The 56,017-nt window shown below is 65.0% G+C and carries 49 protein-coding genes, 1 pseudogene and 1 riboswitch (2 of these 51 only partly in view); of the genes and pseudogenes, 30 read left to right on the forward strand and 20 right to left on the reverse strand.

The annotated features are described in order from the left end of the window. On the forward strand, positions 1-3,192 hold the 3' portion of the coding sequence (locus ACSQ8Y_RS26345) for a GH36-type glycosyl hydrolase domain-containing protein (RefSeq protein ID WP_436269356.1). It extends 5,550 nt beyond the left edge of the window; 3,192 of the gene's 8,742 nt are visible here — the last part of the coding sequence; its start codon lies off the left edge, out of view; it ends in the stop codon at positions 3,190-3,192. Between the two features lie 158 nt (positions 3,193-3,350). On the opposite strand, the gene ACSQ8Y_RS26350 is transcribed toward ACSQ8Y_RS26345, so the two are convergent. Continuing rightward, positions 3,351-3,926 (reverse strand): TMEM165/GDT1 family protein, encoded by a 576-nt coding sequence (locus tag ACSQ8Y_RS26350; protein WP_436269357.1) that lies wholly within the window; start codon positions 3,924-3,926, stop codon positions 3,351-3,353. Positions 3,927-4,015: 89 nt separating this feature from the next. Then, a riboswitch (yybP-ykoY riboswitch) is annotated at positions 4,016-4,119 on the reverse strand. A gap of 90 nt (positions 4,120-4,209) precedes the next feature. Between ACSQ8Y_RS26350 and ACSQ8Y_RS26355 the strand changes: the two genes are divergently transcribed. Both ACSQ8Y_RS26355 and ACSQ8Y_RS26360 read left to right on the forward strand, forming a co-directional pair. Beyond that, the gene (locus ACSQ8Y_RS26355; RefSeq protein ID WP_436269358.1) at positions 4,210-6,063 is read left to right on the forward strand and encodes a M1 family metallopeptidase; all 1,854 of its coding nucleotides are present in this window, start codon (positions 4,210-4,212) and stop codon (positions 6,061-6,063) included. Further along, a complete protein-coding gene (locus tag ACSQ8Y_RS26360; RefSeq protein WP_436269359.1) occupies positions 6,060-7,700 on the forward strand; it encodes a serine hydrolase in 1,641 nt (546 codons plus the stop codon). The genes ACSQ8Y_RS26355 and ACSQ8Y_RS26360 overlap by 4 nt, the downstream gene beginning before the upstream one ends. Here ACSQ8Y_RS26360 and ACSQ8Y_RS26365 read toward each other — a convergent pair. The 4 genes from ACSQ8Y_RS26365 to ACSQ8Y_RS26380 all read right to left on the reverse strand — a co-directional run bounded on the left by ACSQ8Y_RS26365 (position 7,697) and on the right by ACSQ8Y_RS26380 (position 10,958). Next, complete coding sequence (locus ACSQ8Y_RS26365; protein WP_436269360.1) at positions 7,697-8,548, reverse strand: hypothetical protein; 852 nt, start codon at positions 8,546-8,548, stop codon at positions 7,697-7,699. The two genes, ACSQ8Y_RS26360 and ACSQ8Y_RS26365, sit on opposite strands and share 4 nt — an antisense overlap. Positions 8,549-8,569: 21 nt before the next feature. After that, positions 8,570-9,295 carry an aquaporin Z gene (gene aqpZ, locus ACSQ8Y_RS26370; RefSeq protein WP_436269361.1) on the reverse strand — a complete coding sequence of 242 codons (726 nt, stop codon included), beginning with the start codon at positions 9,293-9,295 and terminating at the stop codon, positions 8,570-8,572. A gap of 111 nt (positions 9,296-9,406) precedes the next feature. Continuing rightward, positions 9,407-10,213, reverse strand: coding sequence for a class I SAM-dependent methyltransferase (locus ACSQ8Y_RS26375; RefSeq protein ID WP_436269362.1), 807 nt, complete (start codon positions 10,211-10,213; stop codon positions 9,407-9,409). A 106-nt stretch (positions 10,214-10,319) separates the two neighbouring features. Next, a complete protein-coding gene (locus tag ACSQ8Y_RS26380) occupies positions 10,320-10,958 on the reverse strand; it encodes a pyridoxamine 5'-phosphate oxidase family protein (RefSeq protein WP_436269363.1) in 639 nt (212 codons plus the stop codon). Positions 10,959-11,027: 69 nt separating this feature from the next. On the opposite strand from ACSQ8Y_RS26380, the gene ACSQ8Y_RS26385 reads away from it, so the two are divergent. Further along, a complete protein-coding gene (locus ACSQ8Y_RS26385; RefSeq protein ID WP_436269364.1) occupies positions 11,028-12,554 on the forward strand; it encodes a PLP-dependent aminotransferase family protein in 1,527 nt (508 codons plus the stop codon). A gap of 4 nt (positions 12,555-12,558) precedes the next feature. Here the strand turns inward: ACSQ8Y_RS26385 and ACSQ8Y_RS26390 are convergent, their stop codons facing one another. The 7 genes from ACSQ8Y_RS26390 to ACSQ8Y_RS26420 all read right to left on the reverse strand — a co-directional run bounded on the left by ACSQ8Y_RS26390 (position 12,559) and on the right by ACSQ8Y_RS26420 (position 21,800). After that, the gene (locus ACSQ8Y_RS26390; protein ID WP_436269365.1) at positions 12,559-13,188 is read right to left on the reverse strand and encodes a hypothetical protein; all 630 of its coding nucleotides are present in this window, start codon (positions 13,186-13,188) and stop codon (positions 12,559-12,561) included. Positions 13,189-13,285: 97 nt separating this feature from the next. Further along, positions 13,286-15,739: a TonB-dependent receptor plug domain-containing protein gene (locus tag ACSQ8Y_RS26395; RefSeq protein WP_436269366.1), complete on the reverse strand. Its 2,454-nt coding sequence runs from the start codon at positions 15,737-15,739 to the stop codon at positions 13,286-13,288. Positions 15,740-15,969: 230 nt separating this feature from the next. Next, on the reverse strand, positions 15,970-16,740 hold the full coding sequence (locus ACSQ8Y_RS26400) for a spermidine synthase (protein WP_436269367.1): 771 nt from the start codon (positions 16,738-16,740) through the stop codon (positions 15,970-15,972). 172 nt (positions 16,741-16,912) lie between these two features. Further along, positions 16,913-18,250, reverse strand: a complete 1,338-nt coding sequence (locus ACSQ8Y_RS26405; protein ID WP_436269368.1) for a sensor histidine kinase — start codon at positions 18,248-18,250, stop codon at positions 16,913-16,915. A gap of 118 nt (positions 18,251-18,368) precedes the next feature. Further along, complete coding sequence (locus tag ACSQ8Y_RS26410; RefSeq protein ID WP_436269369.1) at positions 18,369-19,727, reverse strand: sigma-54-dependent transcriptional regulator; 1,359 nt, start codon at positions 19,725-19,727, stop codon at positions 18,369-18,371. A 37-nt stretch (positions 19,728-19,764) separates the two neighbouring features. Further along, entirely contained in the window at positions 19,765-21,147 is a 1,383-nt protein-coding gene (locus tag ACSQ8Y_RS26415; RefSeq protein WP_436269370.1) for a sensor histidine kinase, read from the reverse strand. Next, entirely contained in the window at positions 21,144-21,800 is a 657-nt protein-coding gene (locus ACSQ8Y_RS26420) for a response regulator (RefSeq protein ID WP_436269371.1), read from the reverse strand. Before ACSQ8Y_RS26420 ends, ACSQ8Y_RS26415 begins: the two co-directional genes overlap by 4 nt. Before the next feature lie 138 nt (positions 21,801-21,938). Between ACSQ8Y_RS26420 and ACSQ8Y_RS26425 the strand changes: the two genes are divergently transcribed. After that, a complete protein-coding gene (locus ACSQ8Y_RS26425) occupies positions 21,939-23,453 on the forward strand; it encodes an alpha/beta hydrolase family protein (protein WP_436269372.1) in 1,515 nt (504 codons plus the stop codon). Positions 23,454-23,514: 61 nt separating this feature from the next. On the opposite strand, the gene ACSQ8Y_RS26430 is transcribed toward ACSQ8Y_RS26425, so the two are convergent. The 4 genes from ACSQ8Y_RS26430 to ACSQ8Y_RS26445 are packed head-to-tail and all read right to left on the reverse strand — an operon-like array spanning position 23,515 to position 28,092. After that, positions 23,515-24,750, reverse strand: a complete 1,236-nt coding sequence (locus ACSQ8Y_RS26430) for an ABC transporter permease (protein ID WP_436269373.1) — start codon at positions 24,748-24,750, stop codon at positions 23,515-23,517. A 33-nt stretch (positions 24,751-24,783) separates the two neighbouring features. Then, positions 24,784-26,097 carry an ABC transporter permease gene (locus ACSQ8Y_RS26435; protein WP_436269374.1) on the reverse strand — a complete coding sequence of 438 codons (1,314 nt, stop codon included), beginning with the start codon at positions 26,095-26,097 and terminating at the stop codon, positions 24,784-24,786. Positions 26,098-26,106: 9 nt separating this feature from the next. After that, a complete protein-coding gene (locus ACSQ8Y_RS26440) occupies positions 26,107-26,802 on the reverse strand; it encodes an ABC transporter ATP-binding protein (RefSeq protein ID WP_436269375.1) in 696 nt (231 codons plus the stop codon). Positions 26,803-26,823: 21 nt separating this feature from the next. Next, positions 26,824-28,092 carry an efflux RND transporter periplasmic adaptor subunit gene (locus ACSQ8Y_RS26445; RefSeq protein ID WP_436269376.1) on the reverse strand — a complete coding sequence of 423 codons (1,269 nt, stop codon included), beginning with the start codon at positions 28,090-28,092 and terminating at the stop codon, positions 26,824-26,826. A gap of 252 nt (positions 28,093-28,344) precedes the next feature. On the opposite strand from ACSQ8Y_RS26445, the gene ACSQ8Y_RS26450 reads away from it, so the two are divergent. From ACSQ8Y_RS26450 to ACSQ8Y_RS26460, 3 genes are all read left to right on the forward strand, one after another. Continuing rightward, entirely contained in the window at positions 28,345-31,413 is a 3,069-nt protein-coding gene (locus ACSQ8Y_RS26450) for a TonB-dependent receptor (RefSeq protein ID WP_436269377.1), read from the forward strand. Between the two features lie 13 nt (positions 31,414-31,426). Further along, the gene (locus tag ACSQ8Y_RS26455) at positions 31,427-33,094 is read left to right on the forward strand and encodes a DUF5597 domain-containing protein (RefSeq protein ID WP_436269378.1); all 1,668 of its coding nucleotides are present in this window, start codon (positions 31,427-31,429) and stop codon (positions 33,092-33,094) included. Positions 33,095-33,168: 74 nt separating this feature from the next. Next, on the forward strand, positions 33,169-34,824 hold the full coding sequence (locus ACSQ8Y_RS26460; protein ID WP_436269379.1) for a MutS-related protein: 1,656 nt from the start codon (positions 33,169-33,171) through the stop codon (positions 34,822-34,824). 12 nt (positions 34,825-34,836) lie between these two features. Here the strand turns inward: ACSQ8Y_RS26460 and ACSQ8Y_RS26465 are convergent, their stop codons facing one another. Continuing rightward, complete coding sequence (locus ACSQ8Y_RS26465) at positions 34,837-36,837, reverse strand: phosphoethanolamine transferase (RefSeq protein WP_436269380.1); 2,001 nt, start codon at positions 36,835-36,837, stop codon at positions 34,837-34,839. Between the two features lie 105 nt (positions 36,838-36,942). Beyond that, positions 36,943-37,896: a GlcNAc-transferase family protein gene (locus ACSQ8Y_RS26470; RefSeq protein WP_436269381.1), complete on the reverse strand. Its 954-nt coding sequence runs from the start codon at positions 37,894-37,896 to the stop codon at positions 36,943-36,945. Positions 37,897-38,213: 317 nt separating this feature from the next. Here ACSQ8Y_RS26470 and rpsL point away from each other — a divergent pair, with 317 nt between their 5' ends. The 5 genes from rpsL (at position 38,214) to rpsJ (ending at position 43,173) form a co-directional block, all read left to right on the forward strand. Beyond that, entirely contained in the window at positions 38,214-38,597 is a 384-nt protein-coding gene (rpsL, locus tag ACSQ8Y_RS26475) for a 30S ribosomal protein S12 (RefSeq protein WP_436269382.1), read from the forward strand. Positions 38,598-38,734: 137 nt separating this feature from the next. Then, the gene (gene rpsG, locus ACSQ8Y_RS26480) at positions 38,735-39,205 is read left to right on the forward strand and encodes a 30S ribosomal protein S7 (protein WP_057155378.1); all 471 of its coding nucleotides are present in this window, start codon (positions 38,735-38,737) and stop codon (positions 39,203-39,205) included. 109 nt (positions 39,206-39,314) lie between these two features. Next, positions 39,315-41,420, forward strand: coding sequence for an elongation factor G (gene fusA / locus ACSQ8Y_RS26485; protein ID WP_436269383.1), 2,106 nt, complete (start codon positions 39,315-39,317; stop codon positions 41,418-41,420). A 77-nt stretch (positions 41,421-41,497) separates the two neighbouring features. Continuing rightward, positions 41,498-42,688 carry an elongation factor Tu gene (tuf, locus tag ACSQ8Y_RS26490; protein WP_436269337.1) on the forward strand — a complete coding sequence of 397 codons (1,191 nt, stop codon included), beginning with the start codon at positions 41,498-41,500 and terminating at the stop codon, positions 42,686-42,688. 167 nt (positions 42,689-42,855) lie between these two features. Then, positions 42,856-43,173, forward strand: a complete 318-nt coding sequence (rpsJ, locus tag ACSQ8Y_RS26495; RefSeq protein ID WP_005663509.1) for a 30S ribosomal protein S10 — start codon at positions 42,856-42,858, stop codon at positions 43,171-43,173. A 122-nt stretch (positions 43,174-43,295) separates the two neighbouring features. On the opposite strand, the gene ACSQ8Y_RS26500 is transcribed toward rpsJ, so the two are convergent. Continuing rightward, positions 43,296-44,795, reverse strand: coding sequence for a PLP-dependent aminotransferase family protein (locus tag ACSQ8Y_RS26500; protein ID WP_436269384.1), 1,500 nt, complete (start codon positions 44,793-44,795; stop codon positions 43,296-43,298). Positions 44,796-44,885: 90 nt separating this feature from the next. On the opposite strand from ACSQ8Y_RS26500, the pseudogene ACSQ8Y_RS26505 reads away from it, so the two are divergent. The 4 genes and pseudogenes from ACSQ8Y_RS26505 to creD all read left to right on the forward strand — a co-directional run. Further along, positions 44,886-45,047 (forward strand): annotated as a pseudogene (locus tag ACSQ8Y_RS26505) (cytochrome o ubiquinol oxidase subunit III); the annotation flags it as partial. 96 nt (positions 45,048-45,143) lie between these two features. Then, entirely contained in the window at positions 45,144-45,932 is a 789-nt protein-coding gene (locus tag ACSQ8Y_RS26510) for a response regulator (RefSeq protein WP_436269385.1), read from the forward strand. Beyond that, the gene (gene creC, locus ACSQ8Y_RS26515) at positions 45,929-47,557 is read left to right on the forward strand and encodes a two-component system sensor histidine kinase CreC (protein WP_436269386.1); all 1,629 of its coding nucleotides are present in this window, start codon (positions 45,929-45,931) and stop codon (positions 47,555-47,557) included. The genes ACSQ8Y_RS26510 and creC overlap by 4 nt, the downstream gene beginning before the upstream one ends. Before the next feature lie 139 nt (positions 47,558-47,696). Next, positions 47,697-49,130 (forward strand): cell envelope integrity protein CreD, encoded by a 1,434-nt coding sequence (gene creD / locus ACSQ8Y_RS26520; RefSeq protein WP_436269387.1) that lies wholly within the window; start codon positions 47,697-47,699, stop codon positions 49,128-49,130. 56 nt (positions 49,131-49,186) lie between these two features. Here creD and ACSQ8Y_RS26525 read toward each other — a convergent pair whose 3' ends face one another. After that, complete coding sequence (locus ACSQ8Y_RS26525) at positions 49,187-49,882, reverse strand: PEP-CTERM sorting domain-containing protein (RefSeq protein WP_436269388.1); 696 nt, start codon at positions 49,880-49,882, stop codon at positions 49,187-49,189. Between the two features lie 310 nt (positions 49,883-50,192). Between ACSQ8Y_RS26525 and rplC the strand changes: the two genes are divergently transcribed. From rplC to rplE, 13 genes are all read left to right on the forward strand, one after another. After that, entirely contained in the window at positions 50,193-50,849 is a 657-nt protein-coding gene (rplC, locus tag ACSQ8Y_RS26530) for a 50S ribosomal protein L3 (protein ID WP_132133176.1), read from the forward strand. Between the two features lie 3 nt (positions 50,850-50,852). After that, entirely contained in the window at positions 50,853-51,473 is a 621-nt protein-coding gene (gene rplD, locus ACSQ8Y_RS26535) for a 50S ribosomal protein L4 (protein ID WP_093556917.1), read from the forward strand. Continuing rightward, positions 51,470-51,787, forward strand: coding sequence for a 50S ribosomal protein L23 (gene rplW / locus ACSQ8Y_RS26540; RefSeq protein ID WP_161071434.1), 318 nt, complete (start codon positions 51,470-51,472; stop codon positions 51,785-51,787). Before rplD ends, rplW begins: the two co-directional genes overlap by 4 nt. Beyond that, positions 51,787-52,614 (forward strand): 50S ribosomal protein L2, encoded by an 828-nt coding sequence (gene rplB / locus ACSQ8Y_RS26545; RefSeq protein ID WP_436269389.1) that lies wholly within the window; start codon positions 51,787-51,789, stop codon positions 52,612-52,614. Before rplW ends, rplB begins: the two co-directional genes overlap by 1 nt. A gap of 9 nt (positions 52,615-52,623) precedes the next feature. Then, a complete protein-coding gene (gene rpsS / locus ACSQ8Y_RS26550) occupies positions 52,624-52,899 on the forward strand; it encodes a 30S ribosomal protein S19 (protein ID WP_026133139.1) in 276 nt (91 codons plus the stop codon). Continuing rightward, positions 52,896-53,228: a 50S ribosomal protein L22 gene (gene rplV, locus ACSQ8Y_RS26555; protein ID WP_177307311.1), complete on the forward strand. Its 333-nt coding sequence runs from the start codon at positions 52,896-52,898 to the stop codon at positions 53,226-53,228. Before rpsS ends, rplV begins: the two co-directional genes overlap by 4 nt. Before the next feature lie 9 nt (positions 53,229-53,237). Further along, positions 53,238-54,056, forward strand: a complete 819-nt coding sequence (gene rpsC / locus ACSQ8Y_RS26560) for a 30S ribosomal protein S3 (RefSeq protein ID WP_057158346.1) — start codon at positions 53,238-53,240, stop codon at positions 54,054-54,056. A gap of 2 nt (positions 54,057-54,058) precedes the next feature. Beyond that, a complete protein-coding gene (gene rplP, locus ACSQ8Y_RS26565; RefSeq protein WP_436269390.1) occupies positions 54,059-54,478 on the forward strand; it encodes a 50S ribosomal protein L16 in 420 nt (139 codons plus the stop codon). Positions 54,479-54,490: 12 nt separating this feature from the next. Next, on the forward strand, positions 54,491-54,682 hold the full coding sequence (rpmC, locus tag ACSQ8Y_RS26570) for a 50S ribosomal protein L29 (RefSeq protein WP_093556911.1): 192 nt from the start codon (positions 54,491-54,493) through the stop codon (positions 54,680-54,682). Beyond that, positions 54,679-54,951 (forward strand): 30S ribosomal protein S17, encoded by a 273-nt coding sequence (rpsQ, locus tag ACSQ8Y_RS26575; protein ID WP_056404288.1) that lies wholly within the window; start codon positions 54,679-54,681, stop codon positions 54,949-54,951. The genes rpmC and rpsQ overlap by 4 nt, the downstream gene beginning before the upstream one ends. Positions 54,952-55,203: 252 nt before the next feature. Next, the gene (rplN, locus tag ACSQ8Y_RS26580; protein WP_008444317.1) at positions 55,204-55,572 is read left to right on the forward strand and encodes a 50S ribosomal protein L14; all 369 of its coding nucleotides are present in this window, start codon (positions 55,204-55,206) and stop codon (positions 55,570-55,572) included. Positions 55,573-55,583: 11 nt separating this feature from the next. After that, complete coding sequence (gene rplX / locus ACSQ8Y_RS26585; protein WP_436269391.1) at positions 55,584-55,898, forward strand: 50S ribosomal protein L24; 315 nt, start codon at positions 55,584-55,586, stop codon at positions 55,896-55,898. Positions 55,899-55,903: 5 nt separating this feature from the next. After that, positions 55,904-56,017 carry the beginning of a 50S ribosomal protein L5 gene (gene rplE / locus ACSQ8Y_RS26590; protein ID WP_436269392.1) on the forward strand. It continues 426 nt past the right edge of the window, so only the first 114 of its 540 coding nucleotides appear in the window; it begins with the start codon at positions 55,904-55,906; the stop codon falls past the right edge of the window.

Here is a 56,017-nt window from a genome sequence, read left to right on the forward strand (position 1 = left end):
GCCGGCCCGCTGAGCGGCGGCGAAGGCTCGGTGCTCGACCCCATCGTCGCGATCCGCTACCAGATCGTGCTGGAGCCGGACGAATCGGCCACGGTCGACATCGTCACCGGCATGACGGACACGCGCGAGGCGGCGCTGCACCTGATCGATAAATACCAGGACCGCCACCTGGCCGACCGCGTGTTCGAACTGGCGTGGACCCACAGCCAGGTGGTGCTGCGCCAGCTCAACGCCAGCGAAACGGACGGGCAGCTCTACAGCCGCCTGGCCAACAGCGTGATCTACCCGAACGCCCTGCTGCGCGCCGAGCCGGCCATCCTGAGCAAGAACCAGCGCGGCCAGTCCGGCCTGTGGGCCTACGCCATTTCCGGCGACTTGCCCATCGTGCTGCTGCAGATACGCGACCCGGCCAACATCGAACTGGCGCGCCAGATGGTGCAGGCGCACGCCTACTGGCGCCTGAAGGGGCTGGTGGTGGACCTGGTGATCTGGTACGAAGACTTGTCCGGCTACCGCCAGGCGCTGCAGGACCAGATCATGGGCCTGATCGCCTCCGGCATCGACGCCCAGGCCATCGACCGCCCGGGCGGCATCTTCGTGCGCATGGGCGAGCAGATCGCGCCGGAAGACCGCATCCTGCTGCAGTCGGTGGCGCGCGTCATCATCAGCGACGAGCGCGGCACGCTGGCCGAGCAGCTCAAGCGTCCCGGCCCGGCGGCGCTGCGCATGCCGCCGCTGATGGCAGACAGCCGCGGCGAATACGACGAGGCCGGCCCGCACACCCACGCGCCGCACGGCCTGCAACTGGCCAACGGCATCGGCGGCTTCTCGGCCGACGGCAGCGAGTACGTGATCGTCACCGGCGAGGGCCAGCGCACGCCGGCGCCGTGGTCCAATGTGCTGGCCAACCCGCAGTTCGGCAGCGTCATTTCCGAGAGCGGCCAGGCCTACACCTGGCAGGAGAACGCGCACGAGTTCCGCCTCACGCCGTGGCACAACGACCCGGTGTCCGACGGCAGCGGCGAGGCCTTCTACCTGCGCGACGAACAGAGCGGCCATTTCTGGTCGCCCACCGCCTTGCCCGCGCGCGGCAGCGGCGACTACGTGACGCGCCACGGCTTCGGCTACAGCGTGTTCGAACACACGGAGGCGGGCATCGCCTCCGAGCTCACCACCTATGTGGCGCTGGACGCCGCGCTGCGCTACACCGTGCTCAGGATCCGCAACGAATCGCAAGTGCCGCGCCGCCTGTCGGCCACCGGTTATGTCGAGTGGGTGCTGGGCGACATGCGCTCCAAGTCCGGCATGCACATCATCACCGAGGTCGATCCGATCAGCGGCGCGCTGTTCGCCAGGAACCCCTACAACACCGAGTTCTCCGGCCGCGTGGCCTTCTTCAACGCGGACGCGGCGGGCCGCTCCGTGACGGCGGACCGCAGCGAATTCCTGGGCCGCAACGGCTCGCTGGCCAGCCCGCAGGCGCTGCGCCGCGCGCGCCTGTCCGGCAAGGTCGGCACGGCGCTCGACAGCTGCGCCGCGATCCAGGTGCCGTTCGAGCTGCTGCCGGGCCAGGAGCGCGAGATCGTGTTCCTGCTCGGCCTGGGCGGACGCCGCAACGCGGACGCCTCCAGCCTGGTGCAGAAGCACGGCGGCCTGGCCGCCGCCAAGGACGCGCTGGCCGCCGTGCGCGCGCACTGGGGCCGGACGCTGGGCGCGGTGCAGATCGCCACGCCGGAAGCGTCGCTCGACGTCATCGCCAACGGCTGGCTGATGTACCAGACCATCGCCTGCCGCATGTGGGCGCGCAGCGGCTACTACCAGTCGGGCGGCGCCTTCGGCTTCCGCGACCAGCTGCAGGACGCGATGGCCATGGTGCACACCGAACCGCAGTTGCTGCGCGACCATATCGTGCTGTGCTGCGCGCACCAGTTCCTGGAAGGCGACGTGCAGCACTGGTGGCACCCGCCGTCGGACCGCGGCGTGCGCACGCACTGCTCGGACGACTACCTGTGGCTGCCGCTGGCCGTGGCGCGCTACGCCACCACCACCGGCGACCTGAGCGTGCTGGATGAAACCGTGCACTTCCTGGAGGGCCGTCCGGTCAAACAGGAGGAGGATTCCTACTACGACATGCCGACCCGCTCCGGCACCGTGGGCAGCGTGTACGAGCACTGCGTGCGCGCCATCCGCAACGGCCTGCGCTTCGGCGTGCACGGCCTGCCGCTGATCGGATCGTGCGACTGGAACGACGGCATGGACAAGGTGGGCGAGGAGGGCAGGGGCGAGAGCGTGTGGCTGGCCTTCTTCCTGATCGAAGTGCTGCAGCGCTACGCCGAGGTGGCCGGGCAGCACGGCGACGCGGCCTTCGCCGCCGAGTGCCGCGAGGAGGCGCGCAAGCTGGCCGCCAACGTGGAGCAGAACGCCTGGGACGGCGCATGGTACCGCCGCGCCTATTTCGACGACGGCACGCCGCTCGGCTCGCACGAGAACGAGGAATGCCAGATCGATTCGATTTCGCAGAGCTGGGGCATCCTGTCCGGCGCGGCCAGCAAGGAGCGCGTGCACGGCGCCATGGCGCAGGTCGACAAGCGCCTGGTGCGGCGCGACTTCGGCCTGATCCAGCTGCTCGACCCGCCGTTCGACAAGGCCGACCTGAATCCCGGCTACATCCGCGGCTACGTGCCCGGCGTGCGCGAGAACGGCGGCCAGTACACGCACGCCGCCATCTGGACCGTCATGGCCTTCGCCAAAATGGGCGACGTCGAAAAGGCGTGGGAGCTGATGCGCATGATCAATCCGGTGCAGCACGGCAGCACGCCGGAAGCGTGCGCGGTGTACAAGGTGGAGCCCTACGTCGTGACGGCGGACGTGTATGCGGTGTCGCCGCACGTCGGCCGCGGCGGCTGGAGCTGGTACACCGGCTCGTCGGGCTGGATGTACCGGCTGATACTGGAGTCCCTGCTGGGGCTCACGCGCAAGGCCGACAAGCTGTCGCTGGTGCCGCTGATACCCGGGGCCTGGCCGGGCTACACGCTGAGCTACCGCTACGGCGCCAGCGTCTACACCATTGCCGTCAAGCGCGAGGGCGCACCCGGGCTGACGGTAGACGGCGCGCCGCAGCCCGGCGCCGAGATCCAGCTGGTCGACGACGGCCGGCCGCACAGCGTGGAGCTGCGCCTTCCGGCGGCGTAGGGCGGGTGAGCGGGCTTCGCCCGCGCAACCCGCCAGAACGGGCGCATCGTACGAACGTCACTCCTGCCGGAGTGACTTGAGAGCGCAGAGCGGCTCGGCGCCCCCGCGCAACCCGCCATGCATGTGCCTCGGCGGCGCTTGGTGGCTTACTGCAGGGTTCAGATCCCGAGCGACGCGCCCGCGCCCAGCAAGGTGGCCGCGCCCAGCGCCGCGAAGATGGCGGCGGCGATGCCGTGCACCAGCTTGAGCGGCACCCTGCCGGCCACGTTCTTGCCCAGGTAGACCGCCGGCACATTGGCCAGCATCATGCCCAAGGTGGTGCCGGCCACCACGGCCGCCAGGCTGTCGAAACGCGCCGCCAGCGCCACGGTGGCGATCTGGGTCTTGTCGCCCATCTCGGCCAGGAAGAAGGCCGCCACGGTGGCCGCGAACACGCCGTACTTCGCCGGCGGCACGGCGTCCTCGTCGATCTCGTCCGGCACCATGATCCAGGCCGCCATGGCGATGAAGGAGATGCCCAGTACCCAGCGCAGCACCTCGGGCCCCATCAGGCCCATGATCCAGCTGCCCAGCGCGCCGGCGAAGGCGTGGTTGGCCACGGTGGCGGTGAAAATGCCCAGCACGATAGGTATCGGACGGCGGAATTGCGCGGCGAGCAGGAAGGCGAGTAACTGCGTCTTGTCGCCGATTTCAGCGAGGGCGACGATGCCGGTGGAGAGGAGGAATGCTTCCATGTTGATAGAGTCTTCAGGGCCGGACGTTAACCAAAGATCCAGGGACGGCTCCGGCCCATGGCGGCCGCCCCTCGATCGATAGTCTCGTCAAGCCGCGGCTGCCTAAGCTGTGCCACGGCCATCTGCACCACGGCCTGCCGGCCGATTATGTTGACGCAGATTCTTCCGGCGGGACCGGAAGCCAACTACTCCCTAAAGTTCAGGCCGCATCATATCAGATCCGCCTTCCCTCGCCTTCCCTTTATGCTATTCTGCTCCGCGCTCTCCCATCCGAAGAGGACTTATGCGAACCACTATCCCCCTGCGCTTGCTCCTGTGCGTGCTGCTGGCCCAGACCGGCGCTGCCGCCATGGCGCAAGATCCGCTCAGCTACACGCGCTACGACCAGGTCCGTACCACGGACCTGCACCTGGACCTGAAGGCTGACTTCACCCGTAAAACCCTGTCCGGCTACGCCGAGCTGACCTTGAACTGGCTCGACAAGTCGGCCCGCTCGCTGGTGCTCGACACGCGCCAGCTCAGCATCGCCAAAGTGCAGGTGCTGCAGCCGAACGGCCGCTGGGGCGCGGCCTCCTATATGCTCGACAAGCCGGACGCCGAAAAAGGCCAGGCCTTGCGCATCGCGCTGGCCAGCCAGCCGCAGAAAGTGCGCGTCTATTACCGCACCGCGCCCACCGCGCCCGCGCTGCAGTGGATGACGCCGCAGCAGACCATGTCCGGCAAGCGTCCCTTCATGTTCAGCCAGTCCGAGACCATCGATGCCCGCTCCTGGGCGCCGGTGCAGGACACGCCCGCCGTGCGCTTCACCTACAGCGCCCGGGTCGACGCGCCGTCCGGCCTGCGCGTGGTGATGAGCGCCGAGAACGACCAGCAGGCCACCGGCGCCGGCGGGTGGAAGTTCACGATGCCGCAGCCGATTCCATCCTACCTGCTGGCCATCGCCATCGGCGAGATCGAGGTGCGCAACCTCGGCCCGCGCACCGCCGTCTACGCCGAGCCGGCGCGCATCGACGCCGCCGCCCACGAGCTGGCCGACACCGAGAAGATGATCGCCGCCGCCGAGGCGCTGTACGGGCCCTACCGCTGGGGGCGCTACGACATGATCGTGCTGCCGCCGTCCTTCCCCATCGGCGGCATGGAAAACCCGCGCATGACCTTCCTCACGCCGACCATGATCGCGGGCGACCGCAGCCTGGTGGACCTGATCGCGCACGAACTGGCGCATTCCTGGTCCGGCAACCTGGTCACCAACGCGTCGTGGAAGCACTGGTGGCTGAACGAGGGCTTCACCACCTACGTCACCACCCGCATCATTGAAAGCCTGTACGGCGCCGAAGTGGCGACGATGGGATTGCAGCTGGAGCAGGAAGAGCTGTTCGCGTCGCTGAAGGACATCCCCGCCGCCAAGCAGGCATTGATCACGCGCGACCCGGACACCAGCTCCGCCACGTACACCGACGAGGGCCTGGCCTATCCCAAGGGCGCGTGGCTGTTGCACACGCTGGAGCAGCGCGCCGGCCGCACCGTGTTCGACCCCTTCCTGCGCGGCTGGTTCGACCAGCACGCCTTCCAGTCCGCCACCACCGAGCAGTTCCTGGGCTATTTGCAGAAAAACCTGCTGGCCCAGCATCCGGACGTGATGAGCCAGCCGGAGCTGGACGAGTGGCTGTACGGCCCGGGCGTGCCGGCCAGCGCCAAGCGCGCCGTGTCGCCGCGCCTGGCCGGCCTGGACGCGCAGCGGGACGCCTGGCTGAAGGGCGACCTGCCCACCGCCAGCCTGGAGACCAAGGGCTGGATCGCGATCGAATGGATGCACTTCCTGAACGACATCGACGGCAAGGCCACGGTGGCGCAACTGAAGGAACTGGACCAGGCTTTCGGCCTGGCCAGGAGCGGCAACAATGAAGTGGCGTTCCGCTTCTACCTGGCGTCCGTGAAGGCCGGTTGCGACGTGCGCGCGCCGCTCGAGGCCTTCCTGATGAGCGTGGGCCGCAAGAAGTTCGTGGTGCCGTTGTACACCGCGCTGTTCAAGAGCCCCGCCGAGCGCGACTGGGCGCTGGCGCTGTACAAGCAGGCCCGCCCGCGCTACCACCCCGAAACGCAGAAGGCCGTCGACAAGCTGCAGGAGAAGAAATGAAGCGGGTGGGCGCCACGCTGAATGCAGCGCTGCGCGCGGGGCTGCTGCTGGCCCTCACCGCCGGCGTGTACGCCGCGCCCCCGGCGGCAGCGGCGGACGCAGCGGCGGCGCCGGCGCTGGCGGGTGCGGCCAGCGCGGCGGCGGCTTTCGACCTGGACGCCGACGTCAACCGGGTCCTGAAGACCTTCGACGTGCCGGGCATCGCCATCGCCATCGTCAAGGACGGCAAGCTCGTCGCCGCCAAGGGCTATGGCGTGCGCAAGCTGGGCGAGCCGGCGCCCGTGACCGGCCGCACGCTGTTCGAAGTGGCTTCCAATTCCAAGGCCTTCACGGCCGCCGCGCTGGCCATGCTGGTCGACGAGGGCAGGCTGAAATGGGACGACCCCGTCACCAAGCACCTGCCCGGCTTCCAGATGCACGACGCCTACGTCACCGGCGCCATGACCGTGCGCGACCTGCTGACGCACCGCAGCGGCCTGGGCCTGGGTGCCGGCGACCTGATGTGGTGGCCGACCACCACCTTCAGCAGCGACGAGATCATCGAACGCCTGCGCTACATCAAGCCCGCCACCAGCTTCCGCAACAGCTACGCCTACGACAACCTGCTCTACATCGTGGCCGGCAAGATCATCGCCGACAAGGCCGGCAAGCCGTGGGGCGAGGTGATGCGCGAGCGCATCCTGGCGCCGCTGGGCATGGACGGCACCACCACCAGCGTGGCCGCCATGCTGAAGGCGGCCGACTACTCCGCGCCGCACAGCAAGGTCGGCGAGACCGTCACCATCGTCAAGCCGATGCCGGTGGAGAACGCGGCGGGCGCGGTAGGCATCAACACCAGCGCCGAGGACATCGCGCGCTGGATGACCATGCTGCTGAACGGCGGCAAGGCGCCGGACGGCAGGCAGCTGCTGAGCGAAAAGCAGCTGCGCGAAATGTGGACTGCGCAAACGCCGATGAAGATCGCGGAACCGAAGCCGCCGCTGGCCGCCACCAGGGCGAACTTCGCTGCCTACGGCCTGGGCTTCCAGCTGCGCGACTACAAGGGCCGCAAGATCGCCCTGCATGGCGGTGCGCTGCAGGGCTTCTATTCGCGCATGCTGCTGGTGCCGGAGGAAAAGCTGGGCATCGCCATCTTTACCAATGCCGAGAACAGCGGGTCGATGACGGCGCTGCAATGGCGCTTGCTGGACCAGTATATGAACCTGCCGGCCAGCGACTGGATCGCCATCGTTGCGGCCGAGGAGCAGGCCAGGCACAAGGAGGAGTTGGCGAAAGTGGGCAAGGCCTCGTCCGCGCGCGCCGCCAGGTCGCAGCCTTCGCTGGCGCTGCCGGCTTACGAGGGCGAGTACCAGGACGCCTGGTACGGCACGGCCTCCATCAAGCGCGAGGGCGGCAAGCAGGTGATGCGCTTCGTGAAAACGCCGGACCTGGTGGGCGACCTGGAACACTTCCAGCACGACACCTTCATCGTGCGCTGGCGCCAGCGCAATCTCAACGCGGACGCCTACGTGACCTTCGCGCTGAACCCGGACGGCAGCATCGAGCGCATGAAGATGGCGCCGGTGTCGGCCGAAACGGATTTCAGCTATGACTTCGCGGACCTGAATTTCACGCCGGTGCCGGCGCCGAAGAACTAAGGGAGTTTGAGTTCGAACACGCGGCGTTTGCGCGCCGCGATTTCCGTCATGCCGCGCTGGAAGGCGGGGATGCTGTTGAACAGGCGGTCGAAGCTGCCGTCCTTCTGCGCGATGCGCAGTCCCCGCTCGATGCGCGCAGCCAGGTCCGGCCTGGCGCGGCTGACGAAGAAGTAATAAGGCACGCGGTAGTGCAGGAAAATGCCGCTCTCCACCGCCAGGCCTTCGCCGGGGTGCTGTTCCAGTTCCGACCACGCCTCGTGCACGCCACGCGGCATGTAGTCGAAGCGCTGCACGCGCAGCATGGGGAACAGGTATTCATAACCGATGGAAGTGACCACCGGCAGGCCGTTGGCGCGCAGTACGCTGGTCGATGGCCAGTTGACGCCGGCGCCTGCCTTGAGCTTGCGCAGTCCGTCGAGCGTGCGCACGGCGCGGAACTTGTCCGCGTCGCCGCTGCGTATCAGGAACACGCGGTAATCGTTCAATTCCTTCAGCAGCGAGATGCGGATCGGCAGCAGGTCCGCTTCGCGTTCCCTGTCGGTGCCGTCCCACATGACGCTGATCACGCCATTGTTCTTCACCTCCGTCGCCTGGCGCGGGCTGGTGAGTTCGTGCGGGTAGTGCACGATTTCATACGGGCCCGAGGCGGCCGTCTTCTCGAGCGCGAGCCGCAGCAGGCGCGGAAAATAGACCGCGTGCTCCTTGGCGCTGGCGTGCAGCGCCGGAAGCACCACGCGCAGCGGTGCAACGGCGGGCTGTGCCGCCGTGAAGGGGCTGGCCAGGCACGCCGCGGCCGCCACCAGCGCAGCCAGCAGCGTCCGGGACGGTCCGGCCCCTATGATGTGCAATGCGTCTCTCTTCGGTGGAACTCAGGCCGCCTTGACCGGCGCGGCTTCGGCCACCAGCGCAGGTTTGTCATCGGCGATCGCGCGGTACACGATGGCGCCCAGCACGGCGCCCGCGATAGGCGCCACCCAGAACAGCCACAGTTGGCCCACGGCCCAGTCGCCCACGTACAGCGCCACGCCGGTGCTGCGGGCAGGGTTGACCGAGGTGTTGGTGACGGGGATGCTGATCAGGTGGATCAAGGTCAGCGCCAGGCCGATGGGGATGCCCGCGAAGCCGGCCGGAGCGCGGCGGTCGGTGGCGCCCAGGATCACCACCAGGAACATCGCGGTCATCACCACTTCGGTGACCAGCGCGGCGAGCAGCGAGTAGCCGCCAGGCGAGTGCTCGCCGTAGCCGTTCGAGGCCATGCCGCCGGCCAGGTTGAAGCCGGCTTTGCCGCTGGCGATCAGATACAGCACGCCGCCGGCTGCGATACCGCCCAGCACCTGCGCCACGATGTAGGGCAGCAGCTTGCTGGCCGGGAAACGGCCGCCGGCCCACAGGCCGATCGAGACCGCCGGATTCAGGTGGCAGCCCGAGATGTGGCCGATGGCGAACGCCATGGTCAGCACCGTCAGGCCGAAGGCCAGCGACACGCCCAGCAGGCCGATGCCTACGCCTGGAAACGCCGCCGCCAGGACCGCGCTGCCGCAGCCTCCCAGCACGAGCCAGAACGTGCCGACAAATTCCGCGCCATATGATTTCATGGATAACCCCTAGTGTAATTAACGAATTGCCAATCTATACCGGAGTGCAAGAAATGTCCATCCCTGGCTGCGGCGCTTCCATGTTGCCAGCCTGTGTGTAAGCGGGCCGAACTAGGGCTTGACGAACTTCAGCGTCATGCGGTCGCTCTCGCCGATGGCCTGGTACTTGGCGCGGTCCTTGTCCTTGTTGGCGTAGGTAGGCGGCAGCGCCCAGACGCCGCCTTCATGGTCGGCCTTGTCCCTGGGATTGGCATTGATCTCGGATTTGGCGGCCAGCTTGAAGCCGACGCTCTCGGCCATCTTGATGACGTAGGCTTCATGCACGTAGCCGGTGCTGGCTTTGTCGTCCTGCTTCACGCCGGCCGGCAGGCGGTGCTCCACCACGCCGAACACGCCGCCCGGTTTCAGCGTGTCGTACACGCTGGCGAACAGCGTCTTCACGCTGGCGTCGCCGTTTTCGATCCAGTTGTGGATGTTGCGGAAGGTGAGCACCATGTCGGCGCTGCCCTTGGGCGCATAGCTATAGACATTGTTGGACGGCTCGAAGGCGCCCAGCGCCACCTTGTCGTAGGAGGCCGGCACCGCGTTCAGTTTATCCTGGAAGCGGGCGGCGGCCTTGCGCACGTTTTCGCTGGCCGAGCCGGGCGTGCTGCCTGCGGCGATCAGCTTGCCCTGCGGGCGCAGGTAGGGGGCGAGCACCTCGGTGTACCAGCCGCCGCCCGGCGCCAGTTCCACCACCGTCATGGTCGGCTTGATGCCGAAGAAGGTCAGCGTCTCGTACGGGTGGCGCTGGCTGTCGCGGGCCGCGTTGGCGGGCGTGCGCGCCGGATTGGCGAGCGCCGCTTTCAATGCATCGTCGGCAAAGGCGGGGGCGGCCAGGCCGCAAGCAAGGACGGCGCCGAGTATCGATCGTTTCATGCAGTATCTCCATGGTGTGGGACGACGCGTGTCGGTCGTCTGCGGCGATGATCGGGTAACTGGCGGGCCGGGTCAAGCGGATTCGCAGGCTGCCAAGCCGGATTTGTCAGTCGGCCCGCGCTTGCCACTGCTGGATGTGGGCGGGTGTTTCGGCTTCAGTAGCCGGGATGGGCGCCGCGCGGACGCGCTGCAGCGGCAGGACGCCGACCCAGGTGGCGATCGCCATGTCTTCCGCATCGTCCTGCGGGCCGCCGGCGCGCACCTTGCAGGCCGCCTCCTCCAGCGAGATGCGCATCACCGTCGTGGCGGCATATTCCTTGTCGCTGCCGGCCCGCACCTGGGCCTGGCGGCCGGGAAGCAGTTGCTCCATGAACGCCTCCATCGCCGATCGCTTGGCGTCGTCCGGCACCACTTCAAAGCGCCCGTAGATCATCGCCGAGCGGTAGTTCATCGAATGATTGAAGGCGGAACGCGCCATCACCAGGCCGTCGATGTGGGTGATGGTGACGCAGCATTCGTCTTCGGCCAGGCGCTTGAGCATGCGGCTGCCGTTGGAGCCGTGGATGTACAGGTGGCCGCCTTCGCGCCAGCAGGCGGTCGGGATGCAGTGCGGACCGCTGTCGTCGGTGAAGCCGATGTGGCATACGTAGGCTTCGTCGATGATGGCGTGCAGCGTGGCGGTCTCGTAGCTGGCGTTGGTGGGGATGCGGCGTACGCGGGTGCGGGTTGTTGGATGTGTTTTCATAAATGGCAATATAATCATTCTCTGGCTCTGTAAAAAGAGCCAGAACCAACGATTATTTTGGAGCCACGTATGGACTACGCCTTGCTCGTTTCCGCTTTCACCGAGGACCACGCGCAACAGGGCTGGCCACGGCAGCGCATGCTGCACGAGTGCCTGCGGGCGGCAATCCGCAACGGCACACTGGCGGCCGGCACGCGCCTGGTGGCGACGCGTACGCTGGCGGCGGAGTTGGGCCTGGCGCGCAATACGGTGCTGTACGCCTACGAGCAGCTGGTGTGCGAAGGATACGCCGTCAGCGACCGGCGCGGCACGGTGGTGGCCAGTGTCGCCGCTGCCGTGGCAGCGGGAGCGAGGGCAGTCGCACGGTATGGGCAGGACGCCGGCGATGCCGGGACCGTGCCGCACCCCAGCCTGTCGCGCCGTGCGCGCAATCTGCGCGAGGTGGCCGGCCCGGCGAATATGATGGGCGCCTTTGTGCCGGGCGTGCCTGCGCTGGATGCATTCCCCGTCGCGCAGTGGCGGCGCCTTCTGGACAAGGTCTGGCGTGGTCTCGACCCGGCCCAGTTGAATTACGGCGACCCCGCTGGCGAGCTGGCGCTGCGCACCGCCATCGCCGACCATCTGCGTGCCTCGCGCGGCGTGCTGTGCGACGCCAGCCAGGTCTTCATCACTGACGGCACCCAAAGCAGCCTTGACCTGTGCGCACGCGCCTGCGCGGACGAGGGCGACGCCGTGTGGATAGAGCATCCGGGCTACCTGGGCGCGCTGGCCGCCTTCCGTGGCGCCGGCTTGAAGGTGGAGGGCATTGCGGTGGACGAGGACGGCATTGCGCCCACGCCGCAGGACTGGCGCCACCGCCCGCCGCGCCTGATCTACACCACGCCGTCCCACCAGTATCCGACGGGTGGCGCGTTGACCCTGGAGCGCAGGCTGACGCTGATCGCCAGGGCGCGCGAGGCTGGCGCGCTGATCATCGAGGACGACTATGACAGCGAATTCCGCCACGACGGTCCGCCGCTGCCGGCCATGCAGGGCTTGGCGCCGGACGCGCCGGTGCTGTACCTGGGGACCTTCAGCAAGACCATGTTCCCGGCGCTGCGCATCGGTTTCCTGGTCGCGCCACCGGGGCTGGCTTTGCCGCTGGCGGTGATGCGCGCGCAGTCGGCCGCGCGGGGCCGCGTGGCCGAGCAGCTGGCGCTGGCGGAGTTCCTGCGCAGCGGCCAGTTCGCCCTGCACCTGCGCCGCATGCGCCGCCTGTACCGCCAGCGGCGCGACGTGCTCGCGGCATCGCTGCAGCGCCACCTTGGCGCCATCGCGCAGGTGTGCGGGGCGTCGGCGGGCATGCACCTGGCGCTGCGCTTCACGGATGCGGTGCTGGACGACGCGGACATCAGCGCGCGGCTGGAGCGCGAGGGCATCGTCGCGCATGCGCTCAGCACGCACGCGACGGACCGGCGCGACCAGGGCTGGAACGGCCTGATGCTGGGCTATGCGCAGATTCCTGCGGACCTGATCGATGGTTTTGTGCGGAGGCTGGCGGCGGTGGTTCACCTGGCCGCCTACGAAGCTCGTCCCCGGGAGCGCAGGCGGGCTTGAAAGCCTAGTGCGTCAGGCGGTTCTCGACGTTGAAGGCAGTGCCGCCGGTGCCGCTCGGCGTCACGGTCCACAGCTCGCCGTTGCGCAACAACAGGCCTCCCTTGGAGGTGCCGGTCGCCAGGTCGAACTGCACATCCGTGGAGCCCTGGCTGAATTCGATATGCCAGACGGTCCTGCCGTTGACGATGCGCGAGCTGACGCCGCTGCCGGTGAAGGCGATGGCCTGGCCGCTGGCGCTTGCGTCGCCGACGTCCACCGCCGCCGTCACGGTTTCGCCACTGGGCAGTTTGATACTGGCGTTCTGCACTGCGCTGGAGTAATTGAATGTGACGGCCGGTCCCGGATAAGTGCCGGTGGCGACGACGGCGCCCGTGCAGCCGGCATTCGCGTAGAACTCGGTCTTCACGCTCATGAGCAAGGTGTTGCCACCGTTGGCGGCGGCGATGGTGGTGCTGTCGCGGCTGTGCGAGTCGCAGGCGTCGAGCCACACGCCTTCGTACTTCTTCAGCGGGCCGCCGGGGGGTGTGGGATCGGGGAGGGGGGTATTGCCGGAACCGGAACTGCCGCCGCCGCCGCCGCAAGCGGACAGCAAGATGGCGAGAGCAAGGGCCGGACCGGCTGGAATGCGTTGCATGGCGTATCCTGGAGCGAATTGAACAAGGCGGCAGTGTACTTGCTGGAGATGCTGAACAATCTCTCCAAAATACACTTGCCGCCCTGTCAGGCCCGGATTAGAAGGCTGTGTCGAAACGCACGTACATCGAACGGCCGTTCACGCCGAACGGGCAGGTCTCCCAGCAGTACTTGAAGCCCAGTTTCGGGAAGTCGCCGCCGTTGGTCCACTCGGACGGGTAGGTGTCGAACAGGTTGTTGACGCCGACCGAGACGCTGGTCTTCTTGCTGAAGTTGTAGCGGCCGCTCATGTCCACGATCCACTTCGCGTCCCAGGTCTGCAGCGGGCTGAAGCCCTCGCCCTGCACTTCGCCGTAGTAGTTGGCGCGGGTGTTCACGTTCCACTTGCCCAGCGTGTAGTCAGCCGCCACCACATGGTGCTTGCGCGGCTGGCCGCGTTCGATCAGGGTCACCTGCGCCTGGCTGAACAGCTGTTCGCCGCTCAGCAGGTTCGATGGCGAGTGACGCTTGGTCACTTCGGTCTTGTTGAAGCCCAGCTGGCCGGACAGCACCAGGGTCGAGCCGGTGAACTTCGTGGTGTGGTCGGCCACGATGTCGATGCCGCGGGTCTTGGTGTCGACCGCGTTGGTGAAGAACTGCGCCTGGCCTACTTTGAGCGGGTTCAGCACGTTGGCGATCGGGCCGCCGCCGGCTTCAGGCGAGATCTCGCTGGAGAAGACGATGCGGTCCTTGATCTTGATCTGGTACACGTCGGCCGCCAGCGACATATTGCTGGCCGGGCGCAGCACCATGCCGAAGCTGGCGTTGCGCGAGGTTTCCTCTTTCAGCGGTTTGATGCCCAGCGCGGTGGTGACGGTGCTGCCTTCGCGCGCGGTCAGCGTTTCGGTCAGCTGGCCGGCGGCGTTCAGGTTGGTCGACACGGAGCTGTAGAACTTTTGCTGCACGCCAGGCGCGCGGAAACCGGACGACACGCTGCCGCGCAGGCCGATCTGCCTGGTCGGGTCCCAGCGCGCGCTGAACTTGCCGGTGGTGGTGCTGCCGAAGTCCGAGTACTTCTCGTAGCGCACTGCGCCGGCCAGCAGCAGATCCTTGATCGGACGGTATTCCGCGTCCAGGAACAGGGCGATGTTGTGGCGGCCTTCATCGACTGCCGTGGACGGGGTGTAGCCCGGGAAGCCCTGCGTGCCCGATGCCGCCACGCCGCCGTTCTGGTCCTTGATGACGATGGCCGGGTTGTTGGTGCGGCCGTACTGGTAGGACACCGGATCGCCGGCGATGATCTGGTAGTTGTCCTGACGGTATTCGAAGCCGGTGGCCAGGAAGATCTCTTCGCCGCCCAGTTTGACCGGGCCCTTGACGTCGGCGTTGAAGGTGGTCTGGTTGAACTTCAGCGTGCCGGTGTCCGCCTCGAACGGCGACTGCGCGTAGATGCCGCCGCCCGGTTTCGGCTCGTACCAGTAGGAGATGTTGATGGTCTGCTTCTCGTGGAAGGCCAGCTCGCTCATGCCGTGGTTGATGCTGACGTCGGCTTTCCAGTCGTTGGCCAGGTCGCGCCGGTAGCCGAAGGCAAAGGAGCCGTCCTTGACGGTGGTGCGGATGTTGGGCAGGAAGCCTTCAGGATAGACGGCCGGCACGTTGCGGCCATCGCCCTTGGAGCGGAAGAAGCCGGACGAATCGCCGGTGCGCTTGGAGAAGCCGCCGAAGGCGTAGAACTCGCTCTCCTTGTCGATCGGCAGCGCCGCGTTCCACCACAGGTAGGCGTCCTTCGCGTCGCTGTCGCCGATGCGCTGGGTCACGCGCGGCGGGTTGACGCGCAGCGAATCGACGCCGGCGCGGTTGGTTTCTTCGCGCTTGCGCGCTTCCACGGTGAGGTTGATGAAGCCGCCGTTTTCGCCCAGCGCCCAGCCGCGGTTGACGCTGCCGGACATCATGTCGCCGTCGCCTTCCTTGGTCGTGCCCAGCTGGCCGCTTACTGCGGTCTCGTTCACGTTCGATTTCAGCACGATGTTGATCACACCGGCGATCGCGTCGGAGCCGTATTGTGCGGCGGCACCGTCGCGCAGCACCTCGATGTGGTGGATAGACGCCAGCGGAATGGCGTTGATGTCGGTGCCGGCCGAGCCGCGTCCGATGGTCTGTTGTACGTTCACCAGCGCCTGCTGGTGGCGGCGCTTGCCGTTCACCAGTACCAGCAGCTGGTCGGGGCCGAGCGAGCGCAGCGTGGCGGGACGGATGATGTCGGTGCCGTCGCTGATGAAGGTGGTCGAGAAGTTGAACGACGGGTCCAGCGTTTGCAGCAATTTGCCCAACTCCAGCGGACCTGCCGACTGCATGTCCTTCATATTGATCAGGCCGACCGGGGACGAGGTGTCCAGCGCGGTCTTGGCGGTCGAGCGCGAGCCCAGCACGACCACGGTTTGCTGCTCATCGGCGGCCGGCGCTGCGGCGGTCTGGGCGAAGGCGGCCTGGGAAGTGGCCAGCAGCAGGGCGCTGGCCAGAAGGGTGCGTTGGAAGGTGGGGGCTGCGGCGTGTTGCTTGGCTGTTCTCGTCATTGCGATGTCCATTCTCTATCGTTTTTGTATGCGCGGTAGGCTGGGTTAGCCACGGCGGTGCGAAAATACTAACGCGCACGATTGAGCGGACAAAGCATTAATGCATTATTTTGGTGCAGTTGTTGTAAATACGAATAATGTTTATTTTTTTGCGTGATTACTCTATAGAAATATTGTAATCTAACGCATAGCGTCACCGTTATTGCTATTGCCGCAGTGCTAACGGTGCATCATTGTTGATCCAGCATCCATCCCTTCAGACCGTCCACCCAGGCCTTGGCGCGCAGGTTGAGGCGGTTCTTGATGGCGCCGGCGCGCTCGTACAGCACGCTGAAGTCGATCTGCGGCGAATTCTTGAAGGCGACCACGACGATATTGGCGTCGTGCACCTCGGGCAGCCACACCACCGCGTCGAACACCAGCTCCATGGTTTGCAGATTCTTGTCGTAATTGCTGAACTCGCCGAACACATTGGTGGTCATGATGCCATTATCACCCAGGCAGTCGAAGCAGGCCTGGTAGAACTCGGGCGTGTCCAGCACCGGGCCGCGCGCCTCCTCGTCGTACAAATCCACCTGCAGGATATCGACCGTGCCGTGGTTGGCGGGATCCGTGACGAAGTCCAGCGCGTCCATCTGCAGCACGTTCAGGCGGCTGTCGTTGGGAGGCAGGCCGAACTGCGCCTCGCAGATGGCGATGACGTTTGGATTGAGCTCGACGGCAGTCACTTTCGCGTCCGGGAAGCGCTGGTAGCAGAATTTGGTCAGCGCGGCGCTGCCCAGGCCCAGCTGCACGATGTGGCGCGGCCGGTCCTGGAACAGCATCCACATCATCATCATCTGCACGTATTCGAGTTCGATCGCATCCGGCTTGGCGATGCGCATGGCGCCCTGCACCCAGGAGGTGCCCAGGTGCAGCGAGCGCACGCCCTGGAATTCGGTTATGGTGGCCGGCGGATGGCCGGGCTGGTCGTAACGGGCGGAAGTGGGAAGTGATTTCATGGCGACAGTTTACCAGCCACACTGCCACCGCCCCCCAAAAGAGGCCAGGGTCAAACCGTAAAAAGGGGGGCCGCGCCGCAATGCGGTGCGATCCGAGCCCCGTCGTTGAAAGCAAAAATGGGCCAGGGTTATTTAACCGCACGGGCTAGGAAAAATAACCCTGGCCCCTTTGTCAGCAAGCGGAGGCGAGGGGCAGGATCAGGGTGACGGTCAGGCCGCCACCGTCGCGGTTGGCGAGCGTGATGCGGCCGCCGTGCGCTTCGGCGATCTCGCGCGCCAGCGCCAGGCCCAGGCCGGTGCCGCTGCGCTTGGTGGAGTAGAACGGCACCAGGGCGTTGGCCAGCACGGCGTCGCTCATGCCGGGACCCCGGTCTTGCACTTCGATCCGGAGCACGCCTTGCTGGCGCCGCACCGCCAGGCTGACGCCGTCCGCCGGCGAGCCGGATTCGTGCGCGTTTTTCAGCAGGTTCAGCAGCGCTTGCTCCATCTGCGCGCCGTCGAAGCAGGCAGGCTCCTGCGGCAGCTCGCCCGCCAGCGAGAAACCGGCCTGGTCCTTGAGCTGGGCGATGAACTCATCCCAGCGGTGCTCCTCGAGGCGCGGTGTGGGCAGCTTGGCGAAGCGGGCGTAGCCGAGGATGAAGCTTTCCAGGTGGCGCGTGCGTTCTTCGATGGTGGCGAGGATTTGCGGCAGGCGCTCGGTCTGGCCGCGCCGCACCAGTTCGGCGCCCGAGTGGGCGAGCGAGGTGAGCGGAGCCAGGGAATTGTTCAGCTCGTGGCTGATGACGCGTATCACCTTTTTCCAGGTCTGCACCTCCTGCCGGCGCAACTCCAGCGTGAGCTGGCGCAGCAGCAGCAATTCGTGCTTGCGGCCGTTCAGGTTGAAGCTGCGGCGGGCCAGGTGGTAGACCTCATCGTCCTCGGCCTCGCCGGTGGTAAACAGGCCGTCGCCGCCGCGCGCCATGGCGTCCACCAGCGCGGGCGCGGCGTCTTCGAGGATGGCGTCCAGGCGGTGGCCTTCAAGGCGGCGGCCCTGGTGCAGCAGCTGGCGCGCGGCGATGTTGGCGTAGACGATGGGGCCGCCGTCGCTGACCAGCAGCATGGCCACCGGCGTGTTCTGCACCATGGTGTCGAGCAGCAGCTCGCGCTGCACCAGGCCGAGACGCTGTTCGCGCAGCACCTGGCCCAGCGCGTTGTGCGCGCCGACCAGGTCGCTCAGTTCGTCGTTTTGCGGCCAGTGCAGGCTGAAGGAGAAGTCGCCGTCCTGGTAGCTGGTGACGGTGCCGGTCAGGGCGCGGAACAGCGACAGGATGTGTTCGAGCTGGGCGCGGATGGTAATCATGGCCAGCGGGATCACGGCCAGCAGGCAGATGGCGGTCACCAGCAGGGGCTGGTCGGGCAGCAGCCGCGTCAGCGCGAGCGCGATCAGGATGCCCAGCGTGAGCAGCGTGCCGACCAGCGCCGACCAGCGCGTGAGCAGGGAGAGGCGTATCCCTTTTTCGCGCCGGCTCATGGCTGGCTGCCTCCGCAGTCTTGGCAGGCGGCGGAACGGGTGGCGCGGCCGCCTTGCTGCGCTGGGGATGCGCTGCGGCGGGCCGGGCGCTGCGCGGTGACCGTGGCGCGGTCGCGCATCATGCGCGGGCGATGCCGAGCCGCTCCATGCGGCGGTACAGGGCCTGGCGCGACAGGCCCAGCTCGGCGGCCGCTTGCGCCACCACGCCGTGCGCGCGCTGCAGCGCCTGCGCGATGGCGTCGCGGTCCGGTTCCGCGTCGGCCGCAGCGGCAGCCAAGGCCGAGGCGGGTGCCGTGGCGGCGGCCGGCAGGCCGAGATCGGCCGCCGTGATGACGTCGCCGCCGGCCAGCAGGCAGGCACGCTGCATCACGTTTTTCAGCTCGCGCACATTGCCCGGCCACGGATGCGCCTGCAGCACCGCCTGCGCGCGCGCATCCAGTGTCTTGCGCCCGCCCAGGAAATGCAGGGCCAGCGGCAGGATGTCGGCCGGCCGCGCGGCCAGCGGCGGCAGGGTCAGCTCGATCACGTTCAGGCGGTAGAACAGGTCCTCGCGGAAGGTCCCGGCCCGTATCATGGCCTGCAGGTCGGCGTTGGTGGCGCTGACCACGCGCACCCGCACCTGCCGCTCGCGGTTCGAACCGAGCCGCTCGAAGCGGCCCGTTTCGAGCACGCGCAGCAGCTTCATCTGCCCGGCCAGCGGCAGGTTGCCGATTTCGTCGAGGAACAGGGTGCCGCCGTCGGCCGCCTCGAACTTGCCCTCGCGCGCCTTGGAGGCGCCGGTATAGGCGCCGGCGTCGGCGCCGAACAGTTCGGCTTCGATCAGTTCGGCGGGCAGGGCGCCGCAGTTGAGCACGACGAAGGGGCCGTCCCGCACGGCCGAATTGGCCTGGATGATGTCGGCGATGCGCTCCTTGCCGGTGCCGTTCGGGCCGCTGATCAGGACGGGCACGTCGGAGCGGGCCACCTGACAAGCCAGGTGGATCACGCGTTCGGTGGCCGGGTCCTGCCAGACCATGCCGCGCAGGTCGTGCTGCTCCAGGTCGCGGCGCTGGCGCAGGTCGCTGCGCATGCGCTGCGACAGCGCGCGGTTGGCCTGGCCCAGTTCGATCAGGTTGGTGACGGTGGCGATCAGGCGCTTGTCATCCCACGGCTTGGCCAGGTAGTCGGCGGCGCCGGCCTTGATCAGGCCGACGGCCGCGTCCAGGTGGGTCCAGGCGGTGAGCAGGATCACGGGCAGGTCGGGGTGGCGCTTGCGGATGGCGCGGAACAGCGCCACGCCTTCCTCGCCGGAGGTGGTGTCGGCGCTGAAGTTCATGTCCTGCACCACCAGGTCGATGCTGGCGCTGCGCTGCTCCAGCAGGGCCAGTCCTTCCTCGGGCGAGGCGGCGCGCAGCGCGTCGATGTCGTGCAGCGAAAACAGGACTTCGAGCGCGACGGCGATGGCGGCGTTGTCGTCGATGATCAGTACGGTAGGCATCCCGCCAGCATACCGCAATTCAAGGCGCTTGAAACCCTCAACCCTCAACCCTCTGCCCCTCGGCCCCTCGGCCCTCAGCAGCCCCTGCCGATCCGAAGCGCACCTCGAAGCCGCATCCCTTGCCATCCAGGCCGGGAAGCAGCCGCACCGCACCGCCCGCCCGGGCGGCGGCCTGCGTGACGATGGCCAGGCCCAGGCCCGAGCCGGGCGTATCGTCCGCGCGGCCCCGGTAGAAGCGGTCGAAGATGCGCTCGCGCTGGTGTTCCGGAATGCCGGGACCGTCGTCGGCGATCGACAGTATCAAGGCCGTATCGCGGCCATGCAAGGAGACGACAATCCGGCCACCGGACTGGACATAGAGCAGGCTGTTGTCGAGCAGGTTGCCGGCCACCGACTGGAACGCAGGCACGTCCAGCGGCCAGTTCAGCACGTCGGGCGCATCAAGCGACAGGTCCATGCGGCGCGCCAGGAATCTGGGCATCTGTTGCGCCAGCAACTGGCGCAACAGGCCTGCGGCATCGGTCATCCCGGCCGGGCCGCGCGCCGGTTCGTCCAGCGTCGCCAGCGCGAGCAGCTGCTGTGTCAGATGCGATGCGCGCGCAATCGCCAGGTTGAGACAGTCTTGCGCCTGATGGCGCTCGGCGGCGCTGGCCGCCCGCGCAATGACGTGGGCCTGGCTTGAGATCACCGCCATCGGCGTGCGGAGCTCATGCGCTGCATCCTCGATGAATGCGCGTTCCCGTCGAGCCTTGCTGCGCAGTGTGGACAGCAGCCCGTCGAACGCGGTCACCAGCGGCTGCAGTTCGGCATATTTCGGGTCCATGCCGATCGGCGACAGGTCGTCGCCGTGGCGCGCGCCGATGCGCTGCGCCAGCAGCCGCAGAGGGCGCAAGCCCTGGTGCACCGCCAGCCACAGGGGCAGCATGACGCATGGCAGCGCAATCAGCAGGTAGGGCAGCAGTTCCCGCCCCAAGCCATCCAGCGTGGCTGAGCGCTCCGCCTTCGGCTCGGCGATGCGCAGCGACCAAGCGGGCGCGGCGCGCTGATACGTCCAGAACGCATTGCTGCCGATATCGTCTTGCCCTTGGCCCGCCGGGCCGCGCGATGAATAGCGCAGCCGGCCCTGGCGGTCGCGCAGCTCGAACACCAGGTCGCCGGGCAGCTGGTTCGCCTCGCGCCGCACGAGGTTGAGCCAGGCTGCCGTGGTGGCGACGGCCGTTTCCACCTGTTCCGGCTGTTCCAGTTTGAGCAGCACCGAAAACAGGGCCGTGCCGATCTGGTGCACGCCTGAATTCTGGTCCATGGCTTGCTTGAAGCGGAGGTATTCATACGCCAGCAGCACCAACCACACCAGGAGGAAAGCGATGGCCAGCGCGCCGAGCACGCGCCGCGCCAGCGTTGGACGCAGCCATTTTTTCATGGTACGAGCACGTAGCCGATGCCGCGCGCGGTGTGGATGCGCTCGGCGCCTATCTTGCGGCGCAGGTTGGAGATGTGCACTTCGATCGCGGCAAAATCGACGGGCTCGCCCAGCGGCTCGAGCCGCTGGGCAAGGGCGCCCTTGGCGACCACTGCGCCCGGTTCGCGCGCCAGTTCCAGCAACAGCTGGAATTCGCGCGGCGACAGCTTGAGCGGCATGCCGTCGAGGTGCGCCAGGTGGCGCCGCGGCTCGATAGTCAGTGCCCCCACCGCCCATTGCTCGCTGGCCTGGCGCGCATAGCGGCGCAATACGGCGCGTATGCGCGAAATCAGCTCCTCGGTCGCGAACGGCTTGACGATGAAATCGTCGGCGCCGCCGTCCAGGCCTGCCAGCCGGTCTTCCAGTCCGGAGCGCGCCGTCATGACGATGACGGGCACCGGATTGGCTGCCCGCCGCCACCGCGCCAGCAGGTCGAAACCGCATCCGTCGGGCAGCGACAGGTCGAGCAGCGCGCAGTCGAATGCTGCGCCGTGAAACGACTGCGGCGCGTCGCTGGCGCGGCGCAGCCATTCGCTGCTGATTCCTTCGACCCGCAGCGCACCTTGCAAGGCGCGTCCGAAATCGAGGTCGTCTTCAATAAGTAGTAGGTGCATGGCCTGATTATAGCGATCCAACCTTGGCGCTTGCCAAAGGGCTTGCCAGAGGGCTTGCCGAAGGCCGCGCCACCGGTCTTTGGCAAGCGCCAAGGTTGGCGTTTGCATAATGGCTTTTCATCATTTTCCGGAGGCACCATGCCCAATGCAATCCCATTTACGCGCCGCCTGATGCCAGGCGCCGCGCTGGCCTTGATACTGACCGGCTGCGGCGGTTCGCCGGGTAGCCCGGCTGCGTCCGACATGCCCGCTGCGCGGGGCGCGCTGCTGCAGCATTCCCCGGCGCGCCTGCTGTCGCTGGACGCGGCCGGGGTCGGCGCGCAATTGAATAGATTCGGAAGCCAGCTGCTGGTGGTTGCCGGCGCGCCCAAGTGCGGCATCGACTTTTACCGCTTCGAGTATGGCACGGTGGGCGCTGCGGGCGAGCCGACCACCGCTTCGAGCGCACTGCTGGTTCCGACCGGGACCGATCCCGCCTGCAGCGGCAAGCGCCCGGTGGTGTTGTATGGCCACGGAAGCTCCTTCCAGCGCAAGCTGAACATGGCCGACATCACCGACCTTGCGAACGAAGGCGCGAACCGGATCGGATCGCCGGCAGCCATGTATGCCGCGCAGGGCTACATCGTGGTGGCGCCCAACTATGCCGGTTACGACACCTCGCGCCTGAGCTATCACCCGCACCACATCGCCGACCAGCAAGCGAAAGATATGATCGACGCCCTGGGCGCCGCGCGCAGCGCGCTCCCCAGGCTGCCGCAGCCCGCCGCCGAAGACGGCAAGCTCTTTATTACCGGCTATTCCGAAGGCGGCTATGTCGCCATGGCGACGCACCGGGCAATGCAGGCGGCTGGCATCCATGTGACGGCGTCGGCGCCGCAAAGCGGCAGTTACGCGGAGAGTCTGGCCTACGAGGGACTGGCGGCGCGCGGTGCGCTGGACGACCTTGGCGCTTTTCCGCTGTCGATCCAGCTCCAGCTTGTGATGCAGATAACGGCGTGGCAGAAAGCCTACGGCAATTTGTACGCGTCGCCGTCGGAAGTCTATCCGGCCGCCCATGCCGGCGCCATGGAGGCCCTGTTGCCGACGAATATGGACATCAGCACCCTGGTGGGAAGCGGGAAGTTTCCGAAGTACTTCCTGAGCAGCGACATGCCTCATTATCCAGGACTGAGCGCCATCCAAAAGGGCTACTTCGGCACGCCGGCGCAAAGCTTGTTGAGCGCCGGCTACCTGACCCGTGTGCTGGCCGATATCGCCGCCAATCCGTGCCCGGTGACGTCGCCGGTCGCACCGCTGGCATGCGCGCCGGCGCACCCCATGCGCGCCGCATGGCTGAAGAACGACTTGCGCACCTGGGCTCCAAGCGCTCCGATGCTGATGTGCGGCGGCAACGGCGACCCCGAAGTCGGTTTCGACAACGCCCGCCTGACGCACGCCTACTTCCTGGCGCGCGGCTCCGCGGCGCAGCTGCTGGACGTCGATTCGCCGGTCACCGCGGACGATCCTTATGCGCGATCGAAGAAGATATTCGCGGCGATCAGGCAGGCCGTCGTCGACACCGGCGACGACCCTGCGAGTATCGGCAACTACCATGGCTTCATGGTGAACGTCGCGTGCGAAGTCGCCGCGCGCGACTTCTTCAGGCGGTTTTAGCTGCCGCACCTTTGATTGCGGCCGCAATCTCCAAAAATGCCATCGCGTTCGTTGCCACTTCTTATGCGCTGCGCGTGGCCAGCGCCGGCGAGATCGACGCGGCGCGCCACGCCGGGCCGTACACGGCGAGGATGCCCAGCGCCCAGAACACGCCGGCCCCGCCCAGCATGTAGGCGGCCGGCAAGCGCTCCATCTCCAGCTTGCTCACCAGCAGCTGGTTCAGGCCCAATGCGAGCAGCACGCCGGCCGTCACGCCGACGCTGGTGATGAGCACGTTCTCGGTGACGAAGTAGCGCAGGATGTCGACCCGCCGCGCCCCCAGCGCGCGGCGCACGCCGATCTGCTTGCGCCGCTGCGTCACCCACAGGCTGGCCATGCCGACGATGCCGCTGGCGGTGATCAAGAGCAGCAGGCCGCTCACCGTGATCAGCATCCAGGACAGGCCGACGTCGGCGCGGTAGCGGTCCTTGCGGTCCCCGTCCAGCGTCTTCGCCTTCACCACCACCTGGTTGTTGCCGGCCTTGCGCAGCGCTTCCTCGGCTTCCTTCATCACCCGCTCGCGCTGGCCGGGCTCGGCACGCACCGTGTACATGGACGCGTTGTCGCCGGTCAGGCGCACCGCGACGATGGAACTGGTCTCGCCGTCCGCGCCCAGCTGGGCGCTGGGCGTTTGCAGGCGCTCGTACACCCCGAGCACGCGCACCGGCTTGGCCTGCGGGCCCACGCCCATGTAGAAGGTCTTGCCGACAAAGCTGGTGGCGCCCGGCCAGGCGCGCTCGCCCAGCGTCTTGCTGATCATGATCATGGCGGGGTAGTCTTTGCTGGTGTTCTGGTCGATTTCCATCACGTCGGCCGCATTGAAGTCGCGCCCTTCGAGCAGTTTCAGGCCCCAGGTCTTCACCAGCGAGTCGGGCGACACATAGTACGCGGTGGCGGCGGTCTGCTTGTCCTGTTTCAGGTCGGTGACGAAGCTGTTGTAGTTGCCCGAACGCGACAGCGGCACCTGGTTGGTGTCGGCCACCGAGAGCACGCCCGGCACGCCGCGCAGCGTGGCCGCCTGCGCCTTCTGCGTGGCCAGCTGTTCTTCGTGGCCGCTCTCGCGCAGGCTGCGCACTTCCAGATGGAAGATGTCGTGCTCAGCCACCAGCCCGCTCGGGCGCGCGGCTACCGCCTGGCGAATGTTGACGATGTGGAGCGCGTTGGCCAGGATGGCCAGGCTGAGCGCCACCTGCACGGCCACCAGGATGGGGCCGGTCTTGTTGCGCATCAGCGTGGAGATGATGGGGCGGAATTCCATGATCGGGTTCCCTTGTCGGTTATTGGGATTTAATTATTGGGATTTAAGTTGCAGCGCCGGCGTCACTTGGCAGGCGCGCCAGGTCGGCAGCAGGCCGGCCAGGACGGCGGCGGCAACCGCCATCAGGAAGGTCGCAAGCAGCATCGCCCAGTCCATGTGCGCCACCACGGTGAGCTCCTTGGACTGCATGGCGACCAGGGCCAGCGCGCCGAAGGCCAGCAGCAGGCCCAGCACGCCGCCGGCCAGGCCGACCACGGTGGTCTCGATCAGGAACTGGCTGAAGATCTCCTTGCGCGAGGCCCCCAGCGCGCGGCGGATGCCCACTTCCGGCGCGCGCACCGAGAACTTGGCCAGCAGCAGGCCGATGGTGTTCACCAGGCACAGCACCAGGAAACCGAAGGCCAGCCAGGCCGACAGCTTGTTGTCGTTGCCGACCACTTTCAGGAACTCCAGCCATTCGCCCACGTTGTACAGGCGGGTGGGCGCCTTGCGCTGCATGCGGCCCAGCTTGTTCTGCTCGGCGGCGTACGCGTCGAGCCAGTTCTGCAGGGCGGGACGGTCGCCGGCCGAGTGCAGTTCTATCCAGCCTTGTATCCACGTGCATTCGGACTTGAGCAGTGCCTCGAAGCCGGGGTCGCGGTAGGCGCTGCAGCTCATGCTGCCGTTGTGGCCGTACTCGTGGCGGATGGCGGCGGCGAAGGGGATGAAGAATTCGTCCTCGCTGCCGAACGCGCCGGGGCCGCCGATGATGCGCACATAGCGCGGCACCGGATTCCAGTGATCGGCCACGCCGGTGATCTGGTATGCGAAGCCCATCAGCGTGACGCGCCGGCCGACCGGGTTGGCGTCGCCGTACAGCTTTTCGGACAAGCTGCGGCTGAGCACCACCACGTCGGCGCCGGCCGCGTCGCTCGCTTCGCTCCAGCCCTGGCCGTGCAGGAAGGGCACGTCGAACATGGCGAAGAAGTCGGCGGTGGGCGCCAGGCCGCTGGCGTTGAACACGTTCAGGTCCTTGCGTGCCGGCTCGATCGGGCCGGCCACGCCGTACATCACGGTGCGGCGGTCGCCCTGCTTGCTGTGGGCGATATTGTAGGCGTCCGGATAGGACAACTGGCGGTCGTTCGGCTTGTCGCCCGGCGCGTAGCCTTGCAGCGGGCCGTTGTCGAGCAGCGGCACGAACAGGCGCTCGCTCTTGGACGGGATGGGGGCGCCGGACATCACGTGCAGGATGGTCAGCGTGGCGATGCTGGCGGCCACGCCCACCGCCAGCGTGAGCACCATCAGCGCGGTCAGCGCAGGGTTGCGCCGCAGGCTGCGTATGCCGAGCAGGAAATAATAGGAAAACATGGCCGCTCCTTAAGCCTGCACCAGCGTTGGCGTCTTGCGCACCAGGTCCGACACCTGGCCGTCGATGATGTGCACATTGCGCTGCGAGCGCACCGCCAGCTCCGGATCGTGCGTGACCATCAGGATGGTGGTGCCCTGCGCGTTGATTTCCTCGAGCAGCTCCATCACGCCGCGCGCCATTGCCGTATCCAGGTTGCCGGTCGGTTCATCGGCCAGCAGCAGCTTGGGCGAGCCGGCCAGTGCGCGCGCGATCGCCACGCGCTGCTGCTGGCCGCCGGACAGTTCGGCCGGATAGTGCCGCATGCGCGAGGCCAGGCCCACCTTCGCCAGCGCGTCCTCGATGCGCTCCTTGCGCTCGGCCGCGTTGAAGCCGCGGTAGCGCAGCGGCACGTCCACGTTGTCGAACAGCGAAAGGTCGGGGATCAGGTTGAATCCCTGGAAGATGAAGCCCAGCTTCTCGTTGCGCAGGCGCGAGCGGGCGTTGTCGTCCAGGCCCTTGACGTTGGTGCCGTCGAGGATGTATTCGCCGTCGGTGAATTCCTCGAGCAGGCCGGCGATGTTCAGGAAGCTGGTTTTGCCGGAGCCCGACGGACCGGTCACGGTGACGAATTCGCCCTGCTTGACGTTGATCTCGAAGCCGCGCAGCGCGTGGGTTTCGATCAAATGGGTGCGGTAGACTTTGCTCAGGTTTTGCATGCGCAGCATGGAGGGCCTCGTTGTAGATGGTTATTGATTGATCGAGACGCGAGCCGCGTTCTCGAAGGTTTCGGTACCGGCGACCACCACCTTGTCGCCTTGTTTCAAGCCGCTGAGGATCTCGACCGAGCTCACGCTGGTGGCGCCCAGCTTGATCGGCGTGCGCACGGCCACGCCGTCGCGCAGCACATAGGCGTAGCGGCCGCCCTCGGATTCGACGAAGGAGCCGCGCGGCAGCATCAGCACATTCGGTTTTTCGTCGATCAGCAGGCGGGCCGATACGCGCTGGCTCTGGCGCAGGCCCTCCGGTTGCTTGCCGTCGAAGCGCACCCGCGCCAGCACCTGGTTCTTCACCACTTCGGGCGACAGCGCGGACAGCTTGCCGGTGGCCTTGGCGGCGCCGACCTGGATCTCGGCGCTCATGCCCAGGCCCATGTCGGCCACATAGCTTTCCGGCACCTCGACTTCCACCTCCAGCGCCGACAGGTCCACCAGCGTCATCAAGGGCGCGTTGGCCGGCACCACGCTGCGGTTCGGCACCGACAAAGTGCCGACGAAGCCGTCCACCGGCGCGCGCACGGTCAGCTCGTCCACCTTGCGCTGGGCGTTGGCCAGGTTCAGTTTCTGGCGCTCCAGCTGGGCCGACTTGGTCTTCAGTTCCAGCGCCACGTTGTCGCTCTCCAGTTCGGCCGCCTGCATCGCGTGGCGGGCCCGGATCTCGGCCGCCTGCAGTGCGTCCTTGGCCTTCTGGTAGTCGATCTTGGCCACCACGCCTTCGTTGGACACGCTGTTGTAGCGCTCCAAGGTGCGCTGCGCGGACAGGCGCTCGATTTCGGCGGTGTCGGCATCGCGCCTGGCCAGCATCTTCTGCTTGCGCGCGAGGATCTGCTGGCGCGCCACTTCGGCGGCCAGTTCCTGGTAGGTGGCCTGCTCGCGTTTCAGTTCGTCGGCCAGGTCGGGCGATTCGAGGATGGCCAGCACGTCGCCCTTTTTCACCGTGTCGCCGGCGTGGGTCTTCAGGGTGACGGTGGAAGGCGAGGTCGAATACAGCGTCGGGCTCACGGCGGCGACGATGCGGCCATTGACGGCGGCGTCGCGCACCAGCGTGCCGCGCGTGACGTCGGCGATGCGCAGGCGCGCGGCGTTGACCGAATGGCTGCTGCCGCTCCAGCCGCCGTAGAGCGCAACGGCAGCCGCCGCCACGGCAAGCGCGCCCGCCGCCAGCAGGGCCCGGCGCTTCCACTGCTGGCGCGGCGGGGCGGCGATGACGGTGTCTTGATGTGAGGTGTCGTGGATCATGGTGAGGTGCTTGTAAAAAATGTATGACCTTCTATGCAGAAACCGTGCCACACGTTTTCCAGCGCTAAGTGCTTGATTTTGCCCCCTGGACACGGCTCTGTCCGCTGTCCACCTGTCCGCCCCTGTCCGCGCGGACAATCCCGGTCCGGCCAATGGTTGCGTATAACATTTAATGTTAGAAGATGTTGACATCTTTATTGAAAGGCTTCTACACTGAAAAAAGCAGCACCACAAAAAACCAGGAGACAAGCAATGATCAAGCACGGAAAGCACGCCTTCCAGGCGCGCAAGCAGGTGGTATTGGGCCTGACGGTAATGGCCAGCGTGATAGCGCAAGCGTATGCACAGGAGGCGGCCCCGGCGCCGGCGGCGGAGGCGGCGCCGCTGCAAACCGTGAAAGTGACGGGTTTCCGCAACAGTTTGATCTCGTCCGCCAAGGACAAGAAGGAATCGGTCGGTTTCCAGGATTCGATCAATGCCGAAGACCTCGGCAAATTCCCGGACAAGAACATCGCCGAATCGCTGGCGCGCGTGCCTGGCGTGGGCGTGAGCCGCGACGTGACGGGCGAGGGCATGACGATACAGATCCGCGGCCTCGGTTCCTCGTTCACCAAGATCCTGCTGAACAATTCGCCGGTCGCGGTGGCCTCGTCCGGCCCCATCGACGGCGCCAATACCAACCGCGAGGTCGACCTCGACCTGCTGCCGACCGACCTGTTCACCAAGCTCACCGTCAGCAAGAGCCCGACCGCCGGCCAGATCGAAGGCGGCGCCGCCGGCGTGGTCAACCTGCGCAGCGCGCGCCCGTTCGACAAGGAAGGCCGCCAGACCTCCATCAGCCTGACCGGCACCAAGCAGCAGATCGCCGACAAGGCGGGCGCCCGCGGCACGGCCATCTGGTCGAATACCTGGGACGGCAAATACGGCATCCTGGGCGGCATTTCGTTCTCGCGCCAGCAAGCGCGCACCACCGGTTTTGAAACCGTCGGCTGGACCAACCCGAACCTGACCGCCGCGCAAAGCAGTTCGCCCACCCGCAACAACACCGGCGGCGGCAACTGGACTATCCCGGCCACCGTGCCGGCCAATGCCGGCAACGGCCTGGTGGCGGGCACGGCGATCGACCAGGCGTTCCTGCTGTCGAAGAACCCGGGCCTGACCATCCAGCAGATCGACAATGCGATCGTGCCGCGCCTGGGCCGCAGCATGGAATACTACGGCACCAAGGACAAGATTTCCGCCGTTCTGTCGGGTGAGTACCGTCCGACCGAAAACCTGCACTTCTACATCGACACGATGTACAGCAAGAAGGACGACGACATGCAGCGCAATGCCTATACCTGGGCAGTGCGCAACAACGCGTCGATTCCGCTGAACATGCAGGTCGATAAAACCGATTGCGCCAATGGCTGCACCGTCACCTCCGGCACCTTCGCCAACGCGCTGAACTTCATCGAGTTCGGCCCGCGCCGCGACAAGGTCGACCTGCTGGGCATCAACCCCGGCGCCGAATGGAAGATCACGCCGACGCTGGCGCTGGACGTGGCGGGTAACTACAACCGCAGCCGCTTCACGCACCAGGCGCCGACCGTGATGCCGATGACGGCGCCGAACAGCGGCAACACGATCACCTACGCCAACAACGGCGGCGTGCCGTCGATCAAGTCCAACCTGGACCTGAGTAACCCGGCCAGCTACCAGTGGGTGGGCGGCCGCGTCAACATCCAGAACGAACTGCGCGAGACGGAAACCAAGGGCTTCCACACCAACCTGGCATGGGGCGACAAGAAGCTGACCATCAAGGGCGGCTTCGCCTGGGACGACATCGACCGCCAGATCCGCGCGCAGGACAACTCCGCGGCATGGCAGGCTGCCGTCTGCGGCAACAATCCTAGCGTGTTCCTGCAAGGCCCGAACGGCGCGCCGCCATGCAACGGCGCCAGCACGCCGGGCGCCAGCGCTGCGGCACTGTACCCGGGCTACGGCACGGGCTACACGGCCGGCCAGTCGGCCCCGCTGACTTACCAGGGTTCGCTGATCACCAACGCCGCGCTGCCGGGCTACTTGGCGCCCGGCCCATACGGCAACCTGGCGCTGGACTGGGACCGCTTCCGCAAGGACGCCAATTTCGACTACTACAACAGCACCGCGCCGGATTCGGGCGCATCGTCGACCGGCGCCAGCGCCGGCTACATCCGCGAGAAGTCCAAGGGCGTGTACATGGAAGCGAGCGGCGAACTGGCTCCGGCCGGCTTCGACACGCGCTGGAACGTGGGCGTCCGCTACGTGCGCACCAACCAGCAAGTGGGCGCGCTCAATTCGCGCTCCGACCCGCGCAATGCGAACCTGGCGCTGAACGGCAGCAAGTACCCGAACATCAGCGAGTGGGTGTACCAGAACACCGATTACAACAACACGCTGCCATCCGGCACCATCGCCGTCGACCTGCGCAAGGACATCGTGTTCCGCGCCGCCGCATCGCGCAGCATGACCCGCGTCGATCCGAACGCACTGCGTCCAGGCATCAACTTCTCGGGCGTGTCGGCCGATACCGGCACCATGGGCAACCCTGCCCTGAAGCCTTACCTGTCGGATAACATCGACCTGGGCCTCGACTGGTACACCGGCCGCGAAGGCTATGTCTCGGTCACCGGTTTCCAGAAGCGCGTCAATGGCTTCACGGTGCAGGAGAACATCAGCATGCCGTTCAGCGCGCTGGCGCAATATGGCATCAACTACGGCACGCTGATCCCGACGCAGCAGCAGGCGATCGACTCGCGCGGCGGACCGGGCGCGGCGCAGGTCGTGATGACACGTCCTCGCAACGCCGACGGCATCCTGCGCATCCGCGGCCTGGAGCTGGGCTGGGTGCAGCCGCTCGACAAGCTGCTGCCGATCAAGGGCTTCGGCTTCAACGAGACGCTCACGCTGATCAACCAGCAGGCCAGCGGCGAAGGTTCCAGCGGCTTTATCGCGCTGGGCGTGCCGAAAAAGACCAACAACTTCACCGCGTTCTACGAGAACCATGGCTACATGGTGCGCTTCATGCACACCTACTCGCAGGGTAGCCAGGTCGCCACGGCGAACCAGAGCGGCATCACGGCGGCGGCGCTGTTCGGCGACACGTACAAGCAGTGGGACTTCTCGTCGGCCATCGAACTGGACCGGGTATTCGACCGCGACGGCTTGCCGTCGCTGACCTTCGACGTGGTGAACCTGAACAAGGCCAAGCGCCGTGGCTACTTCCAGTTCCCCAACGCCACCATGTCCCAGTACGATCCGGGCCGCAGCTTCGCGCTTGGCCTGCGCATGAAGTTCTAAGCGGAAGGGCCGCATGACACTTCGCTCATACAAGCGGTGGCGGCCCGCTGCCGCCGTGGCGGCCGCGATGCTGTTCGCATCGTCCGTCGCGGCGGCAGCCGAGGGGCCGGCGCCCGTGCCGCACTTGCGCAAGCAGGGTACGGCCACGCAGCTCATCGTCGACAACAAACCCTTCCTCGTGCTAGGCGGCGAGTTGCACAACTCGTCCGCTTCCAGCCTGCCGTATCTGGAGAAGTTGTGGCCGGCGCTGAAAAGCGCCGGCGTCAACACGGTGCTGGCCCCGGTTCAGTGGGACCAGGTCGAGCCGCAGGAAGGCCGCTTCGACTTCGCGGTGCTGGACGGCATGCTGAAGCAGGCGCGCGCCAGCGACAGCCGCCTGATCCTGCTGTGGTTCGGCGCCTGGAAGAACTCCATGTCGACCTATATGCCGGCCTTCGTCAAGCGCGACCAGCAGCGCTTCCCGCGCGCGCGCAACCGCGCCGGCGAGGCGCAGGACATCCTGTCGCCGTTCAGCGCGGCCACGCTGGCGGCCGACCAGGCCGCGTTCGCGGCCATGATGAAGCATCTGAAGCAGGTCGATCCGCAGCGCACCGTGCTGATGGTGCAGGTCGAGAACGAGATCGGCATGCTGCCCGACGTGCGCGATTACAGCGCGCCGGCCAACGCCGCCTTCAGCGGTCCGGTGCCGGCCGCGCTGACGGCCTACCTGGCCGCCAACCGCGCCACCCTGCATCCCATGGTGCGCAAGCTGTGGGAAGGCCACGGCGGGCGCAGCGCCGGCAACTGGGGCGAAGTGTTCGGCGACGCCATCGAGGCGCAGGAAGTGTTCCAGGCCTGGCATTACGCGGTCTTCACCGACGCGCTGACTGCGGCGGGCAAGGCGGCCTACGGCTTGCCGATGTTCGTCAACGTGGCGCTGAACCGGCCCGGCAAGAAGCCCGGCGAGTATCCGAGCGCGGGTCCGCTGCCGCATTTGTTCGACATCTGGAAGGCCGGCGCGCCGGCGGTCGACATCCTGGCCATCGACACTTACTTCTCGAACTTCGCGGAATGGGCGCGGCTGTTCAAGCGGCCGGACAACCCGCTGTTCGTCCCCGAGGGCAACCGCATCGGCCGTCCCGAGCTGGGCGCCAACGCCATGTTCTCCATCGGCGAACTCGATGCGATCGGCTATTCGCCGTTCGGCGTCGAAGACCTGAAGGATGCGCCGAACGACTCGGTGCGCGGCGCCTACGCCATGCTCAAGCAGCTCGAGCCGCTGATCATGCAGTCGCAGGGCAAGGGTGTGATGCGCGGCTTCAAGGCCAATGTGTCCTACGACGGCGTGGTCGACCCGGCGCCGTCGAAAGTGCAGATGGGCGCCTACCAGCTCGAAGTGAGCCTGGCCAACCAGTGGGGCAAGACCGAGAGCCTGGAATATGAAGGCCGCGGCGGGCTGGTGATCCAGACCGGCGCCGACGAATTCATCGTCGCCGGCAAGGGCATCACCGTCACCTTCCGCGACCCGGCCGGAGCGGGCACCGCGGTGGCCATCGAGTCGGCGACCGAAGGCGGTTTCGTCGGCGGGCGCTGGCAGGACGGGCGCTGGATGAACGGCGACCAGACCCACCAGGGCCGCCACATCCGCCTGGCGGGCGACGGCTACACGGTGCAGAAGGTCAAACTGTACAAGTTCCGTTGATTGTTTTTCCGTAAGGCATTGAATTCCTGGCAAGTGCCACTACTTGCCAGGAATTCAAGCACACCCTTGCGGACATGTTCAAAATTCTGGCGGGCTTCAATGCCCCTGTAATCGACTACCCCTTCGCGCGCAGCGACGTGGCCAAATACGCTCAGTATGAGCCTGCGCTGTCCGCATCGGAGGGCACCGAGCCGGCGCTGGTGGACGAGCAGACCTGGAGCGACATGCTGCTCGACCAGTATGCGGACCGGCTGGCGCGCGAAACCAGCATCTTCGGTCAGCAGGAACTGCACCGCCGCTTGCGCGGTGGCGCGGCCAGCGCCGCATCCATCGACCGCGTGCGCTCCCTGGTGGACGACGATGCCGGACGCAATACGCTGCACGCCACTTGCCAGGACTTGCGCTGCGCGCAGGCCGAGATCGCCGAGTGGCTGTTCGGCCCTGGCCCGCAAGCCGCGCCGCGCTGGAGCAAGCATCTGCAATGGCTGCCCTGGATGTTTCTGCTGTCGCTGCCGCTGACGCTGTTCTGGTGGCCGGCATCGCTGCTGGCAGGTGCTGCGTGGATCGCGCTGATGGCGGTACAAGTGAGTTTCTACGACCAGTCGCAGCAATGGGAGCGGCTGGTGGCGACGCTGCAGCTGCAGTTGCGGGTGCATAGCCTGCTCGGTGGCCTGGCCGACGGGCAGGGCGGTGCGGCTGGTGTGGACCGTGCGTCCGGAACGCTGGCCGGGGCCGCCAGCGTGTTCCGCAGTGGCGCCGCGCTCGCCGGCAGGATCAGCCGCAAGCTGGGACGTTCGCCGATGGAGAGCGTGGTGCCCGGCATGAAAGAATACGGCGAGTGGGTCGGGCTGACCAATATCCGCCGCTACTTCGAAGGCCGCGACGTGTTCCTCGCGCAGCGGGACTTCCTGCGCCTCAGCTACCGCATGTTGGCCGGGCTGGAAGCGGACCTCGCGCTGGCCCGCGAATTCCGCACCGCACCGGCAAGCTGCTGGAATGCCGATGGTCGAGATGGCCCGTCGCTGCGGCTGGACGGCGTAGTGCATCCGCTGCTCGAGCAAGCCATGCCGCTGACCTTCACGCTGCAGGATAAGGGTGCTTTCATCTCCGGCCAGAACGGCATAGGAAAGAGCACCCTGCTGCGCACGCTGGGCTTGAACCTGATCACCGCGCGCGCCTTTGGATTCTGCTACGCGCGTAGCGCCGCCTTGCCGCCGCTGCCGGTCTATTCGAGCATGCAGAGCGAAGACTCGCTTGCCGGCGGCGAAAGTCTCTACATCGCTGAACTGCGCCGCGCGCACGAGCTGCTGGCGCTGGCGGGGCAGGGCCGCGCCGTGTTCATCATTGACGAAATTTTCCGAGGCACCAATCATCTTGAATCGGTATCCGGCGCGGCGGCCGTGCTGGACACGCTGGCGCAGCAGGGTACGGTGATCGTCTCATCGCACAACCTGGTGCTGGCGCCGCTGCTGGCACATCGCCTCGCTCCGCTGTGCGTCAGCGCCGAAGGCGGCCAGCTGCGCGTGCGCCCCGGTGTGCTGGCCCATACCAACGGCCTGGCCCTGCTCGGCGCGCGCGGCTTCGGCCCCGCCATCGAAGCGAAAGCCGCCCAGGTTCACAACTGGCTTGGCGAGTACCTCGCGCACCCGGACGACTGCGGCCATGTTTTGGCGCCGGTCAACACTATGAGCGTGTTTGCCGCAATGCCGTCGGTCATGCCCGTCTCCTGAGTATGTGCCGCCTCAATCCTGCTTCAAGGGCTTGTTCTTGTCGATCACTTCGCGGCAGTCGCCCTTGATGATGGCGTTGTCGTAGTTGGTCCAGCCGTAGCTGTCGACGTAGCGCTTGTGCTGTTTGAATTTCTTGTTCAGGAAACTCCACTCCAGGCGCTCGCCCTCGTAGCGGATGTCGCCCATGTCGAGCAGGGTGTGGAACATGTTCTCGGTGGCCAGGCGCGCCTTCTTGTGCTTGACCAGTTCCTGCACCTTGCCGGGATGGCGCTCGCCATACTGGTCCGAATACCAGACGAAGGCCGGCACGTGGAATTCATACTGCGTGTTGTGGCCGTGGAAGGCCAGCCGGCAGGTGCCGTCGTACAGCGTCTGTCCGTGGTCGGCCACGTACAGCATGGACGCGGGCTGCTGCTTTTCCTTCAGCGCGGCGATCACCTGCGCCAGGAACCAGTCGGTATAGAGGATGGAGTTGTCGTAGCTGTTGTTCAGCTGCGGCTTGATCTTCAGGTCGGTGTAGGCCGGCTTGTCGATGCCGTACAGCGAGGGTTGCCACTTGTCGAACTCTTTGGGATGGCGCTGGCTGTAGTTCCAGTGGCTGCCCAGTGAGTGCAGCACGATCAGTTTTTTCGGCGCCGGGTCGGCCAGCGCGTGCTTGAGCGGGTCGAACAGGATCTGGTCGAAATTCGAATTGTTGGTGAAGCCGCCCAGGTTCAGGAACTGGATCACATCGGCCTCCTTGGCGAACACCGACACCGGCGTGTCGAACTTGCCGAAGGAGATCTGGTTCGACAGCCAGTAGGTCTTGAAGCCCGCTTCCTTGTAGGCCGTGATGAAGGATTTTTCGGCGAAGCCGTCCTTCAGGCTTTGCATCGCCGGCTTGCGCGAGATGATGACCGGCACCGACAGCCGCGTGGCCGAGACGGATGTGATGACGTCGCGCAGCACCACCAGATTGCTCTCTTTACCCAGCAGCGGATTGGTCTCGCGCTGGTAGCCGTTGAGGCTCCAGCGATCGTAGCGCGACGATTCGCCCAGCACCAGCACCACCACTTCCGACTCGGCGCCAGGCGCCCCGCCTGCCGCGCTGCTCTGGCGTGCCTTGAAGGTGAAGCTGCTGCTGCTCTTGCCCAGCTCCGCCAGGTGCTGGCGCTCGCTGTAGAAATCGGCGCCGCGCGCCATCAGGCCGAAGGGCCAGGTGTTGCTGAAGGCCTCGAAGTCGACCGGCACCTTGGCCCAGTAGGGCAGCGGCGCCAGCTTCCAGCCGGTGCGCGCGGCCGCCTCCACCGCGCCGGTCTCCGGGGCGCTGGCTTCCTCCTCTTCCGCGTCCTCCTCCTCGGCCGGGGCGCCGTCGCCGAAGCCAGACGCGGCCACGCCGGCGGACGGCGGGGAGGCGGCGACAGAGGCGTTGGTGGACGGCGCAGCCGACGCCGACGCCGACGCCGACGCCGAAGCCGCAAGCGAAGCCGAAGCCGCCTTGGCGGCCGGCTTGCCGCCGACGCCGAACTCCCAGCCGTAGGCCGTCACCCCCGCCATCACCGCCACCAGGGCCAGCGCCGTCCAGCGCGAACCGTCGTTCCAGTCCAGCGCGCGGGTCTTGATGGCGATGCCCCACGTGGCCAGATACCAGACCACGACGCCGGCCATCACCGCACCCATCAGGTAGATGGTGCGGCCCAGGAATTCCATCGCTTCCTTGGGGCTGGTCTCGGCGATGATGCCCAGGTGGTGGGTGGAGATGCCCTGGCCGTAGTAGATGATCAGGTAGACCTCGGTCGGCAGCGCCAGGAAGGCCGGCAGCAGCAGCCAGTGGAACCAGGCCGGGCGCTTGAAGACGGCCCAGACGGCGGTCCAGGCCACCACCTCCATGCCCAGCGTCTGCCAGGGGTGTTCGACCGGCTTGCCCAGCAGCAGCGGCACGAAGGGCACGGCCGACAGGGCCAGATAGCTCAGCAGCAGGAAGGCCTTGGCGGCAAGGCTGGCGGCGGGGGGGGTACGCAGCAATAGGGGCATGACACGGGGAATCGAAAAAAGTTGCCCATTATCGTGCCGTTTGGGCCGCGCGGCGAGCGCTTTGTGCGGCGCGCCGGGCGGACCGCGGCGGCCGGCCGGGCGCGGCTAGCAGAGTTGCCCGTGGAAGGGATCGCTGAGCGTGCCGCCGCGGTAGTCGATGCCGCTCATGGCCGCGAACTGGTCCATGCTGCGCGCGCCGCCCAGGCCGTAGGCGCCCGGCAGGCCGTCGCCGCACAGCAGGCGTTTCAGGCGCTCGGCCGCGCGCACCGTCAGGTAGGCGCCGCTGAAGGCGCGCAGCTGGTCGACCGCGCCGTGCCAGTGGTGGCTTTCGTGCGGCGTGTTGGCCGCCTTGTATAAGTGGTACAGCGGCACGTGCAGCGGGTGGTAGATGTCCCAGCCCCGGGTGTAGGCGCGCACGGCCAGGCTCTGCTCCTCGCCGTGGAAGTATAAATAGGGGTCGTAGGGCACTTCGTCGATGAAGGCGCCCTGGCAGAACACGAAGCCGCCCGCGATGTGGCAGCCGGGCACCGGCCGGTCGGTAAACAGGTGCTTGGCGATGAAGCGCAGCACCACGTCGCCGCCGGGCTGCAGCGGGGTCTCCGGGTGCGGGCGCAGCACCAGCACGGTCTTGCCCTCGGGGGGCGTGTAGTGCGGCGCGCCGTCCACCATGTCGAAGCGGTAGGGGTAGGTGCTCAGGATGGGCTTGGGCGACAGTTCCAGCACTTGCCCGTGCTGGCGCCGCAGCGACTCGTCCCAGCCGGGTTCGAAGCAGGTGTGGGAATCGATCTGCAACAGATACTGTTCGCCGTCATATAAGGAGTAGGCCAGGTTGCGGGCCCAGCTCACGCCCAGCGTGTCCTGCACCTGCACGTGCACATAGCGGATCAGGCCGGCGTACGGCAGGGCGGCGATGGCGGCGCGCTGGCTGGCGTAATGCTGGTCCACCACGGCGAAGCGCAGCCGTTCGGGATGGGCGGCCTTGGCCACGGCCTCGTTGAGCGTAAAGAACAGCATGGGGTCCAGGTAGGACGCCAGGCTGACAAAAATGTTCTGGTTCAAGGACGTCCTCCGCTGTGGTGATGGAAATGGTAACAGTTTCCATATTGCACAGACAGCCCCCCCGCGGCGGGGCGATGGAAATGCGGCGTCCTGCCCTTGCCGCCGGCGAAAGGGTTTGACTGGCGTTGTTTACCAGTCTATACTCGCGAGTTCTCGATTTAATCTGCGCATCGTCTACGCGTTTTGCAGGCCGCTCCTGGTGAGTGGCTGCTCGTGCCTTCGGTGCAGCGAGGCTAGTCAAAGATCGGGACTAGGTTTTAGCCCCCGGACGCTTTGTCCGGGTTGTCAACGGTAGTAATTTTGTTGGATTAACAACGATGCCAACCATCAATCAACTGATTCGCAACCCACGTGTTTCCCTGCGCGTGAAGAGCAAATCGCCGGCGCTGGAAAACAGCCCGCAAAAACGTGGCGTTTGCACCCGTGTGTACACCACCACTCCTAAGAAGCCTAACTCGGCGCTGCGTAAAGTAGCCAAGGTTCGTCTGACCAACGGTTTCGAAGTCATTTCGTACATCGGCGGTGAAGGCCACAACCTGCAAGAGCACAGCGTTGTTCTGCTGCGCGGCGGTCGTGTAAAAGACTTGCCGGGTGTGCGTTACCACATGGTTCGCGGTGCACTGGATACCCAGGGCGTTAAAGACCGTAAGCAAGCTCGCTCGAAGTACGGTACCAAGCGCGCTAAAGCCAGCAAGAAGTAATACAAGTTTCGCCTGGTCGAAACTGACTAAGTGAATGTATCGGTCGTACTGACCGAGTAAGTGGACCACTATGATGGTGATCCGCGAGCTGCGAAACATATCGTCGCAAGCTCAACTGAAGATTGAAAGGAATTGATATGCCACGTCGTCGTGAAGTACCCAAGCGCGAGATTCTGCCGGATCCAAAATTCGGCAACACCGATGTCGCCAAGTTTGTAAACGTGCTGATGCTGTCCGGTAAAAAATCGGTCGCAGAAAACATCATCTACGGTGCTTTCGAGCACATCGCATCGAAGTCCGGCAAAGACCCGCTGGAAGTGTTCGCTACCGCTATCAACAACGCCAAGCCGCTGGTTGAAGTGAAATCCCGTCGCGTCGGTGGTGCAAACTACCAGGTGCCGGTTGAAGTCCGCCCAGTGCGTCGTATGGCTCTGTCCATGCGCTGGCTGCGTGAAGCTGCGAACAAGCGTAGCGAAAAATCCATGCCACAACGCCTCGGCGGTGAGCTGATGGAAGCGGCTGAAGGCCGTGGCGGTGCAATGAAGAAGCGTGACGAAGTGCACCGTATGGCTGAAGCGAACAAGGCGTTCTCGCACTTCCGCTTCTAATAAAACGGGCCGGAACCTGGTTCCGGCCGTTTAATCATTTGTTCGAAGCCGGGCTCATTTTGCAAAAAATGGCGTCCGGTTTTGTCCATTAAAAGATTTAGGATTAACTATGGCCCGCAAGACCCCCATTGAGCGCTACCGCAATATCGGTATCTCCGCTCACATCGACGCTGGTAAAACGACCACCACCGAGCGCGTGCTGTTCTACACCGGCGTAAACCACAAAATCGGTGAAGTGCACGACGGCGCAGCCACCATGGACTGGATGGAGCAGGAGCAGGAACGCGGTATTACCATTACTTCGGCGGCAACGACTTGCTTCTGGAAGGGCATGGCGAACAACTTCCCTGAGCACCACATCAACATCATCGACACCCCGGGCCACGTTGACTTCACCATTGAAGTTGAACGCTCGATGCGCGTGCTCGATGGCGCTTGCATGGTTTACTGCGCAGTAGGCGGTGTACAGCCACAGTCGGAAACCGTATGGCGTCAAGCCAACAAGTACAAAGTGCCACGTCTGGCCTTCGTCAACAAGATGGACCGTACCGGCGCCAACTTCTTCAAGGTCTACGAGCAGATGCGCGCTCGCCTGAAGGCTAACCCGGTCCTGATCCAGATCCCTATCGGCGCTGAAGAAAACTTCAAAGGCGTGATCGATCTGGTCAAGATGAAAGCGATCCTGTGGGATGACGCGTCGCAAGGCATGAAATTCGACTACGTCGATATTCCTGCAGAGCTGGCCGAGTCCGCCGCCGAGTGGCGCGAGAAGATGGTTGAAGCCGCTGCTGAAGCGACCGAAGACCTGATGAACAAGTACCTGGAAGAAGGCGACCTGACCGAAGCCGAGATCAAGAAAGCGCTGCGCGACCGCACCATCGCTTCCGAAATCGTTCCTATGCTGTGCGGCACCGCCTTCAAGAACAAGGGCGTGCAGGCCATGCTGGACGCGGTGATCGAGTATCTGCCATCGCCGCTGGACATCGCCGACGTTAAAGGCACGGACGAAGACGAAGAGCCGACCACCCGTAAAGCTTCCGACGAAGAGAAATTCTCGGCGCTGGCATTCAAGATCATGACCGACCCGTTCGTCGGCCAGCTGGCCTTCTTCCGCGTGTACTCGGGCGCCGTCAATTCGGGCGACACCGTGTACAACTCGGTCAAAGGCCGTAAAGAGCGTCTGGGTCGTATTCTGCAGATGCACGCGAACCAGCGCGAAGAGATCAAAGAAGTGCGCGCCGGCGACATCGCCGCTGCGGTTGGTCTGAAAGACGTGACCACCGGCGAAACCCTGTGCGATCCGACCGCCATCATCATCCTGGAGCGCATGGTGTTCCCTGAGCCTGTGATTCAGCAGGCCGTGGAACCAAAAACCAAGGCCGACCAGGAAAAAATGGGTCTGGCGCTGAACCGTCTGGCTCAGGAAGATCCGTCGTTCCGCGTCAAGACCGACGAAGAGTCGGGCCAGACCATCATCGGTGGTATGGGCGAGCTGCACCTGGAAATTATAGTTGACCGCATGAAGCGCGAATTCGGCGTCGAAGCGACCGTCGGCAAGCCACAAGTGGCTTACCGCGAAACGATCCGCAAGGTGTGCGAAGAGTCCGAAGGCAAGTTCGTCAAGCAGTCGGGCGGCCGCGGCCAGTACGGCCACGTGGTTCTGAAGATCGAACCGCAAGAGCCGGGCAAGGGCTTCGAGTTCGTTGACGCCATCAAGGGCGGCACCGTGCCACGCGAATACATCCCTGCAGTTGAAAAGGGTGTACGCGGCACGCTGGGCACCGGCGTTCTGGCCGGCTACCCAGTGGTCGACGTCAAGGTCACGCTGTTCTTCGGTTCGTACCACGACGTGGACTCGAACGAAAACGCGTTCCAGATGGCCGCTTCGATGGCATTCAAGGACGGCTGCCGTAAAGCGGCTCCAGTCATCCTGGAACCTATGATGGCTGTGGAAGTGGAAACGCCGGAAGACTACGCCGGTACCGTGATGGGCGACCTGTCGTCCCGCCGCGGTATGGTGCAGGGCATGGACGAGATCCCAGGCGGCGGCGGCAAGATCATCAAAGCCGAAGTGCCTCTGTCGGAAATGTTCGGTTACTCGACCACGCTGCGTTCCGCAACGCAAGGCCGTGCGACCTACACGATGGAATTCAAGCACTACTCGGAAGCGCCTAAGCACGTTACCGACGCAATCGTCACCGCTAAAGCGAAGTAAAATATTGGATGGTCCGGCCGAAGGGTGATCCCCCGGCCGGGCATCTTTAAGAAAATCTTGTTCTAAGGAAGAATAAAATGGCAAAAGGTAAATTCGAGCGGACTAAGCCGCACGTCAACGTTGGCACCATCGGTCACGTCGACCACGGTAAAACCACCCTGACCGCAGCAATCGCAACCGTTCTGTCGAAGAAATTCGGCGGCGAAGCTAAAGCTTACGACCAGATCGACGCTGCACCGGAAGAAAAAGCACGCGGCATCACCATCAACACCGCGCACGTTGAGTACGAAACCGCTGCCCGCCACTACGCTCACGTAGATTGCCCAGGCCACGCCGACTACATCAAGAACATGATCACCGGCGCAGCGCAGATGGACGGCGCGATCCTGGTTTGCTCCGCAGCTGACGGCCCTATGCCACAGACCCGCGAGCACATCCTGCTGGCCCGCCAGGTTGGCGTTCCATACATCGTCGTGTTCCTGAACAAGTGCGACCTGGTGGACGACGAAGAGCTGCTGGAACTGGTTGAAATGGAAGTGCGCGAGTTGCTGTCGAAGTACGACTTCCCAGGCGACGACCTGCCTATCATCAAGGGTTCGGCACGCAAAGCGCTGGACGGCGACACCGGTCCCCTGGGCGAAGTGGCCATCATGGCCCTGGCCGACGCACTGGACAGCTACATCCCTACGCCAGAGCGCGCAGTGGACGGCGCCTTCCTGATGCCAGTGGAAGACGTGTTCTCGATCTCGGGCCGCGGCACCGTGGTAACCGGTCGTGTAGAGCGCGGCGTGGTGAAAGTCGGCGAAGAAATCGAAATCGTCGGCATCACCGACACCGTCAAGACCACTTGCACCGGCGTGGAAATGTTCCGCAAGCTGCTGGACCAGGGTCAAGCCGGCGACAACGTTGGCCTGCTGCTGCGCGGCACCAAGCGTGAAGACGTACAGCGTGGTCAGGTTCTGGCCAAGCCAGGCTCGATCAAGCCGCACAACCACTTCACCGGCGAGATCTATGTTCTGTCGAAAGACGAAGGCGGCCGTCATACTCCGTTCTTCAACAACTATCGTCCACAGTTCTACTTCCGTACGACTGACGTGACCGGTTCGATCGAACTGCCAGCGGACAAAGAAATGGTTATGCCAGGCGACAACGTGTCGATCACCGTCAAGCTGATCAACCCGATCGCCATGGAAGAAGGTCTGCGCTTCGCAATCCGCGAAGGCGGCCGTACCGTCGGCGCCGGCGTTGTGGCAAAAATCCTGGCCTAATAGCCTCGGTTAGACAAGAAGGCAGTGCCGCACGCGGCGCTGCCTTTTTTTGTCGCAGGGACGGGCATGGCGCCGATTTTGGTGCTATGATCTCGCCTCTTAGCTGCACCTGTTTGTGTTACTTATTGCCGCGCGCTCCCGCCGGCTCGTTCTTTTAAGGAAATAACATGTCCGCACCAAACCAGAAAATCCGTATCCGCCTGAAAGCTTTCGACTACAAGCTGATCGACCAGTCCGCACTGGAAATCGTTGACACCGCGAAGCGCACCGGCGCCGTGGTAAAAGGTCCAGTACCGCTGCCAACCCGCATCCAGCGTTTCGACGTGCTGCGTTCCCCGCACGTCAACAAGACTTCGCGCGACCAGTTCGAAATCCGCACCCACCAGCGCCTGATGGACATCGTCGACCCAACCGACAAGACCGTTGACGCGCTGATGAAGCTGGACCTGCCAGCTGGCGTGGACGTAGAAATCAAACTGCAATAATTGATTTCGGCAAGGCGGCGGCTTCATCGCTGCCGCCAGCCCACCGGGGCCGGGACTTGCGCTTAACCGCGCAGCTCCCGGCCCCGGTGCCGTTTACGGCCGTTTTTTTGCGCGTGCTTGCACTACACCGGAATGGCACGCGGCAGCGATGGACGGCGGCCCAGCAGGTGGGCCAGCTTGCGCAGCGCACCGGCCAGGCGCGCACGTTCGCGGATGCTGCCCAGTGAAATGCGGATGGCGTTGGGCGGCTGCGCGCCGCTGTCGAAGGCGTCCGATGCGATCAGCGTCAGGCCTTCGGCATGCGCCGCGCGCGCCAGTTCGGCCGAATCCCAGTAGTCCGGCAAGGGCAGCCAGAGGTGGATGCCGTCGTGCGCGCCCGCGTCGGCCGGCGGGCGCAGGCCGGCCAGGATCTGCGCCGCCAGCCGCTGGCGCGCCTGCGCCTCTTCCCGCACCCCGGCCAGCAGGCGCTGCGCTGCGCCGTCGTGTATCCACTGCGTCACCAGCGCGCCGGCCAGGGGCGAAGGCATCAGCACCAGCGCGCGCAGCGCCAGGACGAAGCGCTCGCGCACCTGCGCATCCGGCACCACGATAAAGGCCGTGCGCAGCCCCGGCGCCAGGCACTTCGACAGCGTGGAAATGTAATACACATGGCGCGGGGCCAGTTGCGCCAGGGGCGCAGGTGGCGTGTGCTGCGCCACGCCGCGCCATGGCGCAGCGCCGGCCGTGCCGGCGTCCGCATGCACGCCACCAGTGTCCGCGCCGCCAGCCAGCAGCCAGTACGGATCGTCCTCGATGATGGCGGCGCCGCAGCGGATCGCGGTCTGGGCGATTTCGCGCCGGCGCGGTTCCGGCATGGTGTGCGTGGTGGGGTTCTGCAGCGTGGGGTTCAGGTAGATCAAACAAGTGCGCTGCTGCCGCTGGTGTTTTCTGCAAGCCTGCTCCAGTGCGTCGGGCCGCATGCCATGCGCGTCGACGTCCACCGCCACCACTTGCCTGTCCAGCTGCCCGGCCGCCGCGCGCAGGCCGGGGTAGACCGCCGGCTCGGCCAGGATCACGTCGCCCGGCCGGGTCAGCGCCAGGATCATCGCCGCCAGCGCGCACTGGGCGCCGGGGCAGGCCACGATGTGCTCGGGATCCACCTTGCCCAGCATAGGCGCCAGCCAGATGGCGCCCGCCGCGCGGTCGGCCGGGCTGCCGCCGCCCAGCTGGTAGCTCATCAGCAAATCGCTGTCGGTGCGCATCAGCACCTGGGACAGGCCCTGCTTCAGCATGTCGTCGAAATCCACGCCGGCCGGCGGCGGCGGGATATTCATGCCCAGGTCCAGCATGGGCGCCAGCTCCACCTTGGGCGCGGCCGCGTAGGTGCCGCGCGCGCCGTGGCCTTCGAGCAGGTGGCGGCGCTTGGCCTCGTCGTAGGCGCGGGTCACGGTGGTCAGATCCACCCCCAGCAGCGCTGCCAGGCGGCGCTGCGGCGGCAGCCGGTCGCCCGGCTGCAAGCGGCCGTCGGACAGCGCGCGCTCGATGAAGCCGGCGATCTGCAGGTAGCGCGGGCCGCCGTCCGGGCTGAAGTGGCCTAGCCAGCCAGGCGACCCGGCCGCTTGTATGGAGGAAGTCTGGGACACTGTGTCTCGATGTATGGGTTTTGTCGCATTTTAGACTGCATGAAACGTAAATTATCCATACAAGGCTAACCATGTGCAACAAGCTCCTCAAGCGAGTGCCTCATCTTCGCGGTGCTGTTCGCCACCTACGGCGTGTTGGCCAAGGCGACGGCTGGCGGGCCCGGCTGCAAGCAGCTGTTCGAACTGCCTTTCGTGCTGGGTGAAACCATGCTGCTGCTGTCCGGCAGTTTCACCTTCGGCATGGCCAGCCTGGCCGCGCCGGACGCAGCAATGCAGGCCTGACCCCAGGGGTGGACTTTGGGGGCGCGGGGCGGTAGAGTCTGCGGGTGTTGAATTTATGGAAATGGTATGGCCAGGACTATCCTGATTGTGGAGGATGAGCAGGCGATCGCGGACGGCATCGCTTATGCGCTGCGCACCGATGGCTTTGCGCCGCGCCATGTGATGCTGGGCGAACAGGCGCTGGCGGTCATGCGCGGCGAGCCGGGAACGGCGCTGCCGGACTTGGTGGTGCTCGATATCGGTTTGCCGGATATGAGCGGGCTGGAGGTGTGCCGCCGCCTGCGCCAGTTCTCGGACGCGCCCGTCATCTTCCTGACCGCCCGCAGCGACGAGATCGACCGCGTCGTCGGCCTGGAGATCGGCGCGGACGACTACGTGACCAAGCCGTTTTCGCCGCGCGAACTGGTGGCGCGCATCCGCGTCATTCTGCGCCGGGTTGCGCCCGCCGCCGCACCCGCCGCCGCACCCGCCGTTGCCTCCCCCGTGGCACCTGCCGCCGCACTTGCCGCACCACCTGCCGCCGCCCAGCCGCCCGCCACCCAGCCTCCATGCGCCCCGCAAGCGGCCGCGCCGTTTGAACTGCGTGCGCTGGAAGCCCGCATCCTGTACCGCGGCCGCCCGCTGGACCTGACGCGCTACGAGTACCTGCTGCTGAAAACCCTGGTCGAGCATCCCGGCCATGTGCTGTCGCGCGCGCAGCTGATGGACCGCGTCTGGACCGACTCGCCCGACACCCTGGACCGCACCGTGGACGCCCACGTCAAATCCCTGCGCGCCAAGCTGCGCGCCGTCGCGCCCGACGCCGACGCTATCCAGACCCACCGCGGCCTGGGCTACAGCCTCGCCCTGCCATGAGGATCGGCCTGCGCATCCTGCTCGGCTACTTCCTGGTGGTCGGCCTGGCCGCGTGGTTCCTGCTGAATGTCTTCATGGCCGAGGTGAAGCCCGGCGTCCGCGCCACCCAGGAGGATGCGCTGGTCGGCACCGCCCACCTGCTGGCCGCGCTGGTCGCCCCCGACCTGAAGGCCGGCACGCTGCTCTCTTCCGGCGTGCTGCCCCGCCTCCGCGACCATGCGCGCGGCGCCATCCGCGCCCATATCAGCGGCATGCCGAAGGCGCGCCTGGACTACCGCATCTACATCACCGACGCCAGGGGCATCGTGCTGTTCGACAGCGACGGCCGCGACACCGGCAAGGACTACTCGCGCTGGAACGACGTCTACCTGACGCTGCGCGGCAAATACGGCGCCCGCAGCACGCGCTCCGACCCGGACGACGAGGACAGCACCGTCATGCATGTCGCCGCGCCCATCCTGGACCAGGATCGCCTGATCGGCGTGCTGACCGTGGCCAAGCCCAACGCCGGCGTGCAGGCTTTCGTCGAGCGCAGCCAGCAATCCATCCTGCGCGGCGGCGCGGTGCTGCTCGGCCTGTCGCTGCTGATCGGCCTGGCGGTGGCGTGGTGGCTGGCGCGCGCGCTGGGCAAGCTGATGTCGTATGCGGCCGACGTCGAGGCGGGCCGCAAGGTGGTGCTGCCGGCGCTGGGCAATAACGAAATCGGCACGCTGGGCCGGGCGCTGGAGGCGATGCGCGCTCGGCTCGAGGGCAAGGAATACGCGGAGCAGCTGATGCATACGCTGGCCCATGAGCTGAAGTCCCCGATCGCGGCGATCCAGGCTTCGGCCGAATTGCTGCAGGAGGAGATGCCCGAGCAGGAGCGGCAACATTTCCTCGGCAATATCGTCAGCCAGAACGCGCGCCAGAAGCAGCTGATCGACAAGCTGCTGGCGCTGGTGCGCGTCGAGCAGCAGCAGCGGCTCGACGTGACGGAAAGCGTGGAGCTGCACGCGCTGGCGCGGCAGGTGGCTGACGACTTCGCCGGCGCGCTGGCGGCGGCCGGCCTGCGGCTCGACATCGCCGACGCGGGACCGGTGCCAGGACGGGGTGCGGATGGCGCAAGCAGCATGGAAGGCGGTTTGGGCCGGGAAGCTCTGGATGGCCCGGATGGCGCCCCTGCAGGCGACGCTGGCAGCGCAGCGCGCGCCGTCGGGCGGCCGGCCGGCGGTGTGCTGGCGCCTGCGCCCGACACCGGTGCCGGCGCGCGGGGCGACGCGGATGTGGCGCCGCTGCTGGTGCGCGGCGACGCGCTCCTGCTGCGCCAGGCGCTGGGCAACCTGCTCGACAACGCGATCGGCTTTTCGCCGCGGGGTGGGCTGGTGCGCATCGATCTGGAGCGCGGGGCGGACGAGGTGGCCATCTCGGTGCGCGACGACGGCCCCGGCGTGCCGCCCTATGCGGCGCAGCGCCTGTTCGAACGCTTCTATTCGCTGCCGCGCCCCGGCGCCGGCAAAAGCACCGGCCTGGGTCTGCCCTTCGTGCGCGAGGTGGCGGCGCTGCACGGCGGCTCGGTGACGGTGGCCAGCGAACCGGGCGGCGGCTGCCGCGCCCGCCTGGCGCTGCCGCTGCCGCTGGCCATCTGACTCTCCATCCCGCTCATACCAGCTTCATACCCGCTTCATACGCGCTTCACATCGGCCGCACACGCGGCGCACCCCGGCCGCATCGTCCCTGCATACAGGTTTCCTACACTGGCCGCACTCTCAACCAACAGGAAACCCCATGCAGAAGAAACTGCTCCTGAAAGTCTGCATCATCGTCGCGCTGATGCTCTTGCTCGGCATCCCGCTGCTGATGATACAGTCCACCGTCCGCGAGCGGATGGCTTACCGCGACGACGCGGCGCGCAGCATCGCCGAGGATTCGGTCGGAGAACAGACCGTGGTCGGCCCCGTGCTGGTCATCCCCTATGTCGAGGAAATCGAGTCGCGCGACGAGGACGGCGCCGACGGCAAGCCGCGCACCAAGACCCGCACCGTGCGCCGCCACCACCTGGTCTATCCGGACGACCTGAAGGTGGGCGGCAGCATCGCCACCGAGCGCCGCTACCGGGGCATCCACCAGGTGCTGGTCTACAACGGCCAGTACGAGTTCGGCGGCGTCTATGTCGTGCCGCTGCTGGCCGACTTGCCGCGCAGCGGCGCCAACGCGCGCGTGACGACGGTGGGGCGTCCCTACGTGTCGCTGCCGATCGCCGACGTGCGCGGCGTGCGCGCGATTCCGAAAATGAACTGGAACGGCGCAACGCTGGAGTTCGAGCAGGGCGCGCGCCTGGGCGCTTACCAGAGCGGCATGCACGCCGTGCTGCCGGCCGATACGCTGGCTGCGCCGGCGCAGGCCAAGTTCAGCTTCAAGCTCAACCTCGCCGGCATGGAGCGCCAGTATTTTGTGCCGGTCGGCCGCAACAACGTTGTTGCACTGGCCTCGAACTGGCCGCACCCGCAGTTCGGCGGCCGCTTCCTGCCGGAAGAGCGCAAGGTCGGCGACGCCGGCTTCACGGCCACCTGGCGCGTGCCCTCGCTGGCATCCAATGTGCAGCAGCAATTGAGCGCGATGGCGCAGGACGGCTGGAAGGGCGCCGTCCCGGTCGCGGGCAGCCCGGCCTCGTCCGCCGCCGCCCACGCGGCGCTGGCGCGCGGCGACGGTGCCGGCGCAGGGCAGGGCGCTTCGTTCGACACGTCCGTCGACAAGTTCAGCGTGGCCTTTATCGAACCGGTCAACATCTACAGCCAGGCTGACCGCGCCAGCAAATACGGCCTGCTGTTCGTGGCGTTGACCTTCGCCGCCTTTTTCGTGTTCGAGATCCTGAAGGGTCTGCCCATCCATCCGGTGCAGTACGCGCTGGTCGGCATGGCGCTGGCGCTGTTCTTCCTGCTGCTGCTGGGCCTGTCCGAGCATGCGCCCTTCGCCGTCGCCTACCTGGTCGCCAGCGCGGCCTGCATCGGCCTGCTGTCCTACTACCTGGGCTATGTGCTGCGCGACCGCTGGCGCGGCCTGGCCTTCGGCAGCGGCCTGATCCTGCTGTACGCCGCGCTGTACGGCCTGCTGGTCTCGGAAAACAACGCGCTGGTGCTGGGCAGCCTGCTGCTGTTCGCCGTGCTGGCCGCGCTGATGGTGGCCACCCGCAAGGTCGACTGGTATCGGATCGAAAGCTGATGCCGGCAATGAAAAATGCCCGCATCGCGGCGGGCATTTCAGGTAGCGCGGGGCGCTTAGCGCGCCAGGCGCTTGCGGCGGCTCGCCGCCAGGCCGGCCAGACCCAGGCCGAACAGGGCCAGGCTGGCCGGTTCCGGCACCGCGGAGCTTGCATTGAAGGCGACACTGCTCAGTCTGCCATCGATGCGCGTATGACTAAGATTGGCGTAACCGAATTCAAATGAGAAATAGCTCGAGTCGCCGGCTGTGAAATTGCGCGTTACTTGCTGTGCGACATCGCCGGTCAGACCGAACGCATTCTGATAGGAATAGATGCCTTGGTTGGTATAGAGATACTCCGTTGCCGTGTTGCGATAAGCATATGCGTCCAGCTGGTCTATACGATAGTTACTGGTGTTCGCGCTTAGGCCGTAGGCGTTGTACAGATGCGCCTGGGCGCCCGTCAGGTTTTTTAGCAGGGTGATGCCGCCGACGGTGGTGCTGACCGTTACTGCCAGATTACTTCCGTAGCTATACGCCTCGCTGGATTGGGAGGACTGGTATTCCGTGGCAGTCTGGCGGTCAAAGCTGATGGTCTGGCTGTAGCTCCTTCCGGCCAGGCTGGCCCCGGCGGCGCCGAATACGCCCGCATAGTCTGTTCCGGAGTCGATGGTACCCGTCGCGGTACTGCGGATGATGGCTGCGCTGGCGGGGGTGGCGATGGCGATGGCGCACAGCAGGGCTGCGGTGATGCGGGAGAGCTGGTTCAACATGGCGTCTTGATGGGGGAGTAAATGAGATTCCACGAGGTAAGCAAAATTTATTCCTGGGAATATATATTCCCTAAAATCAAATACTTGCGGATGGCATCCCTGGCTGGTCGGCTGCAGGTGTAAAGAATTTCGACATCTGCTTCCGCTGCGACGGCGAAATAGTTCACATACCCCGTACTAAGTTGTTGCGTCAAGGGTCTTTTCGCGATACACTAGCCGGCTTCGGTATGGGATCGCCCTTTTTCTGGCCCGTACTAATTTTTGTAGTTAAACAAAGCCCCGCCCAATCGTAGGTGGGAATGGAGAAAAAATGAGCCTAGGCCTCCTCGGTCGCAAGGTTGGTATGATGCGCATCTTCACGGATGATGGGGATTCGATCCCAGTCACCGTGCTGGACGTGTCGAACAACCGCGTTGCGCAAATCAAAACCCCTGAAACGGATGGTTATTCCGCTGTTCAGGTCGTCTTCGGTCAACGTCGCGCTTCCCGCGTGACCAAAGCCGCAGCCGGTCACTACGCTAAAGCTGGTGTCGAAGCCGGTACTCTGTTGAAAGAGTTCCGTGTTGACGCTGCTAAAGCTGCAGAATTGAAAGCTGGTGAAGTCATCGCCGCTTCGCTGTTCGAAGTTGGTCAAAAGATCGACGTTCAGGGCACGAGCATCGGTAAAGGCTACGCCGGTACCATCAAGCGTCACAACTTCGCTTCCGGCCGTGCTACCCACGGTAACTCGCGTTCGCACAACGTACCAGGCTCGATCGGTATGGCGCAGGACCCGGGTCGCGTATTCCCAGGCAAGCGCATGACCGGCCACATGGGTGACGTTACTGTTACCACCCAGAATCTGGAAATCGCGCGTATCGATGCCGACCGTCAGCTGCTGCTGGTCAAAGGTGCCGTACCTGGTGCGAAAAACGGCCAAGTCGTCGTTTCGCCTGCTGTCAAAGTTAAAGCAAAGAAAGGAGCTTAAACGATGGAACTCAAGCTCCTGAATGCTCAAGGTCAAGCCTCTTCCAACGTCGCCGCCGCTGACACCGTCTTCGGCCGTGATTACAACGAAGCCCTGATCCACCAGATCGTGGTCGCCTACCAAGCCAATGCGCGCAGCGGCAACCGTAAGCAGAAAGACCGTGAAGAAGTCCACCACACGACCAAGAAGCCATGGCGCCAAAAAGGCACCGGCCGCGCTCGTGCTGGTATGTCGTCGTCGCCTCTGTGGCGCGGCGGTGGTCGCATCTTCCCGAACTCGCCTGACGAGAACTTCACCCATAAAGTGAACAAGAAGATGTACCGCGCCGGTATCTGCTCGATTCTGTCGCAGCTGGCTCGCGAAGAGCGCCTGGTGGTGGTTGAAGATTTCGCTATCGAAGCTCCAAAAACCAAACTGCTGTCGCAAAAGCTGAACAGCATGGGTCTGGAGTCGGTACTGATTATCGCCGACAACATCGAAGAAAACCTGCTGCTGGCTTCCCGTAACCTGCCGAACGTGCTGGTTGTCGAGCCACGTCACGCAGATCCAATGTCGCTGGTCTTCTACAAGAAGATCCTGGTCACCAAGGCGGCACTGGCCAAGATTGAGGAGATGCTGGCATGAGCGCAGTCATCAAACACAGCGAAGAGCGCCTGATGAAGGTGCTGCAGGCTCCGGTCATTTCCGAAAAGGCCACCATGGTCGCGGAAAAGAACGAGCAAATCGTGTTCCGCGTACTGCCGGATGCGACCAAGCCTGAAATCAAGGCAGCCGTTGAACTGCTGTTCAAGGTTGAAGTCCTGTCGGTGCAAACCGTCAATCGCGAAGGTAAAGTCAAGCGTTCGGGTCGTTTCACCGGTCGCCGCAACCACACCAAGCGTGCTTTCGTGTGCCTGAAGCCTGGCCAGGAAATCAATTTCTCCGAGGAGGCTAAATAATGGCACTCGTAAAGATGAAGCCAACCTCCCCAGGCCGTCGCGGCATGGTGAAGGTAGTCAACGCCGACCTGTACAAAGGTCGTCCGTTCGCTGCCCTGGTTGAAAAGAAATCCAAAACTGCCGGCCGTAACAACAACGGCCACATCACCACCCGCCACATGGGCGGTGGTCATAAGCAGCACTATCGTCTGGTCGACTTCAAGCGTCAGAAGGATGGCATTCCTGCGAAAGTGGAACGTATCGAATACGATCCAAACCGCACCGCGAATATCGCCCTGCTGTGCTACGCCGACGGCGAGCGCCAGTACATCATCGCAACCAAAGGCATGTCCGTTGGCGACGCAGTGATGAACGGTTCGGAAGCGCCTATCAAGCCGGGCAACTGCCTGCCTATCCGTAACATCCCGGTCGGTACCGTGATGAACTGCGTCGAAATGCTGCCAGGTAAGGGTGCCCAGATGGCCCGTTCCGCCGGCGCCGGCGTCGTCCTGATGGCCCGTGACGGCACCTACGCCCAGGTTCGCCTGCGTTCGGGTGAAGTGCGCCGCGTGCACATCGAGTGCCGCGCGACCGTAGGCGAAGTCGGCAATGCCGAACACAGCCTGCGCAAGATCGGTAAAGCTGGCGCGATGCGCTGGCGCGGTGTTCGTCCTACCGTCCGCGGTGTGGTCATGAACCCGGTCGATCACCCGCACGGTGGTGGTGAAGGTAAAACGGCAGCAGGTCGTCATCCAGTGTCCCCATGGGGCCAGCAGACCAAGGGTAAGAAGACGCGCCGTAACAAGCGTACTACTTCGATGATCGTCTCGCGCCGCGGCAAGAAATAAGGATAAATCATGACTCGTTCATTGAAAAAAGGGCCGTTCTGTGACGCCCACCTGGTGAAAAAAGTCGAAGCCGCGCAAGCGATCAAAGACAAAAAGCCAATCAAAACCTGGTCGCGCCGCTCGACGATCATGCCTGACTTCATCGGTCTGACGATCGCTGTGCACAACGGCAAACTGCACGTACCCGTGTATGTTTCCGAAAACATGGTTGGTCACAAGCTCGGCGAATTCGCGCTGACCCGTACGTTCAAGGGCCACGCTGCTGACAAAAAGGCTAAGAAATAATGGAAACCAAAGCTATCCTCAAAGGCGTGCGCCTGTCGGATCAAAAAGGCCGCCTGGTGGCTGACCTGATCCGCGGCAAAAAGGTTGACGCTGCGCTGAACATTCTGCAATTCAGCCCTAAAAAAGGCGCGGCCATCATCAAGAAAGTGCTGGAGTCCGCAATCGCGAACGCCGAGCACAACGATGGTGCCGACATCGACGAGCTGTTCGTGAAAACGATCTACGTTGAAAAGGGCCCGATCCTGAAGCGCTTCACCGCGCGTGCAAAGGGCCGTGGCGACCGCATTTCGAAACAATCCTGTCACGTGTACGTGACTGTCGGTAACTAAGGAGCTACGATGGGTCAGAAAATTCATCCAACCGGCTTCCGTCTGGCGGTCACCCGTAACTGGGCTTCGCGCTGGTACGCAGGCAACGGCAATTTCGCTGCCATGCTGAACGAAGACTTGAAAGCGCGCGCTTTCCTGAAAAAGAAACTGAAGAACGCCTCCGTCGGCCGCATCGTCATCGAGCGTCCAGCCAAGAACGCGCGCTTCACGATCTACAGCTCGCGTCCAGGCGTGGTCATTGGTAAAAAAGGCGAGGACATCGAAGTACTGAAGTCCGCGCTGACCAAGATCATGGGCGTGCCTGTGCACGTGAACATCGAAGAAATCCGCAAGCCGGAAATCGACTCGCAGCTGATCGCCGATTCGATCTCCCAGCAGCTGGAAAAGCGTATCATGTTCCGCCGCGCCATGAAGCGCGCGATGCAAAACGCCATGCGTCTGGGTGCCCTGGGCATCAAGATCATGTCGTCGGGCCGTCTGAACGGCATCGAGATCGCGCGTAAAGAATGGTACCGCGAAGGCCGCGTGCCTCTGCATACCCTGCGCGCCGACATCGACTACGGCACCAGCGAAGCTTCGACCACGTACGGCATCATCGGCGTCAAGGTTTGGGTCTACAAGGGCGACCGCTCGCCGACCGGCGAAGCGCCAGTCATCGAGACTCCGGCTGACGAGAAGAAAAGCCGCGGTCCACGCCGCGACGATGGCAAGCCTTCGGGCCGTCCACGTCCAGGTCCAGCCGGTGCTAAACCATCCCCGGCAGGTGCTGCCCGTGTGCGTTCCGCGAAACCGGCCGCCGCTGCACCAGCTGAGAAAGCAGGAGAATAACCATGCTGCAACCAGCACGCAGGAAGTATCGTAAAGAGCAGAAAGGCCGCAACACCGGCATTTCGCACAGCCGCGGCACCGCCGTGTCGTTTGGCGAATTCGGTCTGAAGGCAGTTGCTCGCGGTCGTATCACCGCACGTCAAATCGAAGCAGCGCGTCGCGCTATGACCCGTCACATCAAACGTGGCGGTCGTATCTGGATTCGCGTCTTCCCGGACAAGCCAATTTCGAACAAGCCTGCCGAAGTCCGCATGGGTAACGGTAAAGGTAATCCTGAGTACTACGTCGCTGAGATTCAGCCAGGCAAGGTACTGTACGAAATGGATGGCGTCGGTGAAGAACTGGCACGCGAAGCGTTCCGCCTGGCTGCCGCCAAACTGCCCCTGGCTACCACCTTCGTGGTGCGCCAGGTTGGCCAATAAAAGGAGTGAAATATGAAAGCATCTGAACTCCGCGGCAAAGACCAGGCAGCTCTCCAAAAAGAGCTGAACGACCTGCTGAAGGCCCAGTTTGGTCTGCGTATGCAAACCGCTACGCAACAGCTGAGCAATACTTCGCAGCTCAAGAAGGTACGCCGCGACATCGCGCGTGTGAAGACGGTAATGAATCTGAAGGAAGCCAAATGAACCAACCAGTGAAACAGTCGCTCAAGCGCACGCTGATCGGTAAAGTGGTGTCCGACAAGATGGACAAGACCGTTACCGTTCTGATCGAACGTCACGTGAAGCACCCTCTGTACGGCAAGATCATTGTGCGTTCGGCTAAATACCACGCACACGACGAAACCAACCAAGTCAAAGCCGGTGATACGGTCGAGATCCAGGAAGGCCGTCCGATCTCCAAAACGAAGGCGTGGACGGTGACTCGTGTAGTGCAAGCTGCACAAATCGTTTAATTGACGAACCGCCGCACTCTCCGGAGTGGGGCGGTTTTCAATTAGTTCTTGCAAGCCCGCAGGTTGTGTGTAATACTTGCGGGCTTCGTTCATGTAACGCCGCAAAGTGTCTCTCCGCAGACATGGACCGCGGTCAGTACTTGTTTGAAGGTCAAGCACCCAAACAATGGTGAAAGCCATTGGCGGGACCAAGACTGACCGAGAGGTCCACATTGTGTGGATTCTTCGGCTTAAGTTGGGAAAGAGAATACTATGATTCAAACTGAAAGCCGGCTCGAAGTGGCCGACAATACCGGTGCCAAAGAAGTCATGTGCATCAAGGTATTGGGCGGCTCCAAGCGCCGTTATGCTGGCATTGGCGACGTGATCAAGGTAACCGTCAAGGTTGCTGCGCCACGCGGCCGTGTCAAAAAAGGTGAAATTTACAACGCTGTGGTTGTGCGTACCGCTAAAGGTGTGCGCCGCCAAGACGGTTCCCTGGTGAAGTTCGACGGCAATGCCGCCGTTCTGTTGAACGCCAAGCTGGAACCGATTGGTACCCGTATCTTCGGACCTGTCACGCGCGAACTGCGCACTGAGAAGTTCATGAAGATCGTGTCCCTGGCACCGGAAGTCCTGTAAGGAGTCAGTAAATGGATAAGATTCGCAAAAACGACGAAGTCATCGTTTTGACCGGTAAAGACAAGGGCAAGCGCGGCGTCGTGCAGCAACGTATCGATGCTGAACACGTAGTGGTTGACGGCGTCAATGTCGCTAAAAAAGCGCAGAAACCGAACCCGATGACTGGCGTAACTGGTGGCATCGTTGACAAGACCATGCCTATTCACGTGTCCAACGTTGCTCTGTTCAACGCTGCGACCGGCAAGGCAGATCGCGTAGGCTTCAAAGAAGTGGATGGCAAAAAAGTCCGCGTCTTCAAGTCCTCCGGCGAAGTAGTGAAGGGGTAATAAGAATGGCCCGTCTGCAACAAGTTTATAAAGACAAGATCGCCGCTGAGCTGACCGCGAAATTCGGTTACAAGTCGGTCATGGAAGTGCCGCGTCTGACCAAGATCACCCTGAACATG

It is taken from the genome of Pseudoduganella sp. LjRoot289 (genome assembly GCF_964252925.1).
Lineage (GTDB): Bacteria > Pseudomonadota > Gammaproteobacteria > Burkholderiales > Burkholderiaceae_D > Rugamonas.

Coding starts and splice junctions, on each gene's coding strand:
- ACSQ8Y_RS26400 (WP_436269367.1), bottom strand. CDS start 16,740: ATGAAATCACTTCCCACTTCCGCCCGTTACGACCAGCCCGGCCATCCG.
- ACSQ8Y_RS26395 (WP_436269366.1), bottom strand. CDS start 15,739: ATGACGAGAACAGCCAAGCAACACGCCGCAGCCCCCACCTTCCAACGC.
- ACSQ8Y_RS26510 (WP_436269385.1), top strand. CDS start 45,144: ATGGCCAGGACTATCCTGATTGTGGAGGATGAGCAGGCGATCGCGGAC.
- rplN (WP_008444317.1), top strand. CDS start 55,204: ATGATTCAAACTGAAAGCCGGCTCGAAGTGGCCGACAATACCGGTGCC.
- rplC (WP_132133176.1), top strand. CDS start 50,193: ATGAGCCTAGGCCTCCTCGGTCGCAAGGTTGGTATGATGCGCATCTTC.
- ACSQ8Y_RS26435 (WP_436269374.1), bottom strand. CDS start 26,097: ATGTTTTCCTATTATTTCCTGCTCGGCATACGCAGCCTGCGGCGCAAC.
- ACSQ8Y_RS26360 (WP_436269359.1), top strand. CDS start 6,060: ATGAAGCGGGTGGGCGCCACGCTGAATGCAGCGCTGCGCGCGGGGCTG.
- ACSQ8Y_RS26375 (WP_436269362.1), bottom strand. CDS start 10,213: ATGAAACGATCGATACTCGGCGCCGTCCTTGCTTGCGGCCTGGCCGCC.
- ACSQ8Y_RS26390 (WP_436269365.1), bottom strand. CDS start 13,188: ATGCAACGCATTCCAGCCGGTCCGGCCCTTGCTCTCGCCATCTTGCTG.
- ACSQ8Y_RS26420 (WP_436269371.1), bottom strand. CDS start 21,800: ATGCACCTACTACTTATTGAAGACGACCTCGATTTCGGACGCGCCTTG.
- creD (WP_436269387.1), top strand. CDS start 47,697: ATGCAGAAGAAACTGCTCCTGAAAGTCTGCATCATCGTCGCGCTGATG.
- rpsC (WP_057158346.1), top strand. CDS start 53,238: ATGGGTCAGAAAATTCATCCAACCGGCTTCCGTCTGGCGGTCACCCGT.
- rplW (WP_161071434.1), top strand. CDS start 51,470: ATGAGCGCAGTCATCAAACACAGCGAAGAGCGCCTGATGAAGGTGCTG.
- tuf (WP_436269337.1), top strand. CDS start 41,498: ATGGCAAAAGGTAAATTCGAGCGGACTAAGCCGCACGTCAACGTTGGC.
- ACSQ8Y_RS26350 (WP_436269357.1), bottom strand. CDS start 3,926: ATGGAAGCATTCCTCCTCTCCACCGGCATCGTCGCCCTCGCTGAAATC.
- ACSQ8Y_RS26440 (WP_436269375.1), bottom strand. CDS start 26,802: ATGCTGCGCATGCAAAACCTGAGCAAAGTCTACCGCACCCATTTGATC.
- rplB (WP_436269389.1), top strand. CDS start 51,787: ATGGCACTCGTAAAGATGAAGCCAACCTCCCCAGGCCGTCGCGGCATG.
- rplP (WP_436269390.1), top strand. CDS start 54,059: ATGCTGCAACCAGCACGCAGGAAGTATCGTAAAGAGCAGAAAGGCCGC.
- ACSQ8Y_RS26415 (WP_436269370.1), bottom strand. CDS start 21,147: ATGAAAAAATGGCTGCGTCCAACGCTGGCGCGGCGCGTGCTCGGCGCG.
- ACSQ8Y_RS26450 (WP_436269377.1), top strand. CDS start 28,345: ATGATCAAGCACGGAAAGCACGCCTTCCAGGCGCGCAAGCAGGTGGTA.
- rpsG (WP_057155378.1), top strand. CDS start 38,735: ATGCCACGTCGTCGTGAAGTACCCAAGCGCGAGATTCTGCCGGATCCA.
- rpsJ (WP_005663509.1), top strand. CDS start 42,856: ATGTCCGCACCAAACCAGAAAATCCGTATCCGCCTGAAAGCTTTCGAC.
- ACSQ8Y_RS26425 (WP_436269372.1), top strand. CDS start 21,939: ATGCCCAATGCAATCCCATTTACGCGCCGCCTGATGCCAGGCGCCGCG.
- aqpZ (WP_436269361.1), bottom strand. CDS start 9,295: ATGAAATCATATGGCGCGGAATTTGTCGGCACGTTCTGGCTCGTGCTG.
- ACSQ8Y_RS26430 (WP_436269373.1), bottom strand. CDS start 24,750: ATGGAATTCCGCCCCATCATCTCCACGCTGATGCGCAACAAGACCGGC.
- rplD (WP_093556917.1), top strand. CDS start 50,853: ATGGAACTCAAGCTCCTGAATGCTCAAGGTCAAGCCTCTTCCAACGTC.
- rplX (WP_436269391.1), top strand. CDS start 55,584: ATGGATAAGATTCGCAAAAACGACGAAGTCATCGTTTTGACCGGTAAA.
- rpsQ (WP_056404288.1), top strand. CDS start 54,679: ATGAACCAACCAGTGAAACAGTCGCTCAAGCGCACGCTGATCGGTAAA.
- rpmC (WP_093556911.1), top strand. CDS start 54,491: ATGAAAGCATCTGAACTCCGCGGCAAAGACCAGGCAGCTCTCCAAAAA.
- ACSQ8Y_RS26460 (WP_436269379.1), top strand. CDS start 33,169: ATGTTCAAAATTCTGGCGGGCTTCAATGCCCCTGTAATCGACTACCCC.
- ACSQ8Y_RS26465 (WP_436269380.1), bottom strand. CDS start 36,837: ATGCCCCTATTGCTGCGTACCCCCCCCGCCGCCAGCCTTGCCGCCAAG.
- fusA (WP_436269383.1), top strand. CDS start 39,315: ATGGCCCGCAAGACCCCCATTGAGCGCTACCGCAATATCGGTATCTCC.
- rpsS (WP_026133139.1), top strand. CDS start 52,624: ATGACTCGTTCATTGAAAAAAGGGCCGTTCTGTGACGCCCACCTGGTG.
- ACSQ8Y_RS26525 (WP_436269388.1), bottom strand. CDS start 49,882: ATGTTGAACCAGCTCTCCCGCATCACCGCAGCCCTGCTGTGCGCCATC.
- ACSQ8Y_RS26445 (WP_436269376.1), bottom strand. CDS start 28,092: ATGATCCACGACACCTCACATCAAGACACCGTCATCGCCGCCCCGCCG.
- creC (WP_436269386.1), top strand. CDS start 45,929: ATGAGGATCGGCCTGCGCATCCTGCTCGGCTACTTCCTGGTGGTCGGC.
- ACSQ8Y_RS26410 (WP_436269369.1), bottom strand. CDS start 19,727: ATGCCTACCGTACTGATCATCGACGACAACGCCGCCATCGCCGTCGCG.
- ACSQ8Y_RS26385 (WP_436269364.1), top strand. CDS start 11,028: ATGGACTACGCCTTGCTCGTTTCCGCTTTCACCGAGGACCACGCGCAA.
- ACSQ8Y_RS26355 (WP_436269358.1), top strand. CDS start 4,210: ATGCGAACCACTATCCCCCTGCGCTTGCTCCTGTGCGTGCTGCTGGCC.
- ACSQ8Y_RS26405 (WP_436269368.1), bottom strand. CDS start 18,250: ATGAGCCGGCGCGAAAAAGGGATACGCCTCTCCCTGCTCACGCGCTGG.
- ACSQ8Y_RS26455 (WP_436269378.1), top strand. CDS start 31,427: ATGACACTTCGCTCATACAAGCGGTGGCGGCCCGCTGCCGCCGTGGCG.
- rpsL (WP_436269382.1), top strand. CDS start 38,214: ATGCCAACCATCAATCAACTGATTCGCAACCCACGTGTTTCCCTGCGC.
- ACSQ8Y_RS26380 (WP_436269363.1), bottom strand. CDS start 10,958: ATGAAAACACATCCAACAACCCGCACCCGCGTACGCCGCATCCCCACC.